Annotated in this window: 59 protein-coding genes (2 of these 59 cut by a window edge); 15 read left to right on the top strand and 44 right to left on the bottom strand. The window is 69.8% G+C overall.

Annotated elements, in window-relative coordinates; all coding sequences use genetic code 11:
* From ligD to HWX07_RS08875, 12 genes are all read right to left on the bottom strand, one after another.
* On the bottom strand, nucleotides 1-567 hold the 5' end (the start) of the coding sequence (ligD, locus tag HWX07_RS08820; protein WP_175876016.1) for a DNA ligase D. 2,241 nt of this gene lie to the left of the window's left edge; the window shows 567 of its 2,808 coding nt (coding positions 1-567); its start codon is at nucleotides 565-567; its stop codon lies off the left edge, out of view.
* A 51-nt stretch (nucleotides 568-618) separates the two neighbouring features.
* A complete protein-coding gene (locus HWX07_RS08825) occupies nucleotides 619-1,638 on the bottom strand; it encodes a Ku protein (protein WP_175876017.1) in 1,020 nt (339 codons plus the stop codon).
* A gap of 102 nt (nucleotides 1,639-1,740) precedes the next feature.
* A complete protein-coding gene (katE, locus tag HWX07_RS08830) occupies nucleotides 1,741-3,855 on the bottom strand; it encodes a catalase HPII (protein ID WP_175876018.1) in 2,115 nt (704 codons plus the stop codon).
* A gap of 132 nt (nucleotides 3,856-3,987) precedes the next feature.
* Nucleotides 3,988-4,374, bottom strand: a complete 387-nt coding sequence (locus tag HWX07_RS08835) for a DUF3022 domain-containing protein (RefSeq protein ID WP_175876019.1) — start codon at nucleotides 4,372-4,374, stop codon at nucleotides 3,988-3,990.
* Complete coding sequence (locus HWX07_RS08840) at nucleotides 4,371-4,532, bottom strand: DUF1328 family protein (RefSeq protein ID WP_006767422.1); 162 nt, start codon at nucleotides 4,530-4,532, stop codon at nucleotides 4,371-4,373. Before HWX07_RS08840 ends, HWX07_RS08835 begins: the two co-directional genes overlap by 4 nt.
* Before the next feature lie 46 nt (nucleotides 4,533-4,578).
* Nucleotides 4,579-4,767: a DUF3008 family protein gene (locus HWX07_RS08845; protein ID WP_011545556.1), complete on the bottom strand. Its 189-nt coding sequence runs from the start codon at nucleotides 4,765-4,767 to the stop codon at nucleotides 4,579-4,581.
* Nucleotides 4,768-4,839: 72 nt separating this feature from the next.
* Entirely contained in the window at nucleotides 4,840-6,273 is a 1,434-nt protein-coding gene (locus tag HWX07_RS08850; protein ID WP_175876020.1) for an RNA polymerase factor sigma-54, read from the bottom strand.
* 232 nt (nucleotides 6,274-6,505) lie between these two features.
* Entirely contained in the window at nucleotides 6,506-7,015 is a 510-nt protein-coding gene (locus HWX07_RS08855; protein ID WP_175876021.1) for a DUF892 family protein, read from the bottom strand.
* 81 nt (nucleotides 7,016-7,096) lie between these two features.
* Entirely contained in the window at nucleotides 7,097-7,411 is a 315-nt protein-coding gene (locus HWX07_RS08860) for a hypothetical protein (RefSeq protein WP_175682208.1), read from the bottom strand.
* A 47-nt stretch (nucleotides 7,412-7,458) separates the two neighbouring features.
* Complete coding sequence (locus tag HWX07_RS08865) at nucleotides 7,459-7,770, bottom strand: hypothetical protein (protein ID WP_012336614.1); 312 nt, start codon at nucleotides 7,768-7,770, stop codon at nucleotides 7,459-7,461.
* Complete coding sequence (locus HWX07_RS08870; RefSeq protein ID WP_175876022.1) at nucleotides 7,767-8,015, bottom strand: hypothetical protein; 249 nt, start codon at nucleotides 8,013-8,015, stop codon at nucleotides 7,767-7,769. Before HWX07_RS08870 ends, HWX07_RS08865 begins: the two co-directional genes overlap by 4 nt.
* A 194-nt stretch (nucleotides 8,016-8,209) precedes the next feature.
* Nucleotides 8,210-8,512 (bottom strand): hypothetical protein, encoded by a 303-nt coding sequence (locus HWX07_RS08875; protein WP_012336612.1) that lies wholly within the window; start codon nucleotides 8,510-8,512, stop codon nucleotides 8,210-8,212.
* Between the two features lie 167 nt (nucleotides 8,513-8,679).
* On the opposite strand from HWX07_RS08875, the gene HWX07_RS08880 reads away from it, so the two are divergent.
* The 3 genes from HWX07_RS08880 to HWX07_RS08890 all read left to right on the top strand — a co-directional run bounded on the left by HWX07_RS08880 (nucleotide 8,680) and on the right by HWX07_RS08890 (nucleotide 10,032).
* Nucleotides 8,680-8,934 (top strand): hypothetical protein, encoded by a 255-nt coding sequence (locus tag HWX07_RS08880; protein WP_175876023.1) that lies wholly within the window; start codon nucleotides 8,680-8,682, stop codon nucleotides 8,932-8,934.
* A gap of 91 nt (nucleotides 8,935-9,025) precedes the next feature.
* Nucleotides 9,026-9,457, top strand: a complete 432-nt coding sequence (locus HWX07_RS08885) for a CBS domain-containing protein (RefSeq protein ID WP_006498341.1) — start codon at nucleotides 9,026-9,028, stop codon at nucleotides 9,455-9,457.
* Nucleotides 9,458-9,549: 92 nt separating this feature from the next.
* Nucleotides 9,550-10,032 carry a PRC-barrel domain-containing protein gene (locus HWX07_RS08890; protein ID WP_006498342.1) on the top strand — a complete coding sequence of 161 codons (483 nt, stop codon included), beginning with the start codon at nucleotides 9,550-9,552 and terminating at the stop codon, nucleotides 10,030-10,032.
* Between the two features lie 144 nt (nucleotides 10,033-10,176).
* Here the strand turns inward: HWX07_RS08890 and HWX07_RS08895 are convergent, their stop codons facing one another.
* Nucleotides 10,177-11,070: a LysR family transcriptional regulator gene (locus HWX07_RS08895; RefSeq protein ID WP_175876024.1), complete on the bottom strand. Its 894-nt coding sequence runs from the start codon at nucleotides 11,068-11,070 to the stop codon at nucleotides 10,177-10,179.
* Nucleotides 11,071-11,265: 195 nt separating this feature from the next.
* On the opposite strand from HWX07_RS08895, the gene HWX07_RS08900 reads away from it, so the two are divergent.
* Together HWX07_RS08900 and HWX07_RS08905 are read left to right on the top strand one after the other, a co-directional pair.
* Entirely contained in the window at nucleotides 11,266-11,535 is a 270-nt protein-coding gene (locus HWX07_RS08900; protein WP_175876025.1) for a DUF4148 domain-containing protein, read from the top strand.
* 35 nt (nucleotides 11,536-11,570) lie between these two features.
* Nucleotides 11,571-12,782 carry an MFS transporter gene (locus tag HWX07_RS08905; protein WP_175876026.1) on the top strand — a complete coding sequence of 404 codons (1,212 nt, stop codon included), beginning with the start codon at nucleotides 11,571-11,573 and terminating at the stop codon, nucleotides 12,780-12,782.
* A gap of 30 nt (nucleotides 12,783-12,812) precedes the next feature.
* On the opposite strand, the gene HWX07_RS08910 is transcribed toward HWX07_RS08905, so the two are convergent.
* Nucleotides 12,813-13,292: a response regulator gene (locus HWX07_RS08910; RefSeq protein ID WP_175876027.1), complete on the bottom strand. Its 480-nt coding sequence runs from the start codon at nucleotides 13,290-13,292 to the stop codon at nucleotides 12,813-12,815.
* Nucleotides 13,293-13,525: 233 nt separating this feature from the next.
* Here HWX07_RS08910 and HWX07_RS08915 point away from each other — a divergent pair, with 233 nt between their 5' ends.
* Nucleotides 13,526-14,197 (top strand): UdgX family uracil-DNA binding protein, encoded by a 672-nt coding sequence (locus HWX07_RS08915; protein WP_175876028.1) that lies wholly within the window; start codon nucleotides 13,526-13,528, stop codon nucleotides 14,195-14,197.
* On the top strand, nucleotides 14,194-15,486 hold the full coding sequence (locus HWX07_RS08920; protein ID WP_175876029.1) for a divalent metal cation transporter: 1,293 nt from the start codon (nucleotides 14,194-14,196) through the stop codon (nucleotides 15,484-15,486). The genes HWX07_RS08915 and HWX07_RS08920 overlap by 4 nt, the downstream gene beginning before the upstream one ends.
* A 94-nt stretch (nucleotides 15,487-15,580) precedes the next feature.
* Here the strand turns inward: HWX07_RS08920 and HWX07_RS08925 are convergent, their stop codons facing one another.
* From HWX07_RS08925 to HWX07_RS08955, 7 genes are all read right to left on the bottom strand, one after another.
* Nucleotides 15,581-16,192 carry a hypothetical protein gene (locus HWX07_RS08925; RefSeq protein ID WP_175876030.1) on the bottom strand — a complete coding sequence of 204 codons (612 nt, stop codon included), beginning with the start codon at nucleotides 16,190-16,192 and terminating at the stop codon, nucleotides 15,581-15,583.
* A gap of 59 nt (nucleotides 16,193-16,251) precedes the next feature.
* Nucleotides 16,252-16,866: a DUF4142 domain-containing protein gene (locus HWX07_RS08930; RefSeq protein ID WP_175876031.1), complete on the bottom strand. Its 615-nt coding sequence runs from the start codon at nucleotides 16,864-16,866 to the stop codon at nucleotides 16,252-16,254.
* Nucleotides 16,867-16,900: 34 nt separating this feature from the next.
* Nucleotides 16,901-17,758, bottom strand: coding sequence for an SDR family oxidoreductase (locus HWX07_RS08935; RefSeq protein WP_027806751.1), 858 nt, complete (start codon nucleotides 17,756-17,758; stop codon nucleotides 16,901-16,903).
* 121 nt (nucleotides 17,759-17,879) lie between these two features.
* Nucleotides 17,880-18,446 carry a hypothetical protein gene (locus HWX07_RS08940; protein ID WP_027806752.1) on the bottom strand — a complete coding sequence of 189 codons (567 nt, stop codon included), beginning with the start codon at nucleotides 18,444-18,446 and terminating at the stop codon, nucleotides 17,880-17,882.
* Nucleotides 18,447-18,507: 61 nt separating this feature from the next.
* Nucleotides 18,508-18,807 carry a DUF2795 domain-containing protein gene (locus HWX07_RS08945; protein WP_175876032.1) on the bottom strand — a complete coding sequence of 100 codons (300 nt, stop codon included), beginning with the start codon at nucleotides 18,805-18,807 and terminating at the stop codon, nucleotides 18,508-18,510.
* A gap of 27 nt (nucleotides 18,808-18,834) precedes the next feature.
* On the bottom strand, nucleotides 18,835-19,863 hold the full coding sequence (locus HWX07_RS08950) for an SDR family oxidoreductase (RefSeq protein ID WP_012336603.1): 1,029 nt from the start codon (nucleotides 19,861-19,863) through the stop codon (nucleotides 18,835-18,837).
* A 30-nt stretch (nucleotides 19,864-19,893) separates the two neighbouring features.
* Nucleotides 19,894-20,298 carry a BON domain-containing protein gene (locus HWX07_RS08955; protein WP_175876033.1) on the bottom strand — a complete coding sequence of 135 codons (405 nt, stop codon included), beginning with the start codon at nucleotides 20,296-20,298 and terminating at the stop codon, nucleotides 19,894-19,896.
* Between the two features lie 244 nt (nucleotides 20,299-20,542).
* On the opposite strand from HWX07_RS08955, the gene HWX07_RS08960 reads away from it, so the two are divergent.
* A complete protein-coding gene (locus HWX07_RS08960) occupies nucleotides 20,543-21,862 on the top strand; it encodes a glycosyltransferase family 1 protein (RefSeq protein ID WP_175876034.1) in 1,320 nt (439 codons plus the stop codon).
* On the top strand, nucleotides 21,862-22,908 hold the full coding sequence (locus HWX07_RS08965) for a UDP-glucuronic acid decarboxylase family protein (protein ID WP_175876035.1): 1,047 nt from the start codon (nucleotides 21,862-21,864) through the stop codon (nucleotides 22,906-22,908). The genes HWX07_RS08960 and HWX07_RS08965 overlap by 1 nt, the downstream gene beginning before the upstream one ends.
* A gap of 31 nt (nucleotides 22,909-22,939) precedes the next feature.
* On the opposite strand, the gene HWX07_RS08970 is transcribed toward HWX07_RS08965, so the two are convergent.
* Nucleotides 22,940-25,249, bottom strand: a complete 2,310-nt coding sequence (locus tag HWX07_RS08970; RefSeq protein ID WP_175876036.1) for a PAS domain-containing protein — start codon at nucleotides 25,247-25,249, stop codon at nucleotides 22,940-22,942.
* A 119-nt stretch (nucleotides 25,250-25,368) separates the two neighbouring features.
* Here HWX07_RS08970 and HWX07_RS08975 point away from each other — a divergent pair, with 119 nt between their 5' ends.
* A complete protein-coding gene (locus HWX07_RS08975) occupies nucleotides 25,369-26,064 on the top strand; it encodes a PIG-L family deacetylase (protein ID WP_175876037.1) in 696 nt (231 codons plus the stop codon).
* Nucleotides 26,043-26,966: a glycosyltransferase family 2 protein gene (locus tag HWX07_RS08980; protein WP_175876038.1), complete on the top strand. Its 924-nt coding sequence runs from the start codon at nucleotides 26,043-26,045 to the stop codon at nucleotides 26,964-26,966. Before HWX07_RS08975 ends, HWX07_RS08980 begins: the two co-directional genes overlap by 22 nt.
* Nucleotides 26,967-26,983: 17 nt before the next feature.
* Here the strand turns inward: HWX07_RS08980 and HWX07_RS08985 are convergent, their stop codons facing one another.
* The gene (locus HWX07_RS08985) at nucleotides 26,984-28,351 is read right to left on the bottom strand and encodes a sigma-54 dependent transcriptional regulator (RefSeq protein WP_175876039.1); all 1,368 of its coding nucleotides are present in this window, start codon (nucleotides 28,349-28,351) and stop codon (nucleotides 26,984-26,986) included.
* Nucleotides 28,352-28,683: 332 nt separating this feature from the next.
* On the opposite strand from HWX07_RS08985, the gene HWX07_RS08990 reads away from it, so the two are divergent.
* A complete protein-coding gene (locus tag HWX07_RS08990; RefSeq protein WP_175876040.1) occupies nucleotides 28,684-29,718 on the top strand; it encodes a sigma-54 dependent transcriptional regulator in 1,035 nt (344 codons plus the stop codon).
* A 29-nt stretch (nucleotides 29,719-29,747) separates the two neighbouring features.
* Here the strand turns inward: HWX07_RS08990 and HWX07_RS08995 are convergent, their stop codons facing one another.
* From HWX07_RS08995 to HWX07_RS09045, 11 genes are all read right to left on the bottom strand, one after another.
* On the bottom strand, nucleotides 29,748-30,698 hold the full coding sequence (locus HWX07_RS08995) for a glycosyltransferase family 4 protein (RefSeq protein WP_175876041.1): 951 nt from the start codon (nucleotides 30,696-30,698) through the stop codon (nucleotides 29,748-29,750).
* Nucleotides 30,688-31,776: a glycosyltransferase family 9 protein gene (locus tag HWX07_RS09000; protein ID WP_175876042.1), complete on the bottom strand. Its 1,089-nt coding sequence runs from the start codon at nucleotides 31,774-31,776 to the stop codon at nucleotides 30,688-30,690. The genes HWX07_RS08995 and HWX07_RS09000 overlap by 11 nt, the downstream gene beginning before the upstream one ends.
* On the bottom strand, nucleotides 31,773-32,774 hold the full coding sequence (locus tag HWX07_RS09005) for a glycosyltransferase (RefSeq protein ID WP_175876043.1): 1,002 nt from the start codon (nucleotides 32,772-32,774) through the stop codon (nucleotides 31,773-31,775). Before HWX07_RS09005 ends, HWX07_RS09000 begins: the two co-directional genes overlap by 4 nt.
* On the bottom strand, nucleotides 32,771-34,516 hold the full coding sequence (locus tag HWX07_RS09010; protein ID WP_175876044.1) for a carbamoyltransferase C-terminal domain-containing protein: 1,746 nt from the start codon (nucleotides 34,514-34,516) through the stop codon (nucleotides 32,771-32,773). The genes HWX07_RS09005 and HWX07_RS09010 overlap by 4 nt, the downstream gene beginning before the upstream one ends.
* Nucleotides 34,517-34,519: 3 nt before the next feature.
* Nucleotides 34,520-35,725, bottom strand: coding sequence for a glycosyltransferase family 9 protein (locus HWX07_RS09015; protein ID WP_175876045.1), 1,206 nt, complete (start codon nucleotides 35,723-35,725; stop codon nucleotides 34,520-34,522).
* Nucleotides 35,722-36,333, bottom strand: coding sequence for an HAD-IIIA family hydrolase (locus HWX07_RS09020; protein WP_011545589.1), 612 nt, complete (start codon nucleotides 36,331-36,333; stop codon nucleotides 35,722-35,724). Before HWX07_RS09020 ends, HWX07_RS09015 begins: the two co-directional genes overlap by 4 nt.
* A complete protein-coding gene (locus HWX07_RS09025) occupies nucleotides 36,324-37,073 on the bottom strand; it encodes an SDR family oxidoreductase (RefSeq protein ID WP_012336587.1) in 750 nt (249 codons plus the stop codon). The genes HWX07_RS09020 and HWX07_RS09025 overlap by 10 nt, the downstream gene beginning before the upstream one ends.
* Before the next feature lie 184 nt (nucleotides 37,074-37,257).
* Nucleotides 37,258-37,785 (bottom strand): hypothetical protein, encoded by a 528-nt coding sequence (locus HWX07_RS09030; RefSeq protein WP_074808638.1) that lies wholly within the window; start codon nucleotides 37,783-37,785, stop codon nucleotides 37,258-37,260.
* Nucleotides 37,727-40,537, bottom strand: a complete 2,811-nt coding sequence (locus HWX07_RS09035) for an ABC transporter transmembrane domain-containing protein (protein ID WP_244129958.1) — start codon at nucleotides 40,535-40,537, stop codon at nucleotides 37,727-37,729. Before HWX07_RS09035 ends, HWX07_RS09030 begins: the two co-directional genes overlap by 59 nt.
* A 47-nt stretch (nucleotides 40,538-40,584) precedes the next feature.
* On the bottom strand, nucleotides 40,585-41,469 hold the full coding sequence (locus tag HWX07_RS09040; protein ID WP_175876046.1) for a BON domain-containing protein: 885 nt from the start codon (nucleotides 41,467-41,469) through the stop codon (nucleotides 40,585-40,587).
* A 184-nt stretch (nucleotides 41,470-41,653) separates the two neighbouring features.
* Nucleotides 41,654-42,043 carry a chemotaxis protein gene (locus tag HWX07_RS09045; protein WP_175788923.1) on the bottom strand — a complete coding sequence of 130 codons (390 nt, stop codon included), beginning with the start codon at nucleotides 42,041-42,043 and terminating at the stop codon, nucleotides 41,654-41,656.
* 276 nt (nucleotides 42,044-42,319) lie between these two features.
* Between HWX07_RS09045 and HWX07_RS09050 the strand changes: the two genes are divergently transcribed.
* Complete coding sequence (locus HWX07_RS09050; protein WP_175876047.1) at nucleotides 42,320-43,909, top strand: ATP-binding protein; 1,590 nt, start codon at nucleotides 42,320-42,322, stop codon at nucleotides 43,907-43,909.
* A 10-nt stretch (nucleotides 43,910-43,919) separates the two neighbouring features.
* Here HWX07_RS09050 and HWX07_RS09055 read toward each other — a convergent pair whose 3' ends face one another.
* From HWX07_RS09055 to HWX07_RS09070, 4 genes are all read right to left on the bottom strand, one after another.
* The gene (locus HWX07_RS09055; RefSeq protein ID WP_011695001.1) at nucleotides 43,920-44,243 is read right to left on the bottom strand and encodes a four-helix bundle copper-binding protein; all 324 of its coding nucleotides are present in this window, start codon (nucleotides 44,241-44,243) and stop codon (nucleotides 43,920-43,922) included.
* A 35-nt stretch (nucleotides 44,244-44,278) separates the two neighbouring features.
* Nucleotides 44,279-45,484 (bottom strand): zinc-dependent alcohol dehydrogenase, encoded by a 1,206-nt coding sequence (locus HWX07_RS09060; RefSeq protein ID WP_175876048.1) that lies wholly within the window; start codon nucleotides 45,482-45,484, stop codon nucleotides 44,279-44,281.
* 295 nt (nucleotides 45,485-45,779) lie between these two features.
* Nucleotides 45,780-46,100: a hypothetical protein gene (locus HWX07_RS09065; RefSeq protein ID WP_244129959.1), complete on the bottom strand. Its 321-nt coding sequence runs from the start codon at nucleotides 46,098-46,100 to the stop codon at nucleotides 45,780-45,782.
* Between the two features lie 31 nt (nucleotides 46,101-46,131).
* Entirely contained in the window at nucleotides 46,132-46,770 is a 639-nt protein-coding gene (locus HWX07_RS09070) for an NAAT family transporter (RefSeq protein WP_175876049.1), read from the bottom strand.
* Between the two features lie 122 nt (nucleotides 46,771-46,892).
* Here HWX07_RS09070 and HWX07_RS09075 point away from each other — a divergent pair, with 122 nt between their 5' ends.
* Nucleotides 46,893-47,111, top strand: coding sequence for a DUF6566 family protein (locus HWX07_RS09075; protein ID WP_175876050.1), 219 nt, complete (start codon nucleotides 46,893-46,895; stop codon nucleotides 47,109-47,111).
* Between the two features lie 49 nt (nucleotides 47,112-47,160).
* Here HWX07_RS09075 and HWX07_RS09080 read toward each other — a convergent pair whose 3' ends face one another.
* Both HWX07_RS09080 and HWX07_RS09085 read right to left on the bottom strand, forming a co-directional pair.
* Nucleotides 47,161-47,538 carry a DUF5594 family protein gene (locus tag HWX07_RS09080; protein ID WP_175876051.1) on the bottom strand — a complete coding sequence of 126 codons (378 nt, stop codon included), beginning with the start codon at nucleotides 47,536-47,538 and terminating at the stop codon, nucleotides 47,161-47,163.
* 42 nt (nucleotides 47,539-47,580) lie between these two features.
* A complete protein-coding gene (locus tag HWX07_RS09085; RefSeq protein WP_175876052.1) occupies nucleotides 47,581-49,110 on the bottom strand; it encodes an FAD-dependent oxidoreductase in 1,530 nt (509 codons plus the stop codon).
* Nucleotides 49,111-49,343: 233 nt separating this feature from the next.
* Between HWX07_RS09085 and HWX07_RS09090 the strand changes: the two genes are divergently transcribed.
* A complete protein-coding gene (locus tag HWX07_RS09090) occupies nucleotides 49,344-50,504 on the top strand; it encodes an NAD-dependent formate dehydrogenase (RefSeq protein WP_175876053.1) in 1,161 nt (386 codons plus the stop codon).
* Nucleotides 50,505-50,529: 25 nt separating this feature from the next.
* Here HWX07_RS09090 and HWX07_RS09095 read toward each other — a convergent pair whose 3' ends face one another.
* From HWX07_RS09095 to HWX07_RS09110, 4 genes are all read right to left on the bottom strand, one after another.
* A complete protein-coding gene (locus tag HWX07_RS09095) occupies nucleotides 50,530-51,954 on the bottom strand; it encodes a PLP-dependent aminotransferase family protein (RefSeq protein ID WP_175876054.1) in 1,425 nt (474 codons plus the stop codon).
* Nucleotides 51,955-52,335: 381 nt separating this feature from the next.
* Nucleotides 52,336-52,584: a hypothetical protein gene (locus HWX07_RS09100; RefSeq protein ID WP_175876055.1), complete on the bottom strand. Its 249-nt coding sequence runs from the start codon at nucleotides 52,582-52,584 to the stop codon at nucleotides 52,336-52,338.
* 35 nt (nucleotides 52,585-52,619) lie between these two features.
* A complete protein-coding gene (locus HWX07_RS09105) occupies nucleotides 52,620-53,075 on the bottom strand; it encodes a DUF1269 domain-containing protein (RefSeq protein WP_175876056.1) in 456 nt (151 codons plus the stop codon).
* 87 nt (nucleotides 53,076-53,162) lie between these two features.
* Nucleotides 53,163-53,183: the 3' portion of a phosphate-starvation-inducible PsiE family protein gene (locus tag HWX07_RS09110; RefSeq protein ID WP_175876057.1), read on the bottom strand. The gene runs 432 nt beyond the window's last position; 21 of the gene's 453 nt are visible here — the last part of the coding sequence; its start codon lies beyond the right edge, outside the window; the stop codon is at nucleotides 53,163-53,165.

The raw sequence follows: 53,183 nt of genomic DNA on the forward strand, positions 1-53,183 counted from the left end.
GCGCGCGTCGTCGTCGCGCTCCTTGATCAGCAGCCACTGCTCCTGACGCCCTTCCTGCCGCCCGCTGCGCACCAGCGCCCAGCCGCCGTGCAGCTTCTCGCCGTCGAGCCGGAACGTCAGCTTGCCGGCCCGGTAGCCTTCGCGCGCCTGCGCGACGCCGCCATCGGGCGTCCACGTGCCTTCGTCCCAGACGACGACCGAGCCCGCACCATAATGCCCGGCCGGAATCTCGCCTTCGAACGCTGCGTATTCCAGCGGATGGTCCTCGACGTGCACCGCGAGCCGCTTCACCTGCGGATCGAAGCTCGGCCCCTTCGGTACGGCCCACGATTTCAGCGTGCCGTCGAGTTCGAGCCGGAAGTCGTAGTGCAGCCGGCGTGCGTGGTGCTCCTGGATCACGAAGCGCAGCGGATGACTTGCGCGCGCGGCGGGCTGCTTCGCCTTCGCCTTCGGCTTCGAGGCCGCTTGCGTATCCGTCTTCGCGCGACGCTTGCCGTGCGCCCCTTCGGGCTCGGGCGTCGCGCCGAAATGGCGTTTGCGGCGATACGGATCGAGCTTGCCGGCCATCGCGTCACCTCGTCGGAACCGGAATCGAAATCGGAGTCGGCGTCATCGGCATCACGCCGCGTGCTTGCGGCGCGCGGCCGTCTTCTTCGCCGCGGGGGCATTCGCCGCGCCGCGTTTCGCGGCGGTCTTCTTTGCCGCGGTTTTCGTCGCCGCGCCCTTCGATGCGGATTTCGCCGCCGGCTTGCGACGCGCGCCACCGCGCGACGACGACGATGACGACGCCTCGTCCTCCCCTTCGCCACGCTCTGCACGCAGATCCGCCGCGCGCGCCCCCGCGCCGCCCTTCAAGCTGCGCTTCAGCAGCTCGGTGAGATCGACCACGTTGCTCGCCGCGCGGCCGGTCTGCGCGGGCCGGTCCTCGATCTCCTCGATCTTGCCCGCGCGCACCTTGCGCTCGACCAGTTCGAGGATGTCGTCGCGGAACGTGTCGTGATATTCGTCGGGCGTCCATTTGCCGGACATGTCGTCGATCAGCTTCTTCGCCATCCCGAGCTCGCGCGCGCTGACGCCCGCGCCCTTCGCGTCGTCGGCCGGCACCGACAGCTCGTCGAGCGGCCGCAATTCCTCCTGCCAGCGCAGCGTATCGAGCGCGAGTATCGGCCCGACCGGGATCAGCGCGCCCAGGTGCTGGCGGTCACGCATCACCACCAGCGCGATGCCGATCTTGCCGCTGTCCTTCAGCGCGTCGCGCAGCAGCGCGTAGACCTTCTCGCCCTTGCGGTCCGGCACCAGGTAGTACGGGGTGTCGAGATAGAGGAACGACACGGCGTCCTCGTCGACGAAGGTCAGGATGTCGACGGTCTGCGTCGATTCCGGGTTCGCCGCGCGGATCTCGTCGTCGGTGAGCACGACGTAGCGCTCCTTCTCGTATTCGTAGCCGCGCACGATGTCCTCGCGCGTGACTTCCTTGCCGGTGCGCTTGTTGATCTGCCGGTAGCCGATCGGGTCCATCGAGCGCTTGTCCAGCATCCGGAACGACGGTTTCACGGTGCGCGTCGCCGGAAACAACTGCACGGGCACGTGCACGAGCCCGAAGCTGATCGCGCCTTTCCAAATCATCCGCGGTGCCATGCGTGTTCCTCCTTGCCGAATGCGCGCCCGCCCGAGGGCGGGCGCACCGTACGGCGCAAGCCGCTGCCGGCCACTTTTGGCCGCTTGCGGCCCTAGCCGGCCCTATGCCGGCAGCTCCGCCGCCTGCTGTTCGCGCGCCCACACGCGATGCTGGCCGAGGTGATCCGACAGCGTGTTCAGCACCGCGTCGAGATCGACGGCCTGGCCGACGCACACGCCTTCGGCCGGGTCGGGCAGGTGCGCGGCGCTGAGCAGTTGCCGCCCCGAGCCGACGGCCGCGATCGGCTTCAGGTGCTTGAACGCCTCCCGCACGAAATGGCGGGCGTCGGCGCTGTGCGCGAGATCGCGGCCATCGCCGTCGCCGCCGCACACGAACACCGCGTCGAACATCACCGACGGCATGCCGACCAGCGTCGCCTCCGGCACGATGCCCCCGATCGGCGCGAGCGTCGGCGCGACGATCGTCGGCACCGCGTGCGCGGCCTGCAACGCGTCGCGCACCTGCTCGACCAGCACCGGATTCACGCCGGGCGTCGCGATCAGCGCGATCTTGCGCGAGCGGATGCCGGGCTTCGCGCGGCCGATCAGGCTCAGCGCCGGCGAGCGCTGCGCGACGGCCGGCGTCGCGGCCGCCTGCGGCGCGGGCAGCCCGAGCCGTTCGGCGACCTGCGCGGCGAGCCCCGCGTCGAAGCGCGCGATGATCTCGTTGACCACCCGCTCGCGAATGTGCGGCTGCGTCACCTTGCCGAGCTCGAAGCAATACGCGTCGCGAATATGCCGCTGCTCGATCTCGGTCATGCTCTGGTAGAACAGCGCGGCCTGCGAGAAATGGTCGGCGAACGATTCGCTGCGCACGCGCACCTTGTGGCCTTCGAGCGGCTCGGGCACGGTCTCGAACCCGCCGCCGGCCGGCGCGGGCGGCGTCTCGCGCGGCCAGCCGCCGCTCGTGGAGTTCGGCTCGTACGACGCCTGGCCGACGTTGATCGTCTGCCGGTGCAGCGCGTCGCGCTGGTTGTTCGCGAACGGGCACACCGGCCGGTTGATCGGGATCTCGTGGAAATTCGGGCCGCCGAGCCGGCTCAGCTGCGTATCGGTGTACGAGAACAAGCGCCCCTGCAGCAGCGGGTCGTTCGTGAAATCGATGCCCGGCACCACGTGGCCCGGGTGAAACGCGACCTGCTCGGTTTCCGCGAAGAAGTTGTCGGGGTTGCGGTTCAGCGTCATCCGGCCGATCGGCCGCACCGGCACGAGTTCTTCCGGCACGAGCTTGGTCGGGTCCAGCAGGTCGAAATCGAATTTGTCCGCATCGGCCGGATCGATCATCTGCACACCGAGTTCGAACTCCGGATAGTCGCCGCGCTCGATCGCCGTCCACAGGTCGCGGCGGTTGAAATCCGGATCGTGGCCGGCGATCCGCTGCGCCTCGTCCCACAGCAGCGAATACGCGCCGCTCACGGGCCGCCAGTGGAATTTCACGAAACGCTCGACGCCGGCCGCGTTCACGAAGCGGAACGTATGCACGCCGAAGCCGTCCATCGCGCGATAACTCGCGGGCAGCGCGCGGTCCGACATCAGCCACAGCACCATGTGCGCGGTTTCGGGCACCAGCGACACGAAATCCCAGAACGTGTCGTGCGCGGACGCGCCGGTCGGCATCTCGTTCGGCGCCTCGGGCTTCACCGCGTGCACGAAGTCGGGAAACTTGATCGCGTCCTGGATGAAGAACACCGGCATGTTGTTGCCGACGAGGTCGTAGTTGCCTTCCTGGGTATAGAACTTCACCGCGAAGCCGCGCACGTCGCGCACGGTGTCGGCCGACCCGCGCGGCCCCTGCACGGTCGAGAAGCGCACGTACACCGGCGTTTCGGCGGCCGGGTCCTGCAGGAACGCGGCCTTCGTGTAGTCGGCCATCGGCTCGTATACGCGAAACACGCCGTGCGCGGCCGAACCGCGCGCATGCACCACCCGCTCCGGAATGCGCTCGTGATCGAAATGCGTGATCTTCTCGCGCATGATGAAGTCTTCGAGCAGCGACGGGCCGCGCGCGCCGCCTCGCAGCGTGTTCTGGTTGTCGGCGATCCGCACGCCCTGGTTGGTGCGCAGCGCCTCGCCGTCGGGCCGCGCACGGTTCGCCTCGAGCTGACGCGATTTCGCGCTGTCAGCTGGTTGCGTCGGTTGCGTCGGGGGCGTCTTGCCGGCGGATGGGGGAGTCGTCATCGTCAGGTGTCCTCGTGGCATTCGGTAGGGAGCCGCTGCCGCACGGCGACGCGCCGCGGCGCGGCGCACGCGTGCGGACGGCAGGGAAAGCCGGCCCGGCGCGCCGCGAACGGCCGCGGGCCGGCTGTGATGTCAGGGCGCGCGCAGTGCCGCGTCGAACACGACGGCCGTCACGTCGAGCGCCACGTTGCACTCGATCGCGGCATCCTCGACGCGCGGCTTGTGCTCGTCCACCGCGCGCCGGGCGCGGTCGCACAGCTGGGTGCGTACGCGCAGCCGGTCGGCCGTGTCGAGCGTCGCGTAGCGTTCGATCACGTCCGCATCGAAGCGCATGTCGACCGAGCAGCGCCATTGGCGCGCGTCCTCGTCGGACGGCACGCGCACCCACGACACGTTGATCGTCAGCCGGCCGGACGCGTCGTCCGCATGCACGACCAGGGTCGACTGCGACGGAAAACTGATCGCGAGCGCGTGCTCGAGTTCCGCGACGCGCTGCGACCGGTCGGGCATCACCGTCATCGGCGCACGACGCCCAGCAACAACGTGACCAGGAAGATCACGACGAAGATGTAGAACAGGATCTTCGCGATTTCGGCCGCACCGGCCGCGATGCCGCCGAAGCCGAACACGGCGGCAATGATCGCGATGATGAAGAAAATGATGGCGTATCGAAGCATGGAACCCTCCTGGATGACAGCAGTCGTCACTAAACGTCGGCGCCGTTCACGCATCGTGCTTGTGTTTCGGTTTGCCGCGCGTGGGCGTGGAAGCCATTTTCTCGAGCTCTTTCTCGCTCATCGACTTGGCCATCGATTTCGACGGCGGCTTGAGGTCCTTCATTTTGGTGTCACCGCGCTTGGCCGACAGCGCGGCCCCTGCGGCGCGCTGCTGGGCCTGGGATTTGGCTGGCATGATTGCGCTCCTCTCGTTGGCGCGCGAGCCGACGCGGGAGACGGCACGCGCGGGGTTGGAACAGTGAGGCCGTCACGCGGCGTCGCGGCGCCGCAGGTCGGCCGGCGGAATCTTCATCGCCTGGCGATACTTGGTCACCGTGCGGCGCGCAAGAAGGATGCCGCGGCCCGCGAGGTTTTCCGCGAGCGCGACGTCGGACAGCGGATCGGTCTGCCGCTCGGCCGCGATCATGTCGCGAATCAGCACCTTCGCGGCCGACGCCGAACACACGCCCTTGCCGGCCGCCTCGAGCTTGCGCGGGAAGAAATGCTTGAACTCGAACGTGCCGTGCGGCGTGGCCATGTACTTGTTGCCGGTCGCGCGCGAGACGGTCGATTCGTGCAGGTCGAGCTCTTCCGCGATGTCGCGCAGCACCAGCGGCTTCATCGCGATCTCGCCGTAGCGGAAGAAATCGCGCTGCCGCGCGACGATGCATTCGCCCACGCGCTGGATCGTGTCGAAGCGCTTCTGCACGTTGCGGATCAGCCAGCGCGCTTCCTGCAGCTGCTGGCCGAGCGGGGAATCGCGCTCGCCGCTCGACTGCGCGAACAGCGTCGCATAGCGCTCGTGCAGGCGGGCGCGCGGCAGCACGGCCGGGTTGATCGTGACGATCCATTCGTCGCGCACCTGGCGCACGATCACGTCGGGCACCACGTAGTCGCCGCGCGTGCTGCCGTAGTGATTGCCGGGGCGCGGGTCGAGCCCGCGCACCAGCGCGCAGGCCGCCTGCAGCGTCTGCTGGTTGCAGCCCAGGCGCCGCTGAATCTCGGCCGTCTCGCGGCGCGCGAGCCGCTCCAGATGCTCGCGCGCGATCGCCTTCGCTTCGGCGAGCGCCGGCGTGCCGGCCGGAATCGCGTCGAGCTGCAAGACCAGGCATTCGGACAACGAACGGGCCGCGATACCCGGCCGGTCGAGCATCTGCACGAGCCGCAGCGCGACCGAGAGATCCTGCTCCGACAGCAGCCACGCGGGATCGGCCGCGACCAGCAGTTCAGGCAACTCCTGACGGAGGTAGCCGTCGTCGTCCAGCGCATCGATCACGAGGCGCGCGGCCTCGCGGTCGCGCTTGTTGAGCGGATAGAGCCGCAGCGCATCGTGCAGTTGCTGATGCAGCGACGGTTCGGCGGCGATCCATTCGCCGGGCGACAGGCCGTCGGTGTCGTCGCCCTGACGGCTCGTGCCGCGCGGCGCGGGCGCCGCGGTAAACGGCACCTCGCCGTCGGGCGGACGAATGTCGTCGTGCTCGGGCGCCGCTTCGGGCGCGGCCGCTTCGGTCGGCTGCTCGGGCGTGCCGGCAGCGGTGTCCTCGTCGCCCTGGCCGTCTTCGAGAAACGGGTTCATGTCGAGCGCCTGACGCAATTCCTGTTGAAACTCCAGCGAGGACAACTGCAGCAGCCGCAGCGACTGCTGAAGCCTCGGCGTAAGTGCGAGATGCTGTCGCATCTGCAGCGCAAGCGAGACGGGCATCGAAAGCCTCCTGACGGTTCGGTTCGCGGGTTCGCGGGTATGTCTTCTACCGGATGTCATGCAGCTTCCGTGCCAGTCGCGCGAAGCGCGCCATGACGCGGCTCTCGGGGGTTCGTACCCCGTCTCGCCGTGTGCGAGAGCCGCTTTTTTACAAGCTGGAGGCAAGTTAGGGGGCACGTATTTCGCTCACGGAAAACGGCCCCGTCCCGGAAGCCGCTCGAGGGCCGCGCCGTCACCGCTTCGCGTCGATGCGGTCCACCGCCGAACGATCGAGAAACGCTGTCGTCAGCTCGGGCAGATGGCGCAGCAGCCACGCGGCCATGCCGCGCTCCTGCTGGAGAATCCGCTCGCAACACGCGCGGATCTCTTCTTCGCCGGCCGCCTGCGCCGCCGCGACAAGCGCGGTGTACGCGGCGATCTCCAGCTGCTCGAATGCATAGGCGGCGAGCGCCGTCTTCACCACTTCGTCGTCCGCCAGCATGCCGCTCGCGATCTGCCCGTATGCGGCGATGCGCGCGGCGAGATCCCTGGTCGCCGACGGCGACGTGCCGAGCCGCATCAGGCACGCCTCGACGAGCGCCTGCTGGCCGAGCGTGTCGTCGAGATGCAGCCGCAGTCGGTCCTGCAACTGCGGGTAGTGGCCAACCCGTTTCATCTGCGCGTCGATCATCGTCTCGGCCTGGCGCTCCATCGCGTAGGCATCGCGCAGCCAGTCCTCCAGGTGCTCGTGCTGATTCGCCATCGGGTTCCTCCAGCCGCATCGCGGGGCGGCATGCGGCATGCGGTGACGCGGCGCGACGATACGTCCCCGCAACGCGTCCTGTCAGTACTGCATCGGCGGCGGCGTGCCCGGCAGCGGCTGGTCGCCCTGCGCGCCGTTGGGGCCCGGCGGCGGCACGTCCACCGGTACGTCGACCCGCGTACCGGGCGGCATCGTGTTGCCCGGCGACGGACGCGGGTCGTAGCGCGTATTCGCGTCCGGCATCGTCGTGGTCGACTGCGCGCCGCGGCCGTCAGGCGGCGCGGGCGGCGCCCCGCGCGTGCCGTATGGCCCGTTGGTCGGTTGCGTGCATGCGCCCAGCGCGCACGCGGCGGCGAACGCACAGGCGCCCACGCGTATCGTCTGGATCGTGTTCATCGAGTCCTCCCTGGATCGGCGGCTGCGGCCGGCCAGTACGGCGCGGCTCAGAGCCGGTTGAAGTGGAAATCGCCCGCGTACGCGGTCGGTGCGCGGCGCGCCATCATCGTGTCGAATTCGGCCGCGACGCGCGTGAGCGTGCCGCGTTGCCGGTCGACGTCGGCCCGTTCGAGCGCGGCGAACGCGTCGGCGTCGAACGTCACGGTCAGCGACGCCGGATGGCCGTCGACGCGAAAACCGATATGCAATGCGCCGGCCGGCTGCTCCTCGACGTGGAACGGCATCGCGCGCGCCTCGAAATGACGGCCGAGCGTCTCGGCGATGTCGCGCAGCATGCCGGGCTTCACGCGGATACTCATCGCACATCCTCCATTCGCATGAGCGGCGTCGCGCCCACCCGCCACGCCCGCACGGGCGGCTCGCGCGACGGTGGGTCGCGTTCGGGCGGCGCATGCCCGGGCGGGTCGCCCTCCGGTTCCCGGTACGGTTCGGGCAGGTCCGGCGGCAGGTCGTCGGGATCGGGCGGCTCGGGGTCCGGCTCGATGTCGGGGAGCGGCGGTTCAGGCCTTTGCAGCCACTCGGCGGGGTCGTGTTTCATCGGCATTCCATCGTTGCGGGGTTCGGGTCGGGATCGGCTCGGCGGCCGTAGTGAGGATTCGCAAGCCGCGTGCCGTCCGTTCATGTCGCCGCAGGCGGGGGTCACGCGCGGGTCCCCCGGGAATCGATCCGCAAGCGCGCAGTGCAGCGCCAGCCGCCATGCCTTCGCTACACCGTTCGCTGCAAATCTTGCAACCGCGGCTACGCGTCGTAGGCGGCCATCACGAGCCACAGCTCGCGGCCGTCGTCCCGCACGCGCGCGGCCAGCGCATACGGGTCCGACGGCTCGCACGCCCGCTGCAGCGCGAAGCGCGCGGGCTCGGTTGCGCCGAACGTCTCGTCGCCGAGCGGCCGCACGTCGGCCTTGCCTTCGAACATCCGGCGCTCGGGCCGGTAGATCAGCGGCTCATGCTTCCACGTATCGAAATGGCTCTTCACCGAATCGAATCCGCCGCCACATACGTTGATCTCGTAGCGCACCCCTGGTCGTCGTTTCGGAATCATCGTCGTGCCTCCCGCTCGGTGTGCGCGCAGCAGGCACCCTGTTGCGCTGTGTCGTCATGGTCGTCGTGGTCATCGCCGTAGCAGCGGCAAGTCGCGTGCCATGCGCGCGGGCCGGGAACGCAGGTTGCGGCACAGGCGGCTCCTCGTCACCGATACGGAGTACCGCCATGAAGGATTCGACCCGGCACGGCCACGACGCACCGGCGCACGAGCGGCAGCCCGACCCGCAGCCGCCGCTGAAGGACCAGGACCGCACCCATACGCGCCATTCGGAACGTCATATCGACAAGCAGCTCGAGGACACGTTTCCGGCCAGCGACCCGCCCGCGACCGGCGGCGTCACGCGCATCGAGCCCGACACGCCGCCCGGCACGCACGACGACGGGCCGTGGGAGGACAAGCGCAAACGCGACGAGCAGTGACGAGACGAGCCGCGCCTGCACGGCATGCGGTTTGCTGGAACACGGCAGCCGCATCGGCACATTGCTTCACCTGACCGCCAAGGAGAAATTCATGCATCGCGTCAACGAAATCATGTCGCAGGACGTCGTGCGGATCGCACCGACCGACTCGATCCGTCACGCCGCTCAACTGATGGAGCGCTACGACATCGGCGCGCTGCCCGTGTGCGACAACAACCGGCTGGTCGGGATGGTGACGGACCGCGATCTCGCGGTGCGCGCGATCTCGGCCGGCAAGCCGCCGGAAACGCGCATCCACGAGGTCGCGTCCGGCCCGATCGAATGGTGCTTCGACGACGATTCGCTGGACGAGATCCAGCACTACATGGCCGACGCGCAACTGCGCCGGCTGCCCGTCGTCGATCACGACAAGCGACTGGTCGGCATGCTGTCGCTTGCCGACATCGCGACGCGCACGGCCAGCCCCGAGCGCGACGACGTGGCGAACACGCTCGAAGGCGTGTCGCAACCGAAGCAGACGTGACGGAGCGGTTTTCCGCTTCGCCCCGCCCACCCGCGCGACCCGCAGGGCCCGGTCCCGGGCACGGTCGCGCCCCACACAGCCTGGAGGAAACCATGCAGACTCCCGATCAAGGTCAGACCCGCATCATCGGCAAGGGCGCCGCGACGGCGGCCGGCCCCGGTCCCGACGTGATGGCCGCCGATACGCTGGAAGGCGACAAGGTCTATACGACCGACGGCGACGACGTCGGCAAGATCAAGGACATCATGCTCGACGTGCGCTCCGGCCGCATCGCGTATGCGGTGCTGTCGAGCGGCGGCATCCTCGGCATCGGCGACAAGCTGCACGCGATTCCGTGGAGCGCGCTGACGCTCGACACCGAACGCAAGTGCTTCCTGCTGTCGGTATCGTCCGAGCGGATTCGCAATGCGCCGGGGTTCGACAAGGACCACTGGCCGGCGATGGCCGATCCGCAATGGGCCGAGCCGCTGCACGAGTTCTACGGCAGCACGCCGTACTGGAGTGCCGGCGACGAGCTCGGGTTGACCGATCCGACCGAAGACCTCGACGATCCGCGCACGCGCGGCCGTCACTGACCGCACCGTGTGACGCGGCGCCGGTTCGCCGGCGCCGCCGTTCCGCATTCGTTTCGTATTGAGTCGAGACGCCCCGCCCGCGCGGGGCGTTTTTTTGTCCTCGCTGCGACGATGGACGCCGCGCGGGCGCCGTGCCCCGTTGCGCTACGACCGATGCCGCAACGCGTCGATCACGACGGAGAACGCGCGCGACGCCTGACGGCGGCTCGGATAGTACGCGTGATAGCCGGGAAACACCGGGCACCAGTCCGGCATCACGATCCGCAGCGCGCCGCTGCGCAGATGCGCGTGCGCCACGTCCTCGGCGACGAACGCGATGCCGAAACCGTCGAGCGCCGCCTGCACCATGTGCGGCTGCGTATTGCAGGTGATCCGGCCGTTCACGCGCGCCTGGATGGCGTTCCTGCCCTTCTTCAATTCCCACGCATAGATACTCTTCGCGGTCGCGAGCCGCAGCGTGACGCAGTCGTGGTCGAGCAGGTCCTGCGGCTTCTTCGGCGGCTTGCGGCCATCGAGATAGGACGGCGCCGCGACCATCGCCATCGGGATGTCGGGGCTGATGCGCACCGCGATCATGTCCTGCGCCACCTGGTCGCCGTACCGCACGCCGATGTCGTAGCGCTCCTCCACGATGTTCGACAGCCCGTAGTCGACCGACAGCTCGACGCGGAGGTCCGGATAGTCGGGCAGCACGTTGCGCAGCTTCGGCCAGATGACCGTGTCGATCGGATGCTCGGTGGCCGTGATGCGCACCACGCCGGCCGGCTTGTCCCTGAAATCGGACAGCGCGTCGAGTTGCGCCGAAATCTCGTCGATGCGCGGCGCGACCGCGCGGAACAGCGCTTCGCCGGCCTCGGTCGTCGACACGCTGCGCGTCGTGCGCGCCAGCAGCCGCACGCCGAGCCGGGTTTCGAAATCGCGCACGGTCTGGCTCAGCGCCGACTGCGACACGCCGAGCCGCGCGGCCGCGCGCGTGAAGCTGCGATCGCGGGCCACCGCAAGAAAGACGAGCAGATCGTTGAAATTTTCGCGCGCCATGTCGAAAGGCTCCGGTCGGGACGAACGCCAATCGTAGCACCGGCGGTGGCGATTCATCGTTCCAGCTAATAAGTCCAAGCGCGCTGCACTACTTAATCGATGCCGGACGGCTCGCTAGACTGCGAAGCCATCGATCCGTCGCATCGCGCTTCAGCCCGACGCGCCGGCCACCCGCTTTCAGGAACCAGACCCACCATGAATACCCGCCTTCTCACCGCCATTACCGCCTTCGTCGCGCTCGTTGCATCGACCCCGCTATTCGCGCAATCCGCACCGGGCCTCACACGCGAGCAGGTTCGCGAGGACATGGCTCGCTACGCGGCCGCCGGTTTCAATCCCGCCCGCCTGAATCCGCGTACGTGGGTCGACGACGCGCAGGCCGCCGCCGTCAGCGTGCAGGCCGCGCGCAACGGCGACGCGCGCACGCATCTGGCCGGCCGCGACACCGCCGCGCATTGCGACTGAGCACGCGACCGACACCTTCCGCCCGAATTTCCATCATGCAATCCGTTTCCACTCACGAGCGCGGCGCCGCGCCGGGCCACCCCGCCGCGTGGGGCGCCGTGCTCGCGATGTCGCTCGGCGCATTCGCGCTGGTCGCGTCCGAATTCATGCCGGTCAGCCTGCTCACGCCGATCGCGGGCGACCTGCACGTCAGCGAAGGCCAGGCCGGCCAGGCGATCTCCGTGTCCGGCGCGTTCGCGCTCGTGACGAGCCTGCTGATCGCGTCGCTCGCCCGCCGCTGCGACCGCAAGCGCTTGCTGCTGTCGCTGACGCTGCTGACGATCGTGTCCGGCACGGTCGTCGCGTTCGCGCCGAACTATGCGGCGTTCATCGCCGGCCGCGCGCTGATCGGCGTGGCGATCGGCGGCTTCTGGTCGATGTCCGCCGCGACCGCGATGCGCCTCGTGCCCGATCGGCAGGTGCCGCGCGCGCTGGCGATCGTGAATGGCGGCAACGCACTCGCGACCGTCGTGGCCGCTCCGCTCGGCAGCTTCCTTGGCGCGATCGTCGGCTGGCGCTGGGCGTTCTTCTGCGTCGTGCCGGTCGCCGCGCTCGCGTTCGGCTGGAAGCTCATCAGCCTGCCGTCGATGCCATCCGCGCCACGGCGCACGCACGTCGGCGCGGCGACGCTGCTGACCCGGCGGCCGGTCGCGTTCGGCCTGGCCGCGGTCGGCGTGTTCTTCATGGGACAGTTCGCGCTGTTCACCTACCTGCGCCCGTTTCTCGAAACCGTCACGCATGTGGGCACGACCACGCTGTCGCTGATGCTGCTCGTGATCGGCATCGCGGGCGTCGCGGGCACCGCGCTGATCGGCGGCGTGCTGAAATACGGGCTGTACCGGACGCTCGTCGCCACGCCGCTGCTGATGGCCGCGATCGCAGTCGCGCTGACGGGCTTCGGCGCGTCGACGGCGACCACCGCGTGCCTGCTCGCGCTGTGGGGCCTGCTCGGCACGGCGGCGCCGGTCGGCTGGTGGACCTGGCTCGCGCGCACGTTGCCGCACGACGCGGAAGCCGGCGGCGGGCTGATGGTGGCGGTCGTGCAACTGGCGATCACGCTCGGCGCGACGACGGGCGGCCTGCTGTTCGACCTGCGCGGCTACCGCGCGACCTTTGCGCTGAGCGCCGCGCTGCTCGTCATCGCCAGCGCGCTGGCCATCGCGGCGGGGCGGTCGACGGCCCGGGCCACGCGGCGCGCCGACGCCTGACCGGCCGCGCCCGGCGCGCCGCCAGCCTTTTTACAAGGGCCGTGTAACGCCCTCGTCCGGCTTCACCGCGCCGCCGCTCGCCGATTCGAGGTAGCCCAGCAGCCGGTGCGGCGTCAGCGGCTTCGCGCAGTGCGCGTCGAAGCCGGCTTCCTTCGCGCGTTCGCAATCGCGCTGCGATACGAGCCCGCTGCATGCGACCAGCAGCATGTCCGACGTTCGCGGGTCGCCACGCAGCCGCGCCGCGAGCTGCAGCCCGTCGAGGCCCGGCATCGCGATGTCGAGCACCACCGCGAACGGCTGCCAGTCGCGCGCGACGTCGCACACGGCGAACGGATCGTCGGCGACCCGGCACTCGAAGCCGCGCGCCTCGAGCAGCAGGCGCAGCGCATCCGCCGCATCGCGATAGTCGTCGACGACCAGCACGCGGCGCGGACGGCGCGGCACGCTGTCGGGCGCGCGCCACAGCAGCACGTCGTCGGCGGCCGGATCGTCGCCGGGATCGGGTTGCATCGTGCTTCTCCTGTCGTTGGACCGGCTTGCGACGCAAGGCGCGCGCCCATACCGACTGCATGCGGCATGCCGGTTGCTGTCTCTTTCGCATCGTCGACCCAGGAGTCTTTCATGCGCACGATGCGGCTTCGATCGTCCGGTGTGCTTCCCTCTGCGCGTGCGACAGCACGAGCGCCGGCATGTTCCGCGCGAGGGCGGCGCGCCGCGCGTTCGGCCTGCGCCGGAGATACCGCATGACGCGCAAAACGCCCGACCGCCCGGCGCCGAAGCAGCAGCCGCCCGACGACGATGCCCCGGCCACGCTCGACGCGTGCCGCCGCTGCGCGCTGTGGGAACACGCGACACAGCCGGTGCCGGGCGCCGGGCCCGTCGACGCGCCGATCATGCTGGTCGGCGAGCAGCCGGGCGACCAGGAGGATCGTGCGGGCCTGCCGTTCGTCGGCGCGGCCGGCCGCATGCTCGACCGCGCGCTCGACGAAGCCGGGATCGAACGCGCGCACGTCTACCTGACGAACGCGGTCAAGCACTTCAAATGGGAACCGCGCGGCAAGCGGCGGCTGCACAAGACGCCCGCGCAGCGCGAAGTGGCGGCGTGCCACTACTGGCTCGAACGCGAACTGCAAGCCGTCCAGCCGCGCGTGGTGGTCGCGCTCGGCGCGACGGCGCTGCGCGCGGTCCTGCAGGACAATGACGCGACGCTGGAGCGCACGCGCGCCCCGGTGCGCACCGAGGACGGCCGGCTCGTCGTCGCGACCTATCACCCTTCGTACGTGCTGCGCACGCGCGGCGCCGATTCCCGCGAGCATGCATACCGCACGCTGGTCGACGCGTTGCGCACCGCGTCGCGCCTCGCCCGCGAGCGGCGCCACGGCGGCGGGCGCCCGGCGCACGGGGATGCCGGATGAGCGGATTCGACGAAGACGCGCCGCCGGCGGCCGAGGCGCCGCCGGACGCCGCGAAACCGTGGTATCGGCGGCTCGGCCCCGGCCTGCTCGCGGGCGCGTCGGACGCCGATCCGAGCAACGTCGCCGTCTACGCGCAGGCCGGCAGCCAGTTCGGTTTCAACATGCTGTGGATGATCGTCGTCACGCTGCCGATGATGGTCGCGGTGCAGCTCGCGGCGGCGTTCATCGGGCGGCGCAATCGCGAAGGGCTCGTGGCGGGCATCCGTCAGCACTATTCCGAGCGCGTCGCGAAGACGCTGATCGTGATGGTCGTGATCGTCAACGTCGTGAACGTGGGCGCCGATCTGGCGGCGATGGGCGACGCGACGGCGCTCGTCGTCGGCGGCCGCAGCTACTGGTATGCGCCGCTCTACGGAATCGCGTCGCTCGCGTTGCAGGTGATGCTGTCGTACGAACGCTACGCGCGCTGGCTCAAATGGATGACGCTCGGCCTGATCGCGTACGTGCTCGAACTCGGCTTCGTGCACGTCGACTGGGGCGACCTGTTGCACGCGATCGTGCTGCCGCACATCGCCTTCACGCACGACTATGCGACCACCGCGGTCGCCGTGCTCGGCACGACGCTGAGCCCGTACCTGTTCGTGTGGCAGGCCGCGCTCGAAGTCGAGGAAACCACGGCCGAGCAACAGAACGGCGAGCGCAACTCGCGCCGCGAGACCGAACAGCGCATCACGTTCGACACGTGGACGGGCATGATCGTCACCAACGCCGTGTCGTTCTGCATCATGGTGATCGGCGCGGCCGTGTTCTTCTCGCACGGCCGGCACGACATCGGCAGCACCGCGCAGGCCGCCGAGGCGTTGCGGCCGATCGCCGGCGAAGCCGCGTTCCTGGTGTTCGCGTTCGGCATCGTCGGCTGCGGGCTGCTCGCCATTCCCGCGTTCGCGGGCAGCGCCGCCTACGGTTGCGCGGAAGCGTGGCGGTTTCGCGAAGGGCTGAACGAGCCGGTGCGGCGCGCGCCCGCGTTCTATACGGTGCTGGCGCTGTGCGTGATCGTCGGTATCGCGATCTGCTTCAGCCCGATCGACCCGATCCGCGCGTTGTACTGGAGCGCCGTGCTCAACGGTGTCGCGGCGGTGCCGATGCTCGTGCTCGTGATGCTGCTGTCGCAGCAGCGCGATGCGGCAGGCCAGCCCGGCAGCGGGCCGGTATCGAAAGTGTTCGGCTGGCTGGCGGTCGCACTGATGGCGGCGTCGGTCGCGACGATGATCGTCGATGTGCTGACGTGAGGGATTGAAGCGGGCTGCATAGATGGTTGCGTACGCAACCCGATGAACCGGAAAACGGGCGGTGCCGCCGCGCGCGACGCCGCCCGCCCGGGTGTTACATCATCTTGCCGCGCGAGCGCTCGGCACGTGCCGCGTCGGCGGCGGACTCCACCTTCTTCACTTCCTCCGGCGGCGGCAGCACCGCCTTGAAGCCCATCGACTCGATCCACATCTCGCGCGCCCAGCCACGCGTGTGATACAGGTGATGATCCTCGTCGGCCTCGACCTCGTCGTGCGCGGCCTTCAGCGCCTTCGCGGCGTCGCTGTCGGGCAGTTGATCAGCCGCGTAGCCGATCAGCTCCCAGTTCAGGTGATCCTTGGTTTCGGCCAGCACCACGCACTCGGCCGCGACCACCTGCGCGACCGCCGGGTCGGCCTGCTTCTTCGCCTGCTCGATCACCTGCACCAGCGACTTGCCGGTCGCCGCCACCGCGGCGCGCCCCGGCGACTGCGCATCGGGATCGAGGCCGAGCGTGTCGAATACCTTGCGCAGCACCTCCTGGTGATGCAGCGTCTCGCGATGGTACTTCTCCCATTCCTTATGCAGGTCCTCGTCGGTCGCGCACTGGAGCGCGGCCTCGTAGATCTGCGCGCCGCCAAGCTCGGTCTCGTATGCCTGGCAGAGCAGTTCGAGGATACCTTCGTGCTTCGATTGCCGTTGGGCCATGACTGCTTCTCCGAAAAAGCGGGCCGCATGGGCGGCCCAGGGGTGGAACCGGGCGCGCGCTATTGCGCGCCCACCTTGCGTGCGACCGTCTGCGCCATGCTCAGGTGATGCTTGAGCGTCGGCAGCGTGGATTTGGCGAACGCGCGCAGTTGCGCGTCCTTGCCGTCGCGCGCTTCGTCCTCGAACAACGCGACCGCCTTCTGGTGCGCGTCGGGGCCGGCCGCCGCGAGATACGCGGTGTCGAAGTCGTGCCCGCTCTTGCCGCGCAGCGCCTCCACGTCAGGATCGGAAATCTGTTCGACCTGCGGCTTGATGCCCTTGCGCGCGGCGATTTCGTTGAGCTTCGCGTTCGCCTTGCCGTGATCCGCGACCATCCGTTTCGCGAACGCCCGCACGTCCGGCGACTGCGCCTGCTTCAGTGCGAGCTGGCTCGCCTGCACTTCCGCCTTGCCGGCCATCGCGGCCTTGTCGACGAACTCCGCGTCGGTGCCCTTCGGCGCTTTCGCGATGCCGGGATCGCCGGCGGCGCCCGCGCCCGACGACGGGTTGATCACGCCGCCCGGCACGTGCGCATTCGACGCGGGCGGCTCGCTCGGCATCTGCGCGCGGGCGAGCCCCGACACGGCGAGCACGCCGGCGGCGAGCGCAGCGATCGTCCAGTTGGGTTGTCTCATCAGCTTTCTCCTGGTGCTTGCGTGGAAACGGCCATCAGCCGCCGACGATCGAGCCGCCGTTCGGGTGCAGCGTCTGCCCGGTCATGTAGCTCGCGCCGTCCGACGCGAGCAGCACGTAGCAGTCGATCAGTTCGTCCGGCTGGCCCGGCCGCTTGAGCGGCACGTTCGAGCCGAATTTCGCGACCTGCTCGGGCGTGAACGTCGACGGAATCAGCGGCGTCCAGATCGGCCCCGGCGCGACCGCGTTCACGCGGATGTCGCGTTCGGCCAGCTCGATCGACAGCGAGCGCGTGAACGCGACGATCGCGCCCTTGGTCGCCGAGTAGTCGGGCAGTTTCGGGCTGCCGTGATACGCGGTAACCGACGCCGTGTTGACGATGCGCCCGCCCTCCTTCATGTGCGGCAGCGCGGCCTGCGTGCAGAAGAACATCCCGTATACGTTGGTGCGGAACGTGCGTTCGAGCTGTTCCTCGGACACGTCCTCGATGCCCGGCTGCGGATGCTGCTCGCCCGCGTTGTTCACGAGCACGTCGAGCCGGCCGAGCCGCTCGACCGTGCGGGCGACCGCGTCGCGCGCCTGCCGGCGATCGCCGACATCGCACGCGATCGCCTCGCAGCGCCGGCCGGCCTGCTCGATCAGCTGCTTCGTGTGCGCGGCGTCGTCGGATTCCTTCAGGTAGACGATCGCGACGTCCGCGCCCTCCTTCGCGAAACCGACCGCCACGGCGCGGCCGATCCCGCTGTCGCCGCCCGTCACCAGCGCGACCTTGCCGGCGAGCTTGCCGCTGCCGACGTAGTCGGCCGCCTCGTCGCGCGGCTTCGGGTGCATGTCGCGCTCCGTGCCCGGCTGCTGCGTCTGTTTCTGCGGCGGGGGAGTCTGTGCGGTGGTCATGGGTTCCTCCTTGAACGGGTGCCGCCGATGCTGCGCAAGCGGCGTGCCGCGCGCGGCGCGCGCCGGCCCGCACGCGGCGGCCGTGCTTTCAGGGTTGGCGTTGCAAGCGTTTGGAAAAAGGTCAGCGCGGGCCGCCGGACGGGGCTTCGTCGGGCCGGCGCACCGGATCGAAATCGCGCCATTCGCCGTCCTGCCAGTCGCCTTCGACGCGCTCGATCGACTTCGCGCCGGTCGCGCGCAGCACGTCTTCGGCGGCGGTCGCGGTGTCGGGCGTCACGCGCGCGGCGAGGATCACGCCGGTCTCGCTCTGCGCGAGCGTGCCCTTGCCTTCGGCCTGCTCGCCGCGCATGCGGCCGAGCGCGCCGCCGAATGCGCCGAGATAGGCGCCGGCCAGCGCGGCGGCGGCCGGCACGAACCAGTAGCGCAGGCCGAGCGCATAGACGATCAACCCGAGGACGACGCCGATCACCAGCCCCCGGATCGCGCCGACCATCGCGCCGCGCCCGCCGGGCTTGGCCGCCGTGTCGGCATACACGTCGCCGCCGATCGGGAAGCGCGCGTGCTGGCCGCCGGGGTTCAGGAAGAAGATCGACACGTCGTCCGGCCCGAACGCGCGCTCGTAGAGGTGACGCGCCCCACCTTCCGCTTCATCGAACGTCGTGAAACGGCCTGCGACGATCATCGCCATGGTCGTGCTCCTCGTGATGAATGCGCCGCGCGCGCAAGCACGCGGCGCGACGGGGCGACGCTCACATCAGCCGCCCGAGTTCCTTCGATACCGATGCCGGCGTGTCGTACTCGCGCTCGGGAATCCTGCGCAGCATGTCGAGCACCGCCGGGTCCGCATGCGAGCGTTCCGCGCACTGCACGACGTCCGACTTGCTGGCCGGGTAGTCCATTCCCTTCAGCGCCTTCTGCACGTCGACCGGACTCGGCGGCTTGCCGTGGCCCGTCTGATGGCCGCCCTTGTCGTGGTCCTGCTGCGTGCGCTCGCCTTCGTGCGCGCGCGAGTGGCTGTATTCGTGGCCCGTATGTTGTCGGGATGTCATGAAAGCCTCCTTGGAAAATGAACGAAATCACGCGGACTGCCGGCGCGCGCGCGCGAACGCGGCAAACACCAGCGCCGCCGCGCCCAGCGCGACCGCGCCGGCGACCTTCGGCCGCTGCACCACCGAGTTGTACGCACAGCTGCGCAGCACCGGCCCTTCCATGCCTTCGCGCTCGTGCAGCGCGTGGCGCGAGTCGTACAGCGCGTTGTCGTCGCGCGGCCGCGCGGGCCGCACCGTGCGCTGGCCGCGCGAGAACAGCGTGGCCGCGAGGCGATCGAACAGGCGCGGCGCGTGGTACGCGCTCGCCGACGTCAACTTGGCGGCCCCGCCGACGAACAGCGTGCGGCGCGGATGCGCGGCCGCGAACAGGATCGCGTCGGCCACCAGATCGGGGTCGTAGATCGGCGGCGGCAGCTTCGCCTCGACGTTCATGTAGTTCTTCGCGTGCATCACGAACATCGTGTCGATCGCGGCCGGCTTGATCAGCGTGACGGACACCGGCAGGTGATCCGCTTCCATCTCGAGCCGCAGCGAATCGGTGAAGCCCTTCACCGCGTGCTTCGACGCGACGTACGCGCTTTGCAGCGGCACCGGCGCGTCGGACGCCTCGCTGCCCATGTTGATGATCGCGCCGCCGTGGAAATCGCTCTTGCGCCGGAAATGGTCGGCCGCGACGAGCGAGCCGTGCACGACGCCCCAGTAGTTGGTGTCGAACAGCCGGCGCTGATCCTCGAGCGGCACCTGGGCCGCCGTGCCGAAAATCGACACGCCCGCGTTGTTGATCCAGGTGTCGAAGCCGCCGTACGTGTCGGCCGCCGCCGCGGCCGCGCGCTGCAGGTCCTCGACGTTGCCGACGTCGCCGGCGACCGGCACCGCGAGGCCGCCGTGCTGGCGGATTTCCTCGCACAGCGTGTTCAACGCTTCCTCGTTGCGCGCGAACAGCACGAGCTTCGCGCCGCGCCGTGCCGCCTTGCGCGCGGTGACGAGCCCGATGCCGCTCGTCGCGCCGGTAATCACGATCGTCTGTTCGCCGACCGGTTTGAGCATGCAGTTCATCGCTGGACTCCTGTTACGGTCGCGTCGCGGTTATTTGGGCCGAATGGTCAACTGGTCGCGCACGCCCTGCACGCCGTCGACCTGCTTCACTACGCTGACGGCCTGCGTGCGCTGCTGCTCGTCCGGCACGCTGCCGGTGAGCGTCACGGTGCCGTGCCGGGTCTTCACGTGGATGTCGCCGGCCGACAGACCGCTCGTGCCGACGAGTTCGGCCTTCGCCTTGGTCGTGATCGTCGCGTCGCGGATCTTCGTGCCGGTGCTCGAATGCGATGACGACGTCGATGACGAAGCGGTGGCGTCGTCGCCGGCGGCGACCGCGTTCGGCGCGACGACCATGCACGCGGCGGCCGCGGCGATCGCGACCGCCATGCCGGTGCGCAGCGCGCGTTGACGGCGGATGCGCGGGGAGCGGGCTTGCAGCGGGGATACCTTCATCGTGACCTCCTTTTCGTCAAGCCGGACGAGCCGGCAGGTGAACGGGAGTCGCGCAAGTCGCGTGCCGCGCCGCGTGCGCCGCATGCCTGCGCGCCACCGCGATCAGACGCCCTTTCATCCAACGCGTTGTAATTTTTTCGGCACACGGGGAAGCGGTTTTCCCCGCAATCCGGCGGGCATGCCGATTGCCGAGCGACTGACAAGGGTGGCCCGTGTGCGCGGCCCCGATACCGGGAGCAATACCATGCAAAGAATCGCGTTGATCAGTGAACATGCGTCGCCGCTGGGGGTGATCGGCGGCGTCGATGCCGGTGGTCAGAACATCTATGTCGCGAACGTCGCGAAGCAGCTCGCGGAGCGCGGCCTGGACGTCGACGTCTACACCCGCTGCGACAATCCGCATTTGCCGGAAGTCGTGTCGATCGGCCCGCGCATGCGCGTGATCCACGTGCCGGCCGGCCCGCCGACCGACGTGCCCAAGGAGCAGCTGCTGCCGTACATGGGCCCCTTCGCGCAGTACATGATCGCGCGCATGCGGCGCGAGCCCGATCCGGTCGACGTGATGCACGCGAACTTCTTCATGTCCGGCGACGCGGCGCTGCGCGTGAAGAAAGCGCTCGGCATCCCGCTCGTCACGACGTTCCATGCGCTCGGGCGCGTGCGGCGGCTGCATCAGGGCACGGCCGACGGCTTTCCCGATGCGCGCTTCACGATCGAGGACACGCTGGCGCGCCGCTCGGACCGCCTGATCGCCGAATGTCCGCAGGATGCGCTCGACCTGACGACGCACTATCGCGCCGACACCGCGCGCATCGAGATCGTGCCGTGCGGCTTCGACGCACGGGAATTCCGGCCGGTGCCGCGCGTCGATGCGCGCGCGCGGCTCGGCTGGCCGCAGGACGCATTCGTCGTACTTCAACTGGGGCGCCTCGTGCCGCGCAAGGGCATCGACACCGTGATCGACGCGCTCGCGCGCATGCCGCGCGACCCGCAACGGCCGACGCACCTGTACGTGGTCGGCGGCAGCCAGCCGACGCCCGACCCCGCGCGCGACCCGGAACTCGCGCGGCTCGCGGCATTCGCGCACGAGCTCGGCATCGCGAACCGCGTGACCTTCGTCGGCCGGCGCGATCGCGACGCGCTGCACCTGTACTACAGCGCGGCCGACGTGTTCGTGACGACGCCGTGGTACGAGCCGTTCGGCATCACGCCGGTCGAGGCGATGGCGTGCGCGGCGCCGGTGATCGGCAGCGACGTCGGCGGCATCCGCACGACCGTCGACGACGGCACGACCGGCTATCTCGTGCCGCCGCGCGACCCGGCCGCGCTGGCCGCGCGCCTCGTGCAACTGCGCGCGCAACCGGACCTGTGCGCGGCGCTCGGCCGCGCCGGCTACCTGCGCGCGCATCGCTTCTACACCTGGCAAGGCGTCGCCGACCGGCTCGTCGACATCTACCGCGACGTCGCCCACCCGCAGCGCGCCGGCACGTCGGCCGGCACCGGCCGGCGCACGCCGGTCGCCACCACGCGAGGCGTGCTCGCACACCGCAAGGAGAATACGTAATGAAGGGCTACGACCGAAAACGCGTCCTCGTCACCGGCGGCGCCGGCTTTCTCGGTTCGCATCTGTGCGAACGCCTCGTGACGGCCGGCCACGACGTGCTGTGCGTCGACAATTTCTACACGGGCACGAAGGACAACATCGCGCACCTGCTCGATGCGCCGAACTTCGAGCTGATGCGGCACGACGTCACGTTTCCGCTCTACGTCGAAGTCGACGAGATCTACAACCTCGCATGCCCGGCATCACCCGTTCACTACCAGCGCGACCCGGTACAGACGACCAAGACCAGCGTGCACGGCGCGATCAACCTGCTCGGCCTCGCGAAACGCGTGAAGGCGCGCATCCTGCAGGCGTCGACGAGCGAGGTGTACGGCGACCCCGACGTGCATCCGCAGGACGAGCACTATTGCGGCCGCGTCAATCCGACCGGCATCCGCGCGTGCTACGACGAAGGCAAGCGCTGCGCGGAAACCCTGTTCGCCGACTATCACCGCCAGTACGGCATCGACGTGCGGATCGCGCGGATCTTCAACACGTACGGCCCGCGCATGCACCCGGGCGACGGGCGCGTGGTATCGAACTTCGTCACGCAGGCGCTCGCGGAACAGCCGCTGACCGTCTATGGCGACGGCAAGCAGACGCGCTCGTTCTGCTACGTCGACGACATGGTCGATGCGTTGATCCGGCTGATGGATGAACCGGGGGATGCAAGCGAGCCGGTCAATCTCGGCAGCGACGTGGAGATCGCGATGATCGACGTCGCGCGGGAAGTCGTGCGGATCGTCGGCGCCAACGTGCCGATCGAATTCCGGCCGCTGCCGTCCGACGATCCGCGCCAGCGGCGGCCGAATCTCGCGGCCGCGCAGAAGCGGCTCGGCTGGCGCGCGACGACGACGTTCGCGAACGGGCTCGCGCACACCGCGCGCTACTTCATTCAGCGCCAGGTCACGCACCACACGCCCGGCGATCTCGTGCGCAGCACGCGCATCGCGTCGCATCTGCTCGCCCAGGTCCACACGCAGAACCGGCCGACGCCGACGACGTGACGCGGCCGATGCGGCCGATAGCCGAAGCGCGTCAGCCGTCGCGCTTCGTCACGTGCGCGATCTTGTGCGCCAGTTCGCGCACGTCGACCGGCTTGCACAGGTAGCCGTCGAAGCCCGCCTCCAGTGCACGGCGTTCGTCGGCGAGGCCCGCGTGCGCGGTGACGGCCAGCACGCGCACGCCGAGGGGGCCGCCGTCGCCGTTCGTCGCGCCGCGCCGCCGCAATGCGTCCAGCAGCCAGTAGCCGTCGCCGTCGGGCATCGCGAGATCGGACAGCACGACCGTCGGCCGCATGTCGGCCACCATCGCGAGTGCCTCGCGGCCCGACGACGCGATCGCGACCGCCGCGCCGAACGTGGTCAGCGCGGCGGTAAGACTGGCCCGCGTGGTCGCGTCGTCGTCGACGATCAGGATGCGCTGCGTATCGAGCACGAGCGCCTCGCGCTGCCCGCCCGCCTGCACGATGCTCCACGCCATCGCACCGCCCGGCTGCCAGCCGGCCGGCAGCGTCACCGTGAACGTCGTGCCGCGATTGCGGCCCGCACTCGCGACGGTCACGCTGCCGCCGTGCAGTTGCGCGATATGTCGCACGATCGACAGGCCGAGACCGAGCCCCCGCCGCGGCGACGCGGGCGAATCGTCCGCGCGGCGGAACATGTCGAACACGTACGGCGCGAACTCCGTCGCGATGCCCTGCCCCGTATCGGCGACGGTCAACACCGCGTGCACGCCGTCGCGCGCGAGGCCGACCGTCACGCTGCCGCCGCCCGGCGTGAATTTCAGCGCATTCGAGATGAGGTTCGACAGCATCTGCCGCAACCGCTCGGCGTCGCCCGACACGATGCACGCGGACGCGGCGCAGTCGAATTCGAGCATGATGCCGGCCGACGATGCGGCGGTCTGGAACGTGCCGACCTGATCGGAGAACAACCGCACGACGTCGACCGGTGTCGCGTCGAACCGCAGCTTGCCGGTCGCGAGCGACGACGCATCGAGGATGTCGCCGACCATCCGCGTGAGCGAACGGGCGCTGCGGTCGATCGCGTCGATCGCCTGATGCTGCAACGCGTGGTCGCCCGTATTGCGCAGCACCTCGATCCATCCGTAGATCACGTTCAGCGGCGTGCGCAATTCATGCGACACCGTGGCGAGCAACTCGTCCTTCAGCCGGTTCGACGTGTCGGCCTGATCGCGTGCATCGCGCGCGCCCTGCAGCGAGCGCTGCGCCCGCAGGTCGCGGCGACGCTGCGCACCGGTTTCGCGCAGCGTCAGGGACAGCGCGACGCACGCCCGCGCCTCGCCCTGCACCGGACACGCCGATACCGTCGCCCGAAAGCGCCGGCCGTCGCGCCGCACGCACAACAGTTCGAGCGGCCCGACCGGCTCGTGCATCGCGTCGAACGCGTCGGCGAGCGGATTGAGCCGCAGCCAGCGCCGCGCGATCAGCGTGTCGAACCTGCGGCCGCGCGCGTCGGCCTCGTCGTAGCCGAAGATCCGCTGCGCAGCCGCGTTCCAGCTGGCGATGCGGCCGTCGGCGTCGATCCCGACGATCGCGTCCGGCGACGCCTCGACGACCGCATGCTGGAGCCGCGACGCATCGACACGCGCGCGGTCCGCGCCGGCATCGCGCAGCAGCAGCACCGCGCCGTCCAGGTTGCCGTCCGCATCGCCGATCGGCGACGCGACCGCGACGATCGGCACCGGCTCGCCGCTGCCGACCTGCAGCCAGTGCCGGTCGGACGTCGCCTCGGCGCCGCCGAGCGCATGGTCGAGCGGCGTGGTCGGCACGCGGCGGCCTTCGTGATCGACGATCCGCAACACGTCGCGCACCGGCCGCCCCATCGCCTCGTCCGGCCGGCAGCCGACGAGTTCGGCCGCGGCCGCGTTGAGATAGGTGAGCCGCCCGTTCGGGTCGGTCGCGATCACGCCGTGCGGCAGGGCGCGCAGCACGGCCTCGAACTGCCGGCGCGCGGCCGCCTCGCGCCGGCGCGCGCGATCGTTCGTGAGCCGCGTGTGATGCAGCAGCGACGCGACCGCGCACACCAGCGCGCCGATCAGCATGAACGTGCCGAGCTGCACGAGCCGATCGGGCAGCGGCGCCGTGTAGGCGGCCGGATCGGACAGGAACAGCGTCCAGACGAGCAGCCCGCTGACCACCGTCGACACGATGCCGAACACGAACGACGTCGCCCACGCGGCGCCGGCGAGCAGCGGGTAATACAGCACGAACGGCAGATTCACGCCGCCGAACCGGATCGCGAGCGTCTGCAACACGGTCGCGATCGCGACCAGCATCACGGCCGTTGCGTAATTTCCGGCCTGCGGCCGTGCAATTTCGGTCATTGGACACGCTCCTGCGGGGACACTCGACAGCGGCCGGCGCGGGCGCCGCCCGCGGGCACGACGCATGCTGGCCGATCGGAACCGGCGGCCCGGCCGCTCACGATGGAGAACTTCACGCCATGCCCGACCCGACACGCTGGCTCGTCGTCTCGCCGCATCTCGACGATGCCGTCTTCAGTTGCGGGCAACTGCTCGCGCAGGCGCCCGGCTCGATCGTCGTCACCGTGTTCGCGGGCATCCCGCCGCACGGCACGCCCGCGCCACCGTGGGATCAGCGCGCGGGCTTCCGCCACGCCGACGAAGCGATGCGCGCGCGCCACGACGAAGACCGCCGCGCGCTCGCGCTGCTCGACGCCCGCCCCGTGTGGCTCGATTTCCTCGACGATCAGTACGGCGTACCGACTACGTCGACCGCGATCGCGACACGCGTGGCCGCGGCGATCGACGCGCACCCGGGCTTCGGCGTGCTCGCGCCGGCCGGCCTGTTCCACCGCGATCATCTGCAAGTGCAGGCGGCCATGCTGTCGCTGCTGCGTGCCGACGATCCGTCGCACGTCTGGCGCTTCTACGAGGACGTACCGTATCGCCGCATCGACGGGCTGATGACCCGGCGCGTGATCGAATGGCGCGAGCGCGGCTGGAGCGCGCAGCCGGTCGCGGCGCCGGCGGCCGGCGACACGCAAAGCGTCGCCGCGAAAGCCGCCGCCGTCGATGCGTACGCGAGCCAGGTAACGCTGCTGGAACCTCATATGCGTGCCGCTCTCCGCGAACCCGAAACGATCTGGCGGCTCGAATGCGACGTCACGTCCGCGTAACGCCCGCGCGCGTCGCGCTGCCGCCGGGCGAGCCGCGCGTGACCGCGATCGTGCTGACCTGCCGGCGCGCCGCCGAACTCGCGCGTACGCTCGAACACCTGTCCGTGCTGCCCGACCGGCCGGCGATCGTCGTCGTCGACAATGCGGCGGACGCCGACACGGCCACGCTGATCCACGACCGCTTTCCGCATGTCGCGCTCGTGCATGCGCCGGGCAACCTCGGCGCGGCCGGCCGCAATCTCGGCGTCGCCGTCGCCCGCACGCGCCACGTCGCGTTCTGCGACGACGATACGTGGTGGGCGCCCGGCTCGATCGCCGAAGCCGCGAACCTGCTCGACGCGTATCCGCACGTCGCGGCCGTCACCGCGCGCGTGCTGGTCGGCCCCGACGAACGCGAGGACCCGACCTGCCGGCTGATGGCCGACAGCCCGCTCGACGCGCCCGTCGCGCTGCCGGGCCGGCCGATCCTCGGGCTGCTGGCCGGCGCGACCGCCTTCCGGCGCGACGCGTTCGTGCGCGCGGGCGGCTACCATCCGCACTACTTTCTCGGCGGCGAGGAAGCGCTGCTCGCGCTCGACCTGTATCGCGCGGGGCACTGGCTCGTGTATGCACCCCGCCTGACCGTCCATCACTACCCGTCGACGCAGCGCGACCGGCCGACGCGCGCGCGCACCGCCGCCCGCAACGCGGTGTGGACCGCGTGGCTCAGATGGCCGGCAACGGCCGCGTGGCGGCATACCCTGCGCATGCTGCCGCTGCTGCGCCGCGAACGCGCGATCGTGCGCACGTTCGCCGGCCTGCCGTGGACCCTGCGCGAACGACGCACGATCCCGCCGCACGTCGAACGCATGCGCCGCCGCCTCGAGCGCGATACGCGCCGCGAGGCCGGAACGGAAACATGAAAGCGGTCGTAGCGGCATCAGGAATCCGGCTTCTCCGCTTCGTCTTCCAGTTGCGCGAGCCGGTTGTAGATCGTCTTCAGGCTGACGTCGAGCACCTCGGCCGCTTGCGCCTTCACGCCGCCGCATTGCGCGATCGTGCCGAGGATCAGCTTGCGGTCGACTTCCTCGAGCGGCGTGCCGAACGGCACCGTTACGCGATCTTCATGCGAATCGACCATGCTGGACAGCTCGTCCATGATCGGCGGCGGCAGCGTGTCGATCACGTCGGCATCGGTGAAGATGCTCGCGCGCTGCACGAAGTTGCGCAGCTCGCGCACGTTGCCCGGCCATTCGTAGGTCTTCAGCGCTTCGCGCGCGGCCGGCGAGAAGCGCAGGTTGCGGCCGCTCTCTTCGTTGTAGCGCTGCAGGAACGCATCGGCGAGCATCGGGATGTCGTCGCCGCGTTCGCGCAGCGACGGCAGCGGGATCGGGAACACGTTGATCCGGTGATAGAGGTCGGGCCGGAGCTTGCCGTCGGCCATCGCGGCTTCCGGGTCGCGGTTGGTCGCGGCGACGATGCGCACGTCGACGTCGATCTCGCGCGTCGAGCCGAGCCGCGTGACGCGCCCGGTCTCCAGCACGCGCAGCAGCTTGACCTGCGATTCGAGCGGCATCTCGGTGATTTCGTCGAGAAACAGCGTGCCGCCGTCCGCGCGTTCGAAGAAGCCCTTGTGCTGGCGTTCCGCGCCGGTGAAGCTGCCGCGGTCGTGACCGAACATCTCGCTCTCGACGAGATTCGCGGCAATCGCGCCGCAGTTCACCGCGAGGAACGGGCCGCGGCGGCGCAGGCTCAAGTCGTGCACCGTTTGCGCGGCGAGTTCCTTGCCGGTACCCGACTCGCCGGTGAGCAGCACCGACGCTTCGGTGCGCGCGACGCGGCCGATCGCGTCGTACACGGCCTGCATCGCGGGCGAGCTGCCGAGCATGCGGCCGAAGCGGCCGAGCCGCTGCAACTCCGAGCGCAACTCCGCGATTTCCTCGTGCAGCGCGGTCGTGCGCGGCACGCGCGCGAAGATGCTGTTCAGCCGCTGCATGTTGAGCGGCTTCACCAGGTAGTCGGTCGCGCCGCGGCGCAATGCGTCGATCGCGGTTTCGAGGCTCGCGTGGCCGGTGGTCAATACCATTTCGCAATGCGCGCGCTTCGGCAATGCGTCGAACAGATCCATCCCGTTGCCGTCGGGCAGCACGAGGTCGCACAGCACGAGATCGGGGGTGTGCGTCGAGACGAGCGTGCGCGCTTCTTCAAGCGTCGCGGCCGTATCGCACGTCAGTTGCTGCGTGCGTGCGAGCGTGGCGAGCATCGTTCGCGTATCGGCATCGTCTTCGACGATCAGGACGTAAGGCATCAAGGCTCCTTGTAATGCGGCCCGGCGCGTGCATCGGCCGGCACCGCGGCACGTGCAGCGTCATGCGCGTCATCATTTTCAACGCTGCACACGAACGGGCAGACAGGCTGTCCTGCACTGAAAACGAGTGCTTAGCAGTATAGAAGAACGACGTCGTGCATTCGCCGCTCATCGAATAAATCTATCTGTCGCCATAAATCGCATTGCCAGATTCAATGTCGGCGAATCGGTATAAAAGGTATTCTGAGTATGTGAAAAGCGGCGTGTGCCACGTCCTTTTTTACCTGGTCCCGACACATTCGGTCAAAACTTCCCAACCCGGTTATTACTCCATGTCGAAATCCGACGATGACGGCACGCGACTGTTCGGCCGTTCGCGAACAATTCAGGATCTGCTGCTGAAAGTGTCGCGCGTCGCCGCCACCCGCGTGAGTGTGCTGGTGGTCGGCGAAAGCGGTGCGGGAAAAGATATCGTCGCCCGGCTCATTCACGACATGAGCCCGCGCCGGCGCGGCCCGTTCGTGCCCGTCAACTGCGGCGCGATTCCGAAGGACATCGCGGAGTCGCAGTTGTTCGGTCACGAAAAAGGCAGCTTCACGGGTGCCGTTGCACAACATGTGGGCATGTTCGAGGCCGCGCGCGGCGGCACGCTGTTTCTCGACGAGATCGCCGAGATGCCGCTCGAATTGCAGGTCAAGCTGCTGCGCACGCTCGAAACCAACACGATCGTCCGCGTGGGCGGCCACGAGGCGATTCCGCTCGACGTGCGGATCGTCGCGGCGACCCATCACGATCCGGTCGAGGCACTGCGCAGCGGCACGCTGCGCGAAGACCTGTTCTACCGGATCGCACCGATCGCGCTGCACGTGCCCGCGCTCCGGCAACGCGAGGACGACGTCGGCGATATCGCGCTGCAGATCGTCGAACGGCTGAACGCGCGGCACCGCACGCGCAAACGGCTGTCGACGCAGGCGATGAAGGCGCTGCGCGCGTACACGTGGCCCGGCAACGTTCGCGAACTGCGCAATACGCTGGAGCGCGCGTTCATCCTCGCCGACGAGCAGATCGAGCTGCAGCTGCCGCGCCGCCCGCCGCCGCGCGAGGAAGTGCGTCACAACGCGATGACGCTGCATATCGGCACGACGCTCGCGCATACGCAGCAGCGCTTCATCGTCGCGTCGCTGCGGCATTTCAACGGCGACAAGCCGCGCACCGCGAAGGCGCTCGGCATCAGCCTGAAAACGCTGTACAACCGCCTCGCGCTGCTGCCCGAAAACGAGCGCAATGCAGTCAGTGGCAGCGCGCCGCCGAATACCGCGAACGGCGGCGGCAACGCACCCGCATCGCCGCCCGCGACGACGCCGTGAGTGCGGCGGGTCACGCCGCCATCACGCCATCACGCCGTCATGTCGCGCAGTGCGGCGTCCCAGTCGCGCGCGAACCGTTCGATGCCGAATCGTTCGCACGCGTCGCGTTTGGCCGCCGCGCCCCACTCGCGCGCCAGTTCCTGATCGCGAATCAGCATCCGCATCGCGTCGACCAGCACGGCCGGCCGCGTATCGGCCACGCCGTTGCTGCCGGTCTTCACGAGTTGCGCCATCTCGGTCGTCGCGAGCGCGACGATCGGCAGCCCGACCATCATCGCCTCGATCACCGCGAGCCCGAGGCTCGTATAGCGGATCGGATTGAAGAAGAACCGGTAGTGCGACAGGAACTGCGGCAGCGCCGGGTTCGGCACCTCGCCGATCCCGCCGAGCTCGCTCGAGCCCATCCCGACCAGATCGATCGGCACGCTGTGCCGCACGGCCTCGAACAGGTCCGCGCCGAGGCGCCGGCCGCGGCGCGCGAGGTTGTTCACGACGGCCACGCCCTTCGGCAGCGTGCCGTGATACTCGACACCTTCGGGCATCAGCACGCCATGCTCGATCACGCGCGTCGGCGTCACGCCGTTGTCCCACATCAGCGCGTTGAACGGCGTCACGTGCACCAGCAACACGTTCGGGTCCTGCACCGGATGCAGCGTGTCGGTCGGATGCTCGCGCGGCGGATCGTGCTCGACGAACAGCGTCGGCAGCGCGCGCTGCGCTTCGCTCAGCAGCCGCAGGCGGTCGTGCTGGTAGTGCTTCGCGTGCTGATACAGCACGCAGTCGAATTCGGTGTCGCGCACGCACTCGGCCGGCACCTCGTGCACGTTGTCGCCCCACGGCAGGTGCCCGACGCGCCCCGCATAGCCGGGCGGATACTGCGGCTTCGTCACGATGTAGAAATCGTGCGGCGCCTGCGACAGGTAATACAGGTAGTTGCCATGCACGTGCCAGGTGAGCACGCGCAACCGCTTACGTGACATGGCGTCTCTCCTCCGCGAGCAGTTCGCCCGCCCGGTCCATCACGTCGCCGACGCCGATCGCCGTCGCGCACTCGTGCCCGTACGGGCACGTATCGAACATGCACGGCCGGCACGGCGGGTAGTTCGCGAGCACATGATGACGCCCGGTGTCGAGCGGCGCCCAGCGGGCCGTATCGCTGCCGCACGCGACGACGATGCTCGGCGTGCCGAGCGCCGCTGCGACGTGCGATACGCCCGTGTCGTTGCACAACAGCAGCCGCGCGCGGGCGATCAGCGCGGCCAGCGCGCCGAGCGGCGTGCGGCCGCACAGGTTCACGCACGGCCGCCCGAGATGCTCGGCGAACGCGCTCGCCAGCGCCAGTTCCGCGCGCGTGCCGGTCAGCACGATCTGCCAGCCGTCGTCGGCGAGCTGCCGCGCGGCGTGCGCGAAGCGTTCGACCGGCCAGCGCCGCGACGCCATTCGCGCGCCGGGATGGACGATCACGTAGCGGCCGGGGTCGAGCGCGTGTTCGTCGCAGAGCACGTGCCACAGCGCGTAGTCGAGGCCGCCGAGCGGGAATTCGAGGTAGTCGCCCCAGTCCGCGTAGCCGAGCTTGCGCGTGAGCGCCAGATAGCGCGTCACTTCGGGTTCGTCGTCGCGCCACACGAGCGCGCAGTCGAGCGCGGCCGTGCCGCCGTCGGCCGACACGAAGCCGGCCGTGCGCGTCGCGCCGAGCGACGCGACGATCGCGTTCGTGTGCGCACCGCTGCCGTGCAGCTGGATCGCGAGGTCGAAGTCGCGCGAGCGGCATTCGGCGATGAACGCCTCGCGCGTGGCCGCATCGGGTTCGGGCTGTTCGCCGAGACCCGGCGCGCCGGGGAATGCGATGAAGCTGTCGATGTAGTCCGAGAAGCGCGACGCGAATTCGCGCGCCCACGGCAGACCGATCAGCGTGATGCGCGCATCCGGTTCGCCACGTCGCAGCGCGCGCAGCGCGGGCACCGCGCATAGCATGTCGCCGAGCTGCAAAGCGCGGAACACCGCGATCCGCTTCGGGCCGCGCGAGCCGTCGGAATCGACGCCGGGATCGAGCTTCATAGGAATAACACTCTGAAGTGAAGCGCGCCGCGCATGCGCCAGTACAGCGACACGGGCGGAATCGCGATGGACGTGACGATCATCTCGGCCACATGCGACGGCGTAAGCTGCGTGCCGCGCAGCCGTTTCGCGCAGAACCCCGCGGTAATCGCGGCCCACACCGCCGCGCACACGATGGCCGGCGCCGGCCAGCCGGCCGCGAAAAAACCGATCGCGCCGAGCGCGGCGAGCACCGCCGCGTAGTAATGCCACGGCGGCACCGGCCGGATATGACGCCGGTAGGTCATGCGATGCTTCTTGTACAGCAGCGCATCGAAATACACCTTCGACTGCGCGCCGATGCTCGATCCCCAGCGCGCGGGACGCACCGGATGCACGATGCGCGCGGCGTCGGCCTCGACGATCGGCCCCGCATGCTCGCGCAGCGCGAACATCAGGTCGGCGTCCTCGCGCCATGCACGCGTGAAGCGTTCGTCGAAGCCGCCGATGCGTTCGAGCGCCGCGCGCCGCACGAAGCAGTTCGCGGTCGCGAATTCCGCGTGCGCGAGCCCCGCCGCGTCGCGTTCGTAGTCGGTCGGGCGCGGCCGCAACGGCACGTCGATCCGGCCGGCCGCGGCCGACGCCGACGGCTCGGCCAGCAGCGCGGCTGCGCCATGGCGCAGCCAGGTCGGATCGGGAATCGTGTCGTCGTCGGTGAACGCGATCAACGCGCCGCCCGCGCTGCGCCAGCCGACGTTGCGCGCGCCGGCCGGCCCCTGCGTGTCGGGCGCGGTCATGTAGCGGATCACCGGCACGTCGGTCACGCGCGCGCGGCACGCATCGACGACGGCGCGCGCACTGCCGGCCGGATCATCGTCCACGACGACGATCTCGTAGGTGGTCGGATCGAACACCTGCACGCACAGCGCGTCCAGGCAGCGTTCGAGCAGATCGGGCCGCCGGTAGGTCGGCACGACCACCGACACCATGGGCGGCAGGTGCGTGTCGCGCATGTTCATCTAGGCTTCTCCAGCAGGAACGGGCCGATCACGAGCGCATCGAGCGGCGAGGTCCAGAAGCATTCGATCGCGTCGCGCGGCGAGCACACGATCGGCTCGCCGCGCGTGTTGAACGACGTGTTGACGAGCACCGGCACGCCGGTGAGCGCGTCGAACTCGGTCAGCAACGCATGCAGCAGCGGATGCTGGGTGTCGTCGACGGTCTGCACGCGCGCGGTGCCGTCGATGTGACGCACCGCCGGAATCTTCTCGGCGCGCTCGGGCACGACGTCGTACACGAACAGCATGAACGGCGCGCGCAGCGGCGTGCGCCGGCCGCCGCTGAACCAGTGATGCGCACGGTCTTCGAGCACGACCGGCGCGACCGGCCGGAAATCCTCGCGATCCTTGATCCGGTTCAGCTTCTGCTGCATGTCCGGATCGATCGGCGACGCGAGGATCGACCGTGCGCCGAGCGCGCGCGGGCCGAACTCCATGCGCCCCTGGAACCAGCCGATCACGCGGTTCGCCGCGAGCAGCTCGGCCGTCTGCGCGGCGACGTCGGCAAGGCGCCGGTACGGCAGCTGCGCTTCCTTCAGGAACGCCTCGATCGCATCGTCGCCGTACGCCGGCCCGAGATACGCGTGATCCATCCGCCAGTCGCCGCGCGCGCCGCGCATCCGGAAGTCGGTCCACAGCGCGGCGCCGAGCGCGGTGCCCGCGTCGCCCGCGGCCGGCTGCACCCATACGTCGTCGAACGGGCCGCGATCGCGAATCCGCGCGTTCATCACGCAGTTCAGCGCGACGCCGCCCGCCATCGCGAGCTGCCGCTCGCCGGTCTCGGCGGCGAGCCAGTCGACCGCCTGCAACGTCGTCTCCTCGAGCACCAGCTGCAGCGCATGCGCGATGTCGTAGTGATGCGGCTCGATCGGGCCGCCGCGTTCGCGCGCCGGGCCGAACATTGCCGCGAGATCCGCGTCGAGCACGTCGTAGCGCCCTTCGCCGCGATACCGCACCAGCTTGCGCATCTCGTCGGCGAACACCGGCTTGCCGTACGACGCGAGCGCCATCACCTTGTATTCGTCGGACGAGTGCAGGAAGCCGAGATAGCGGGTCAAGCGCTCGTACAGCAGGCCGAGCGAATGCGGCAGGTTGACCTGCCCGAGCCGCCGGTACGCGCGGCCGTCGAACACGCCGTAGCTCGTCGTCGCGCGCTCGCCGCGCCCGTCCATCGTCATCACCGCGCAGCGCTCGAACGGCGCCGCGAGAAACGCGCTCGCCTCGTGCGCGAGATGGTGCTCGACGAAATGCCAGCGGAACGGTCCGTCGTGCGTGACGCCGCGAAAGCGCCGCTGCAGATGATGCGGCGCGCCGCCCGCGAGCTGGCGCGGCGCGTTGACGATCGACGACAGGAACAGCGGATGCCACGGCGACGCGCCATCCTCGCGCGGCGCATGCGCGGACGGCGACAGCGGCAAGGTCAGCGCCGGCGCCGTGCCTTCGCGGTCGAGTTCGAACCACGGGTCGTACGAATACGCGACGTGGTCGACCTCCGCGAGCGTGATGCCGGCCTCCGCGAGGCAATAGTCGATCGCGTGGAAAGGCAGCTCCCAGGTCGAGAACGGCACCGGGCGCTTCGCGTGCTTCACGTGCGTGAAGCGTTCGTCCTCGGCCGCCGCGATCACGACGCCGTCGCGCACGATGCACGCGGCGCTGTCGTGGAAGGCGGCGTTGATGCCGAGCGTATAGGTCGATTCAGGCATGCGTCAGTTCCTCGTGATGACGTGCGCGAACGGAATCACGTTCGATGCGTGCGCCGCGACTGGCTCGCCTTCGTCGTGGGCGGCAGCCCGCCCGGCCGCGCGTTGCGCATGGCGCGCGCGGCCGCGCAGCAATGCGTGCACGGCGGCGGCGACGTCGTCGACGCTCACGCCGCGCAGGCACGGATGGCCGGGCTGATTGCACACGCTGCGATAGCAGTTGCGGCACGGCACGTCGACGTTCAGCACACGGTGCGGCACCCGCCACGGCGTGTGTTGCGGATTGGTCAGCGCGTACAGGTCGACCACCGGCGTGCCGAGCGCGGCCGCGAGATGCACGGGGCCGCTGTTGTTCGACAGCAGCAGGTCGGCCGTCTCGATCAGCGCGCCGAGCTCGCCGAGCGGCAACACGCCGGCCAGCGGCACCGCGCGCGGCCCCGCCCGTTCGCACACCGCGTCGACCAGCGCGCGTTCGTCCGCGCTGCCCGTCACCGCGATGCCGTCGAACAGCGGCGCGACCGCGGCGGCCGCTTCGCCGAAGCGCTCGGCCGGCCAGCGCCGCGACGCGGCGGTCGCGCCCGGATGGACGACCAGCCAGCGCGCGCGCGTCGCCTCCAGCCCACGTGCGCCGCCGACGCGCTGCAACGCGGCCTGCAGGCGCGCGTGCACCGCCCGCCGCGCCGCGTCGCCCGGCTCGAACGCCATCCGCCAGTCCGACGTCTTCGCGCCGACCGCGCGCACCAACGCGAGCTGGCGCGCGACCTCGTGGCGCACGTGCGATTCCGGCTCGGTTTCCGGCACGCGGTCGGTCAGCAGTTCGTACGGGTTCTCGCGGCAATGCGCGAGCCGCAGCGGAATGCCGGCGAGCCAGCATATCATCGCGGCGGGCAACGGATTCTGGCTGTAGACGGTGAAGATCACGGCCGCGTCGAAGCGGCCCGCCAGCAGCCGGTCGATCATGTCGAGATCGGCCACCGGGTCGCCGCGCACGTCGGGGTGCTTGACCCATGGCGCATCGTAGCTCCACACGTCGTCGACCATCGGCAGATGCTTCGCGAGCGCGGCGCCCGTGCGCGACGTCAGCAGCGTCAGCTGGCGATCGGCGCCGCTCTCCTTCAGCGCGCGCAGCGCGGGCGTGGTCATCAGCACGTCGCCGATGCTGTCGAGCCGCACGCACAGGATGCGGCGGGCGCGGCTCCAGGCCGTGCTCATCGCCGCACCCACGAGCCGTGCCGGCGCACGGCCTCGCGCACGACGATGTCGGCGGCCAGGTCGATGCGATCGACGACGTGGTGCGGCGTGCGCGCGGCGTTGAGCTGCCATTCGGTCTCGTTGCCGCAGTCGACCAGGATCGTGCCGCAGCGCGCGGTGCGGCCGGCCTCGACGTCGTCGAGAATGTCGCCGATCATCCAGCTCCATTCGGGCACGGCGCCGAGCGCGCTCAGCGCGCGGCGCAGCATGCCCGGGCGCGGCTTGCGGCAGATGCAGTCACAGGTGTAGCGCGGCACGCTGCCCCGCGGGTGATGCGGGCAGTAAAAAAAATCCGCCAGCGTCGCGCCATTTGCTTCGAACAATTCGGCGAGACGCTGGCGGACCGCGCCAAGCTCGTTTTCGGTAAAGCGGCCGAGCGCGACGCCCGGCTGGTTCGACACGACCGCCAGCGGCATGCCGGTCGCGCCGAGCGTGCGCAGCGCGCGCGCGGCGCCCGGCGCGAGGCGCATGCGCGCGGGGTCGACGTTGTACGGCACGTCGTCGAGCAGCGTGCCGTCCTTGTCGAGCAGCACCGCGCCGGGCAGCCGCCGTTCGCGCTTCAGGGCCATGACGTCTCCTTCATCGGCAGCACCATCAGCTCCGGCACCACGGTGCCCGGCGGCTGGGTCAGCACGAAGCGCACGGCGGCCGCGACGTGCTCCGGCGGCTGCAGCGTGTCCTCGTCGATGTCCGGGAAACGGTCGAGCAGGAACGGCGTGCGCATCCCGCCCGCGACGATCGCCGACACGCGCACGCCGCTCGGCCGCAGTTCGGCGTGCAGCGCGTGCGACAGCCCGAGCAGCCCCCACTTCGTCGCGTGATACGCGGACGCGTTCGGCCACGCGCGCTTGGACGCGGTCGACGCGATGTTGACGATATGCCCGTTGCCGCGCGCCTTCATCATCGGCACGGCCGCGTGACACATCAGGTACGGGCCGAACAGGTTCGTCATCAGCACCTGCTGCCACGCGTCGACACTCACGTCGTCGATCGGCGCGGTGACGTCGATCGCCGCGTTGTTGACGATCACGTCGAGCTCGCCGAGCGACTCGCGCGCATCGTGCACGACCTGCAGCACCGATGCCTCGTCGCGCACGTCGAGCGGGCGGCCCACCGCCTGCCCGCCGTGCCGCTCGAGCCGCTGCGCGACGGCCGCCGCGCGGTCGCCGTCGAGATCGGCGACGACGACGTGCGCGCCGTGCTGCGCAAGCTCTTCGCAAATGGCTTCGCCGAGACCGCGGCCGCCCCCGGTCACGAGTGCGGTCCGGCCGGCGAGCGGCGGTTTGGCTGGATCGTGAGTCGCGTTCACCTGCACCTCCTGTCGATGTCGGAAAACCATCCGGCTGACGGCGACACTTGTCGCGACAACCGTCCGTGCATGAGGTACAGCGAAAACCGTGCCGGCCTGCGTGTGCCCGTGCCGCATCGGGCGCCGATGTCGGGTCGCTGGCTTTTTTATAACCGGCTGTAAAAAGCGGGACGAACCGGCCCGCTCAGATCGCGAGCGCGTCGGGCGTGGCTTGCGCGCGGTGCTTCGCGAGCGCGCGCAGGCAGTGCGCGATGCAGCCCGCGAACGCCTCGTCGAACCACGGCTGCGCCCCCGACACGCCGACCACGATGCCGCCGAGCGCGACCCCGCCCCACAGGTTCGTATCGCCCGCGCGCAGCCGGTACGGCTCGAGCGCCTGCACGACGTGGCCGTCGCGGCCCGTTTCCCACGACAGCCGCGCCTTGGCGCGGGCGTAGGCGCGATAGTCGGCGTCCCAGTCCTTCGGGTCGGGCAGCGAAAACTCATACAGGATCGCGTCCTCGAACGCCGCGTCGTGCGGCCCGAGCGCGGGGTCCATGATCACGATGTGCAGGCAGCCGCTGTCGCCGACGAAGTCGCTCTGCAGCGCGGCGGACAAGGTCGGCAACAGCAGCTCGACGGCCGCCACCGCGGCCTGGCGGTCGGCGAACGCACTACCGCCGCGACGCGCGTTCAGGGCTTCGGGTGTCGTCGGGTTCAGAAGGTTCGGCATGGATTTCTCCAGAGGAAAACGCGAGCGCACGCAACGCCGCGATCAGGTCGGCCGCTACCGCGGGCTTGGTCAGGTACGCATGGAAACCGGCTTCGACCGCGCGCGTGCGGTCGCGATCGCGCGCATGGCCGGACAAGGCCAGCGCCTCGAGCGGCGCGCGGCCGTCGCGATCGCGCGCGGCGTCGAGCTGACGCACGCGCGACATCACCGCGTAACCATCGTCCTCGTCGTCGCCGAGGTCGATGTCGCAGACGAGCAGCGCCGGCCAGTCGGCCCGGCGCGCGCGCCACAGGTCGTCCAGCAACGCCTGGCCCGACGCGTAGGCATGCACGTCGGCGCCGGCCACCTTCAGCAGCGCGCCGAGCGCCTCGCGCGCCTCGTCGTGGTCGTCCACGCATGCGATGCGCAGGCCGTCGAGCGGCTTGGCCGTGGCCGCCGCGCCGGCGGCCGGGTTCGGCACGGCGCCGGCGGGTTGCATCGACGCCGGCGCCACCGCGTACATCGGCAGCGACACGTGCAGCGTCACGCCGGTATCGTCGCGTTCGCGCACGACGTAGCCGCCGGCCTCCTCGATCGCGTCCTGCAACCGTTCGAGATCGATCAGCGACAGCTCCGTTGCGTCGACGCCCGTGCACGCGATCGTGATGCGCGCTTCCGGGTCGTGGCGCGCCGTGTGCACCTCGAGCTGCCCGCCGCTGCTCGCTTCGATGGCGCCGCGGCACAGCTCCCACACGAAGCGCCGCAGCGCGGCCGGATCGGCGTTGACGACGAGATCCTCGTCGGACACATGGCGAAACACCGGCACGCCGCGCCGCGCGGCCGCCTCCGCCAGCGAATCGAGCACCTGCGACACGAGCGGGTTGATCCGCACCGGCTGCCGCGCGAACTTCGCCTCCGTGCGCTCCAGCTCGCGCTGCTTCGCCTGCAGCGACCACATCTGCGCATACACGCCGCCGCTTTCGAGCAGTTCGTCGTGGGTGCCGTGCTCGACGAGCCGGCCGTGCTCCATCACGAGGATGCGATCGGCGTCGACGATGGTCGACAGCCGGTGCGCGATGATGAGGCTCGTGCGATGCTGCGCGACGCGCATCAGCTCCTGCTGGATCGCGCGCTCCGAGCGCGTGTCGAGCGCCGACGTCGCCTCGTCGAACACGACGATCGGCGGCGCCTTCAGCAGCGCGCGCGCGATCGCGACCCGCTGCCGCTCACCGCCCGACAGCCGCACTCCGCGCTCGCCGACGCGCGTGTCGTACGCATCGGGCAGCCGCTCGATGAACGCGTCGAGCTGCGCGCCGCGCGCGGCCGCGATCACCTCGCCGCGGGTCGCGTCGCGCTTGCCGTACGCGATGTTGTACGCGAGCGTGTCGTTGAACAGGATGGTGTCCTGCGGGACGATGCCGAGCGCATCGCGCAGGCTGCGCTCGGTGACGAGCCGCAAGTCCTGGCCGTCGATCCGGATCGTGCCCGCATCGGGCTGGTACAGCCGGAACAGCAGCCGCGCGAGCGTCGACTTGCCCGACCCGCTGCCGCCGACCACCGCGATCGTCTGCCCGGGCTCGATGCGGAACGACACGTCGAACAGGATCTGCCGGCTCGGCTCGTAGCCGAAGTCGACATGCTCGAATTCGATCGCGCCGCCGCGCACGACGAGCGGCTGCGCGCCGGGCGCATCGCCGTCCTCGCCCGGCTTGCCGCGCGCATCGAGCAGCCCGAACAGCCGCTCGATGTTCGTCATCGCGTCGTTCGCCTCGCGGAACACGAAGCCGAGCGCATTCAGCGGCAGGCTGATCTGGATGATGTACGCGTTGATCAGCACGAGATCGCCGATCGTCATCGCGCCGCGCGCGACCTGCTGCCCGGCGAGCAGCATCACGGCGGCGATACCCGCGCCGATGCATGCGCTCTGCCCGATATGCAGCGCCGACAGCGCGTACTGGTTGTCCACGCCGGCCTCGCGCCATTCGTCGAGCACGCGGTCGAGCCGGTCGCGCTCGACGTCCTCGCGCGCGAAATACTTGACCGTATCGACGTTCAGCAGGCTGTCGACCACGCGCGAATTCGACTCGGCCTCGAGCGCGTTCACGCGCCGCTGGTAACGCATGCGCCGACGCGTAAACACCACCGTATACGCGGCGTAGACGGAGAACGTGATGAAGATGATCGCCGTGAAGCCGCCGCCGTACTTGCTGATCACGATCACCAGCACCGAGCCGATCTCGAGGGCCGTCGGCACGACCGTGAACACCGCGACGCCGAGCAGATAGCCGATGCCGGCCGTGCCTTTCTCGAGGTCGCGCACCACGGCGCCCGTCTCGCGCTGCGCATGAAAGCGCGCGCCGAGCCGATGCAGGTGGCCGAACGTGCGCACGGTAAACGACGCGACCGTATGCTGCGTGACCTGCACGAAGGTCATGTCGCGCACTTCGTTCAGTGCGTTGGATGCGAAGCGCACGACCGCGTACGCGAACAGCAGCAGCACCGGCCACGCCATCGGCTGGCCGGCCGCGCGGCCGAAGCCGTCGACGATGTCCTTGAGCAGCAGCGGCACCGAGACGGCCGCCGCTTTCGCGAGCACCAGCAGCACGATCGCCGCGAGCACGCGGGTGCGGTAATGCCAGATCGCGCGCCAGAGCTCGACCGCGATCCGCAGTCGCAGGCCGCGCTCGTCGTGGCGAGGGCGGCGGCCCCGGGGGTCGCGGCCGGCTGCCGCCTCACGATCCTTGATGGGCGTTTCGTCGATTCCGGTCGTCATGCACGCATTGCTCGCGGTCGGGGGCGGGCCGTTTCACGCACGCGCGGTCAGTGGCGCGGTTCGCGCTCGCGGCCGCCCACGACGGTGCCGGGCTCTGGGTCGCGCGCGGCCGGCTGGGTGGGGGTGACGGTCCGCTGGTCCGGGTGCAGCACCGTGCCCGTATCGTGTTCGCCGTCGTGTTCGCCGTCGCGGCGCACACGCACGCGATTCTCGACGTCCTGCACGCCCAGGCAGCCGTCGGCCAGATCCTCGATGTCGTGCTTCATCCAGCGCGCCGGCACCGTGCCGTCCAGCTCGACGCGCCCCGCCTTCACCTGCACGGTGACGTCGCTCACGTCGATCTCGAGCGCATGCGCGAGCCGCTCGCAGACGTCCTCGCGAATCCGCTCGTCCGAGCGCGTATAGCCTTTCGGCCCGCGGCGATGGCGCAGCGCGTCGCGTTCGGTGTCCCTGCCGAAGCGCGACAGGTCGGGGGCGCCGCCATAGCGCGGGTCGCCTCGGGGGTTGCCTCGAGGGTCGCTTATATCGCGCTCGCTGCCGTACCAGCCCATCCGGTGATGGCCGCGGTATTCCGGGCGCTCGCCGCCGTACCGCCCTTCGCGGCCCTGCGCGCGGCGGCCCGGGTCGCCGTAGCCGCGCTCGGCCTCCCGCGCCGGCTGCCGCGCGCCGCCCGGCCAGTCCGCGTCGGCGGCACCCCGCCGCTGGTCGGCTGGCCGCGCCGCGCGCTCCGTCCATTCGCTGCCCCAGTCTTCGGGGCCCGTGTCCTCGCTCGCGAAGCGGCGGTAAGCCGATTCGTAGCCTTCTTCCGGCCACCGTGCCGGATCGTCCGGGATGCCGCGCTCGCCCGCGCCCCGGTACGCGCGTTCGTCGCGCTCGTGCCAGTCGGGCGGGCCGCCCCGCTCGCCATGCCGTCCGGGATATCGTCGTTGCATCGTGTCTCTCCTTGATCGCCTGCGCCGCGCACGGTCCCATGCCGCGTCGCGGCGCGCGTCGGTCGGGTGAATGCAAATCGCGTGCCGGCGCCGTTGCCGGGCCGCGACGGGTGCGCGTCGCAGTACCGCGACGCCGTCACGCGCCCCAATCTGCAACGCGATTGCAGTTTTTGCGTGGCGGGCCTCACGGCGCGGTGCCGGGGTCGTCCGGATCATCCAGGTCGTCAGGATCGACCGGGTCGCCCGTCTCGTCCGTGAGGCCGGGGTCGCTCAGCCGCTCGGTGCGGTCCGGCTCGATATCGGCGCCTTCCTCCAGCGTCGAGTCGCCGTCCGCCGACGCGCGCTCGCCGGTGCCCGCGCGGTCCGTGTCGCTGTCGAGCGACGCGTCGCCGCGTTCGAGCGCGTGGTCGTCCAGCGGCGAATCGACGTCGAACGGATGGCGCCGCGCGCCCGCCGTGTCGCTGCCGCTGTCGGACGAGTCGCTCGGGCCGAGCGCACGGCCGTCGCGGCCGCGGCTCGCGTTGTCGTCGTCCGGGCCGGCCGGTTCGTTGTCGGGATTCAGGGTGCTGTTCATGTCGGCCTCCTTGCCTGGCTTGCCGCCGGGCGGCCGGCCGGATGGCCGCCGCACGGCGGGCGGACTGTCCCGTCGTGCAATCGGCATGCCGCGCCGGCCGCCGGCGGTCGCGCCGGCGCCGATGTCGGCGGACGGCACGGCCGATGCGCACCCATTGATCAGCCGAATCGAGTTCCTTTATTCTTTCGGGCGTGCCAATTCGATCCGCGCGGCTGCCGCCTGTCCGGCGGCGGTCCGGCGAGCTGCGGCCTCCCGTATTTCCGATCTGCCGCTCCGATGAAGAACGACGACGCCGATTTCCCTCCGCATCCGCCGCCCGGCCCGCCCGACGCGCGGGACCTGCTGCACCGCTTCGCCGAGTTCCGGTTCCAGACCGTGGTCGAGGCGATCACCGACTACGCGGTGTTCATGCTCGACCCGCACGGCAACGTCGCGACCTGGAACGCCGGCGCTCAGCGCATCAAGGGCTACCGCGCCACCGAGATCGTCGGCCGCCATTTCTCGCGCTTCTACCCGCCCGACGCGATCGCGGCCGGCCGGCCGTCGCACGGGCTCGAAGTGGCCGCCGCGCACGGCCACTTCCAGGACGAGGGCTGGCGCGTGCGCCAGGACGGCACGCAGTTCTGGGCAAGCGTGACGATCACGCCGGTATACGACGCGACGCAGCAACTGTGCGGCTTCATCAAGATCACGCGCGACATGACCGAGCGCAAGCGGCTGGAGGAGCTCGAAGCGTCGACGCACCGGCTGAGCGTGTTCATCGCGACGCTCGCGCACGAGCTGCGCAACCATCTCGCGCCGCTGCGCAACTCGGTCGGCGTGCTGCAGAACCTGCCCGATCCGCCGCCCGCGCTCGTGCAGTGTCGCGACGCGGTGAACCGCCAGGTCGCGCAACTGACGCGGCTCGTCGACGATCTGCTCGACGTCGGGCGCATCACGGCCGGCAAGGTCGAACTCGAGGATCGGCCCGTCACCGTGCGCGACATCGTGTGCCGCGGCGTCGAGAGCATCCAGCCGAAACTGGCCGCGCGCGGGCAGTGGATCCGCGTCGACCTGCCGGACGATTCCGTGGTGCTGCACGGCGACGACGCACGGCTCGTCCAGGTGCTGCACAACCTGCTCGACAACGCATCGAAATTTTCGCCGCACGGCGGCCGGATCGATGTCGGCGCGCGGATCGACGGCCCGTCGGTGGCGATCCAGGTCGTCGATCACGGCGTGGGCATCGCCCCCGGCGCGCTCGAAAAGATCTTCGACCTGTTCGAACAGGAAGGCGCGTCGGGCCGCTCGCCGGCCGGCGGGTTCGGGCTCGGCCTCGCGATCTGCCGGTCGTTCGTCGAACTGCACGGCGGGCGGATCGTCGCCGAAAGCGACGGGCCGGGCCGCGGCGCGACGTTTACGGTCTGGCTGCCGATCGTGCGAACGACCCGCAACGACTACGCCCCGCCGCCTGCGCTCGCCGCGCCCGCGCAGCCAGCCGGCGTACCGCTGCGCATCGTCGTCGTCGACGACAACCGCGACTCGGCCGATACGCTCGCGATGCTGCTGCAACTGAAAGGGCACGCGCCGCGCGTCGCGTACAACGCGAACGAAGCGCTCGCGCTCGCCCGCGATTACGCACCGCAGTTGATGATCCTCGACCTGACGATGCCGGACGTCGACGGCTTCACGCTGTTGCAGGAACTGCGCGCGATCGACGCGCTGCGCGACACCACCTGCGTCGCGCTGTCCGGCCATGCGCGCGCGTCCGACCTCGAGCGCACCGAACGCGCGGGCTTCGACGACCATCTCGTGAAGCCCGTCGAGATGGCCGTCCTCGATGCGCTGCTGCAACGCCTCGCGCGGCAGGTTCAGGACGCGCCGTAAGCGCGCGCGTTCAGGCCATCGCGCGGCACATCGCCGCGCACGCCTCGCACGCGAGCGCGCAGCGGCGGCAATGCTCGTGCGCATGCCGCGAACACTCGGCCGCACACAGGTCGCACGCGTGCGCGCACAGCGCGCAAATGCGCGGCGCGAGCCCGCTGCGGCGCGCCATCGCGCCGGACGCGAAGCGGCATAGCTGCGCGCATTCGATGTCGAGCGCGATGCAGGTGGCCAGCGCATGCACGTCGCGCTCCGCGAGGCAGGCGGCCGCACAGGTATCACATGCGTGCGCGCAGGCGTCGCACGCAGCCATGCAGTTGTCGTATTGATCGGTCATCGTAGTGCTCCCGTTTTCGGTTCGTGTAGTCGTCGTCATGGCGCGAGCTTCACTTTCATCCAGCCCGGCTCGCGCACGTCGAACGCGCGATACGCATCGATCGCGTTGGTCAGCGGCTCGGTGCGCGTGAGCACCGACAGCGGGTCGAATGCGCCGCTGCGCACCAGTTCGACGAGCGGCGGCGTCACCGTCCGGTGATTGCAGTTGCCCATCTTGATCGTCAGGTTGCGGTTCATCGCCTCGCCGATCGGAAACACGCGCGCGGCCGGCGGATACACGCCGATCACCGAAATCGTGCCGGCCTTCGCGACCGCGCGCACCGCCCATTGCAGCACCTGCGACGGCCCGTCGCCCGGCACCCAGTTGCGGCCGTCCGGCTTGCGGTGCGGCACGATCGCGTCGACTTCCGCATCGAATGCGCGCGCGGCGTCGCGATCGGCCGCGGCCGGACCGTGCGTCGCGCGCATCGCGTCGACGCCCACTGCGTCCATCACGCGATCGACGCCGATCCCGCCGGTGAGCCGCAGTACCGTATCGACCGGATCGTCCTCGGAAAAATCGACGATCTCGGCGCCCTGCGCGCACGCCATCTCGAGCCGCGACGCGATACGGTCGATCGCGATCACGCGCCCGGCGCCCATCAGTTTCGCGCTCGCGATCGCGAACTGGCCGACCGGCCCCGCGCCGAACACGGCGACCGTATCGCCCGGCTTCACTTCCGCGAGCTGCGCGCCGAAATAGCCGGTCGGAAAAATGTCCGACATCAGGATCGCGCGATCGTCGTCGATCTCGTCGGGCAGGCGAATCAGGCTCGCATGCGCAAGCGGCGTGCGCGCGTATTCGGCCTGCAGCCCGTCGAACGGGCCCGTTTCGGCCGGCCCGCCGAAGAACGACGTGCCCGCGCGCGGCCCGCCCGGGTTCGCGACGTCGCATTGCGCGGTGTAGCCCGCGCGGCAGTAGGCGCAACTGCCGCACGCGATCGTCGACGGAATCAGCACGCGATCGCCGCGCCGCAGGTTGCGCACGTCGCGCCCGACCGCCTCGACGATGCCGACGCCTTCGTGGCCGAGAATCGTGCCCGGTTTCATGCCGCCGAGCGTGCCGCGCACCATGTGCAGATCGGTGCCGCAGATCGCGCTGGCCGTGAGACGCACGACCGCGTCGGTCGTCGCGGAGACTTCCGGATCGGGCACCGTGTCGATGCGAATGTCGCCGATGCCGTGAAATACGACTGCTTTCATGTCAGGCCCTCCTTGTCGAAAGCGGAAACGGTGAAGGTCACCGTCGAGCCAATCGAGCAAGGCATGCGCCTGTGCGGCGCGCCGTGACGCACGGACAGAAAGCGCTTCGTCTTCGGGGAAGGGCCGTGCCGGCGCGTCAGTCCGTGGGCGGACCGCTATCGCCGCGCTCGCCGCTGCCGGCGCGCGCGTTCGAGATCGCTTCGACGAGCTTCAGTTCGTCGTCGATCGACAGCGTCGTGTCGGCCACTTCGCCGCCCAGCGGCGCGAGCGCCGCGCTCAGCGCATAGATGTCGAGCTACGTCGCGGCCAGCCCGAGCGACACGGTGCCGGGGCGCGCCTTGCGCGCGACGCGGTCGGTCAGCGCATCGTCCACCGGCCGCTCGCGCCACGCGTCGAGCGACGATTCGACGTGCGCGACCACGCTGTCGAGCAGCGAGCCGGACGACACGCGGCCCGGATCGACTGCATGCGTGCGCAACTGTCCGTCGGTCGAGCACTCGACGATCACGACACCCGCGAGCGCGACGACGTGCCGGTCGCGCAGCGTGCCGAGTTCGGCCAGCGCGCGACGCGCCGCGTCGAGATCGGGATAGGACAAGACGATCAGCGTGTTCATTCAACGACTCCAGGCAGTCCAACGGGCGCGCTCAATGCGGCAACCCGAACGCGGCTTTCAGGCTCGCGACGATCATCTGCATCGCAATCGCCGCGAGAATCATCCCCATCAGGCGTTGCGTGACAGCCGTCACGCGCGGGGACAGGTAGTGGCCGATCAACGGCGCCGACAGCAGCGACACGGCCAGCAGCACGAGAAACGCGGCCAGCCCGAGCGCGAACGCGAGTTCCTGCCCGGTCGCGACGGCACCGTGCCCGAGCACGATCATCGTCGCGATCGTGCCGGGGCCGACCAGCAACGGGATCGTCAGCGGATAGATCGCGACGCTGTCGGCCGCCGCAGGATCGGCGCCTTCGTCGGTGCCCGGCGCATGCTGGCGGCTCGGTGCACCATGCAGCATCGACAACGCGATCAACAGCACCAGCAACCCGCCCGCGAGGCGGAAATCGTCGATCGTCAAGCCGAACACGTGCAGGATCGCGCCGCCCGCGACCGCCGACACGATGCAGCCGACCGTCACGCCGATCGCGGCCGTCAGCGCGACCTTGCGACGCACGCCGTCCGCCGCGCCTTCGGTCAGCGACAGGAACACCGGAATGTTCGCGATCGGGTTCATGATCGCGAACAGCGCCGCGAACACCTTGATGGAAAAAGTCAGGTCGAAGGCCACAGGGTCGCTCCCGTCTCGCGCGGCAAGTGAAATACAGACGCCGGTTCGTTTTCGATGCGCGGCGCACGCCATGCTGATACGATCCACGCACCACGTTCATTCACGACGGAGGGCCCCGTTCGATGCAAGCCACCGACACTTTCATGGGTCACGAGATTCGCGTCGACGCGACGCGCAACGCGAACGGCGCGTGGGTCGCGCAGGTGCGGATCTTCCGCGACGGCGCGCCCGTCGGCCTGCCCGCGCCCGAACTCGTCACGCCCGAATGGTTGACGTGCGACGAAGCGCTGCGCGGCGGCATCGACCAGGGGCGCGTGATCATCCGTACGCGCGACCGGTAACCGCGCGCGGTTCGGCCGCGCGCCATCGGCCGGCATCGCGCGACGCACGTCACGCATCGAAATCGAGGTCGCCGATCAGGATCTCGCGATCGCGCTGCGTCCGGCTGCTGAAATCGACCGGCAATTCCATCTGCCAGCGCTCGATCGTGACGGGCAGCGCCGCGAGATAGCGATCGAAGCGGCTGTGGTCGGGCTCGGCCAGCAGACCGGCGATCGCATCGTCGCGCCACGCGAGCCGCGCGTTCAACCGATTCGGCAAGCCGACCGTCGACGTGAGGCCGATCACGTCGACGCAGGTCGGGCTGCCCTGCCCGTCGTGCGGCACGACATCGACCTTCACTTCGCCAGGCTGGTACAGGCCGCGCAAGCGCGTCGCGATGCGCGGCGCGAACTCGGTTTCGAAACGGGCACGGACGTCAGGGTTCATTTCGCCTCCATTCAGGGTTGGGTGGGTGTCGTCATGCGGCTTTCATGCGGAAGCCCTCTGCCGCTCGAGCGCCGCTTCGGCCTTCAGGTTGTCGAGATCGCGGGCTATCGTCACGACCGCGAGCCGCGTGCCGCCGCGCCAGTACGCGATCGAGCAGTCGTGCGCGCCGAGGTCGCCGTCGATCTCGACGCGATCCCATTGCTCCGCATGCCCGACATAGCGGAGCGTCAGGTCGTAATGCTGACTCCAGAAAAACGGTACCGCGTCGAACGGCCGCTGCTGGCCGAGCAGGTTGCGCGCCGCGACGATGCCCTGCCGCTCGGCGACGACCCAGTGCTCGACGCGAATCCGCTCGCCCGTCAGCGGATCGGGCCAGCGCGCGATATCGCCGGCCGCGTAGATGCCGGGCGCACTCGTCTGCAGGAAGCGGTCGACCGTCACGCCGCGTTCGACCGCGAGGCCGGCGTCCTGGGCGAGTTCGACGTTCGGATGCACGCCGATACCCACCAGCACGACGTCGGCCGCCAGCACGTCACCGTTCGACAGCGTCACGCTGTCCGGCCCGATCCGCGCGGGCGTCGCGCCGAGATGGAACACCACGCCGTGCGCTTCGTGCAGCGCCTTGATCGTGTCGCCGAGCGCGTCGCCGAGCACGCGGCCCATCGGATGCGTATCGGGCGCGACGACGTGCACGTCGAGCCCGCGCGTGCGCAACGCGGCGGCCGCTTCGAGGCCGATGAAGCTCGCGCCGACCACCACGCAGCGGCGCGCGGTTTTCAGCCGGGCGATCAGCGCATCGCAATCGGCGCGCGAGCGCAGCGTACGGACGTGCGGCAGATCGGCGCCGGGCACGTTCAGGCGGTTCGGCTCGGCGCCGGTCGCGAGCAGCAGCGCGCCGTATTCGACCCGGCTGCCGTCGGCCAACTCGACCGACCGCCGCGCGGGATCGATGCGCGTGACCCGCGTATTGCAGCGCACGTCGATCCGCTGCCCTGCATAGAACGACGGCGCGCGCAGCGGCAGCCAGTCGGCTTCCGCCGTGCCCGCGAGGTAATCCTTCGACAGATTCGGCCGGTCGTACGGCGGATCGGCATCGGCGCTCAGCAACGTGATCGCGTGCGGATAGCCTTCCTGCCGCAGCGTCACCGCGGCTGCGATCGCAGCCGCGCCGCCGCCGACGATCACGACCGACGCGGGCAGCCCGGTGTCCTTCAGCGCAGGCGGCACGGCGGCCGGCCGCGCATCGACCACGACCGCGCGGCCGTCGCGCCGCTCGACGCGCCAGCAGGGCAGCCCGTCGAGCGCCGGCGCGCGCTCCATCTCGCCGGTGCGCAGGCAGAACGCCGCGTGATGCCACGGACAGCGAATCGTGTCGCCGACCAGCAGGCCCTGGGCCAGCGGCCCGCCGTAGTGCGGACATTGCGCGCCCACCGCGAACAGTTCGTCGGCACGGCGCAAGAGCAGCACCGCCGCGTCGCCGACATGGCCTTCGATCATCGCGCCGTCGGCGAGATCGTCGAGCGCGATCCCTTGCGTGAGATCGGGGCGTGAAGACGCATCGCTTCCAGTCATGACGTGGCTCCCGAAAAGTCAGGTAACGGTCCCATTATCGACATCCCTCCTGAAAAGAACAGGTACAGACGCCCCGCAGCGCACGAGAAACGCGGACTGTAGCTTGTACGCGATCCGCGACCGGCGTAGAACGTGATCGACGTTGCGGCGCAACACGGCGGCCGCCTGCGAAGGGCACGGCGCGACCTGCGCAAGCCGCGTGCCGCCTTCACCTGTCAAAGGAGCACTACCCGATGGCCACCGTCCTGTGCGTGCTCTACCCCGATCCCGTCGACGGCTATCCGCCGCGCTACGTGCGCGACACGATTCCGGTCGTCACGCACTACGCGGACGGTCAAACCGCGCCGACGCCGGCCGGCCCGCCCGGCTTCCGGCCCGGCGAACTCGTCGGCTCGGTGTCCGGCGCGCTCGGCTTGCGCGGCTATATGGAAGCGCACGGCCATACGCTGATCGTCACGAGCGACAAGGATGGCCCCGACTCCGAATTCGAGCGCCGGCTGCCCGAAGCGGACGTGGTGATTTCGCAGCCGTTCTGGCCCGCGTACCTGAGCGCCGAACGGATCGCCCGCGCGCCGAAGCTGAAGCTCGCGCTCACCGCCGGCATCGGCTCCGATCACGTCGATCTGGACGCCGCCGCGCGCGCGCACATCACGGTTGCCGAAGTCACCGGCTCGAACAGCATCAGCGTCGCCGAGCACGTGGTGATGACGACGCTCGCGCTGGTGCGCAACTATCTGCCGTCGCATGCGGTCGCACAGCAGGGCGGCTGGAACATCGCCGACTGCGTGTCGCGCAGCTACGACGTCGAAGGAATGCATTTCGGCACGGTCGGCGCGGGGCGCATCGGCCTCGCGGTGCTCCGCCGGCTGCAACCGTTCGGCCTGCATCTGCACTACACGCAGCGCCACCGGCTCGATGCGTCGATCGAGCAGGCGCTCGCGCTCACGTATCACGCCGACGTGGCGTCGCTCGCGAGCGCCGTCGATATCGTCAACCTGCAGATTCCGCTGTACCCGTCGACCGAGCACCTGTTCGACGCGGCGATGATCGCGCGGATGAAGCGCGGCGCGTACCTGATCAACACCGCGCGCGCGAAGCTGGTCGACCGCGACGCGGTCGTGAATGCGCTCACGTCCGGCCATCTCGCCGGCTATGGCGGCGACGTGTGGTTTCCGCAGCCGGCGCCGGCCGATCACCCGTGGCGCACGATGCCGTTCAACGGGATGACGCCGCACATCTCCGGCACGTCGTTGTCCGCGCAGGCGCGCTATGCGGCCGGCACACTGGAGATCCTGCAATGCTGGTTCGACGGCAGGCCGATCCGCAACGAATACCTGATCGTCGACGGCGGCACGCTCGCGGGCACGGGCGCGCAGTCGTACCGGCTGACATGACGTCGCGCCGCGCGTCGCGGCGCGGTCAGTCGATGCAGGATGCGGCGAGCTTGCCGACCGCGACCACCGCCTGCTCGATCTCCGGCGACCATGGGCTGCTGTAGTTCAACCGGATGAAGTTCCGGTAAGTGTCCGCGATCGAAAACATGTAGCCGGGGCCGATCGTGATCCCCTGCTCCAGCGCGAGCTGGTACAACCGCATCGCGTCGACCTGCGCGGGCAGCTCGACCCACAGCACGTAACCGCCCGCCGGACTCGAAATGCGGGTGCCTTCCGGAAAGAACCGCGACACCATCGCGCGCATCAGGTTCGCCTGCTGCGCATACGCCTTGCGAACCCGCCGCAGGTGATGTTCGTAGCCGTCGCGTTCGAGAAACTCCGCGATCGCGAGTTGCGGCAACGACGGCGTCGCCAGCGTATTCAGGAACTTCAGCTTCTCGACCTGCTCGCGGTAGCGGCCCGGCAGCGCCCAGCCGATCCGGTAAGCGGCCGTCAGGCTCTTCGAGAACGACGAGCAATGCAGCACGATGTCATGGCGATCGAACGACTTCAGCGTGCTCGGATGCATGTTGCCGAAATACAGTTCGTTGTACACCCCGTTCTCGATGATCGGCAGGTCGGCCTTCGTTGCGAACTCAACCAGTTCGCGCTTGCGCTCGTCCGGCATCTGGAACCCCAGCGGATTCTGGAAGTTCGGCATCACCATGCACGCGGCGATCGGCTGCGATTTCGCGATCGCGGCCAGCGCCGCGATGTCGATCCCGTATTCCGGATGCGTCGCCACCTCGATCGCCTTCATCCCCATCCGCTCGATCGCGTGCAGCATCGCGTAGAACGTCGGCGACTCCACCGCGATCGTGTCGCCCGGCTTCGCGACTGCCTGCAGGCACAGGTTGATCGCCTCCGTCGCACCGACCGTCACGATGATCTCGTTCGGGTCCACCGACATCCCGTTTTCCAGGTAGCGGCGCGCGATCTGCCGGATCAACCGCGGGTGTCCGGGTGGCAGCCCGTCGGTCACGCCCCACAGCGACTTGTCGCGACCGGCCGCGTACGCGTAGCGGTTCAGCTTCTCGAACGGAAACAGGCTCGGGTCCGGATACGGCGAGCCGAGCGGCACCGCGTCGTCCGTGCCGATCGAGCGCAGCGTCGACAGCACGAGCCGGCTCACGTCGACCGACGACGAAATCGCGATCGGCTTCGACGGCCGCAGTTCGCGCACCGGCGCATGGCCGTCGTCGCGCCGCAGGTTCACGAAATAGCCCGACTGCGGCCGGCTTTCTAGCAGCCCGCGGCTTTCCAGCAGCAGATATGCATGCAGCACGGTCGTGATGCTGATCCGGTGCTGCTGGCTCGCCTGCCGCACCGACGGCACACGATCGCCGTGTCGATATACGCCTTGCCGAATGAGTCGCTCTACGTCGTTCGCAAATTTCTCGTAGAGCTTCATCCGCCTCGCCCCGCCAGCGATGAACCGGCGTGCGTCGCATGGGCGGCACCGCCGCACCGACGCACGAAGCCGGATAGCCGTCGCCGGGGGCGGGTGTCCCGGCTGGAACCTCGTCCGTTATCGAAATTGAAGGCGGATAGCAATGCGAATCTCATCAAGACAAGGTTCGGCATCCTACTGCGTCATTTCGGCGAATGTAAGTGACAGTTTGGCGAGGAAACGTCAAATCCGGCCGGCGTGGTGAACAGATGATGCGAACGCGCCGGCGCGGCCGCGCGCGCTCGCACGGCAGCCGTTCGTCCGGCGCACGTCATGATGTATTGCGGTAGCAGAGGAAGCGGCGGCGAAGCGAAGCCCGGCCATGCGCGGGCCCGCTCGCACTCAAGCGTCGTCGACGTTGTCCGCGTAGTGGTCGATCGCGACCTTGCACTCGTCGAACACCACCGTCAGCAGTGCGACGTCGCTCGACTCGAGCCACTTGCGGATCTGCAGGAACTGGCCGGTGCCGAGATCGGCGAGGCGGCCCGGATCGTCGGTCGTCACGTCGACGATCGCGATCGCGCGGTTGCCGGGCAGCGGCGACAGCGTCGCCGCGATGTCGAAGCGCCGGTACGATTGATCGATGCGCATGCGGTTCTCCCGAATCGGTTCGAAAGGGGGCGCGCTTAGTCGAGCGCCTGGCGAAAGACCTTGCCGCCGAATCCCGTCACGACGTTGTCGACCGAGAACGGCGTGTCCTCCTTCGCCTCGAGAATGACCGCGACGCTGCCGGGCACGAGCCGCGCCGCGACCGTCTCGACGAACGTGCCGTCGAGCAGCGCGTTGCCGGCCGCTTGCGCGAGAATGCCGGCGCCCGCGCCGGCCGCCATGCCGGTCACCATGCCGATCGGCCCGGCGAGCAGGCCGAGCAAGCCGCCCGCGATCGCCCCGATCACGCCGCCCTTGAACGGCCGCGATTCGGCGTCGAGCACCGCGAGCTTGCCGTTCGCGTCCTTCTCGACGACGACGCCGTTCTCGATGTGGAATCCTTCGTTCTTCTCCGACAACGCCTCGAAATCGTTCGCGGCCTGGCGGGCCGTCTCGACGCTGCCGAACACGGCGACGATCAATTGCCTCGTCATGCGACACCTCGCTTGATGGAATGATGGGGGGGCCGCCGCACCGCGCACGGCGCGCCGGGGTTCGCTTCGAATGCCGCCCGGGCCACGTTACCTGCGGGCATGCACGTC

Source organism: Burkholderia sp. BCC0097 (assembly GCF_902832985.1).
Classification (GTDB): Bacteria; Pseudomonadota; Gammaproteobacteria; order Burkholderiales; family Burkholderiaceae; genus Burkholderia; species Burkholderia orbicola.

What these genes read in the sequence shown, in the direction of transcription:
- HWX07_RS08930 (WP_175876031.1), bottom strand. Translation starts at nt 16,866, where the DNA reads ATGAGACAACCCAACTGGACGATCGCTGCGCTCGCCGCCGGCGTGCTC.
- HWX07_RS08970 (WP_175876036.1), bottom strand. Translation starts at nt 25,249, where the DNA reads ATGACCGAAATTGCACGGCCGCAGGCCGGAAATTACGCAACGGCCGTG.
- HWX07_RS09035 (WP_244129958.1), bottom strand. Translation starts at nt 40,537, where the DNA reads ATGACGACCGGAATCGACGAAACGCCCATCAAGGATCGTGAGGCGGCA.
- HWX07_RS08860 (WP_175682208.1), bottom strand. Translation starts at nt 7,411, where the DNA reads ATGAACACGATCCAGACGATACGCGTGGGCGCCTGTGCGTTCGCCGCC.
- HWX07_RS08950 (WP_012336603.1), bottom strand. Translation starts at nt 19,863, where the DNA reads ATGAACTGCATGCTCAAACCGGTCGGCGAACAGACGATCGTGATTACC.
- HWX07_RS08960 (WP_175876034.1), top strand. Translation starts at nt 20,543, where the DNA reads ATGCAAAGAATCGCGTTGATCAGTGAACATGCGTCGCCGCTGGGGGTG.
- HWX07_RS08850 (WP_175876020.1), bottom strand. Translation starts at nt 6,273, where the DNA reads ATGCCCGTCTCGCTTGCGCTGCAGATGCGACAGCATCTCGCACTTACG.
- HWX07_RS09055 (WP_011695001.1), bottom strand. Translation starts at nt 44,243, where the DNA reads ATGACCGATCAATACGACAACTGCATGGCTGCGTGCGACGCCTGCGCG.
- HWX07_RS09095 (WP_175876054.1), bottom strand. Translation starts at nt 51,954, where the DNA reads ATGAAGCTCTACGAGAAATTTGCGAACGACGTAGAGCGACTCATTCGG.
- HWX07_RS08825 (WP_175876017.1), bottom strand. Translation starts at nt 1,638, where the DNA reads ATGGCACCGCGGATGATTTGGAAAGGCGCGATCAGCTTCGGGCTCGTG.
- HWX07_RS08980 (WP_175876038.1), top strand. Translation starts at nt 26,043, where the DNA reads ATGCGACGTCACGTCCGCGTAACGCCCGCGCGCGTCGCGCTGCCGCCG.
- HWX07_RS09105 (WP_175876056.1), bottom strand. Translation starts at nt 53,075, where the DNA reads ATGACGAGGCAATTGATCGTCGCCGTGTTCGGCAGCGTCGAGACGGCC.
- HWX07_RS08890 (WP_006498342.1), top strand. Translation starts at nt 9,550, where the DNA reads ATGCAGACTCCCGATCAAGGTCAGACCCGCATCATCGGCAAGGGCGCC.
- HWX07_RS08875 (WP_012336612.1), bottom strand. Translation starts at nt 8,512, where the DNA reads ATGATTCCGAAACGACGACCAGGGGTGCGCTACGAGATCAACGTATGT.
- HWX07_RS08880 (WP_175876023.1), top strand. Translation starts at nt 8,680, where the DNA reads ATGAAGGATTCGACCCGGCACGGCCACGACGCACCGGCGCACGAGCGG.
- HWX07_RS09050 (WP_175876047.1), top strand. Translation starts at nt 42,320, where the DNA reads ATGAAGAACGACGACGCCGATTTCCCTCCGCATCCGCCGCCCGGCCCG.
- HWX07_RS09010 (WP_175876044.1), bottom strand. Translation starts at nt 34,516, where the DNA reads ATGCCTGAATCGACCTATACGCTCGGCATCAACGCCGCCTTCCACGAC.
- HWX07_RS08975 (WP_175876037.1), top strand. Translation starts at nt 25,369, where the DNA reads ATGCCCGACCCGACACGCTGGCTCGTCGTCTCGCCGCATCTCGACGAT.
- HWX07_RS09015 (WP_175876045.1), bottom strand. Translation starts at nt 35,725, where the DNA reads ATGAGCACGGCCTGGAGCCGCGCCCGCCGCATCCTGTGCGTGCGGCTC.
- HWX07_RS08885 (WP_006498341.1), top strand. Translation starts at nt 9,026, where the DNA reads ATGCATCGCGTCAACGAAATCATGTCGCAGGACGTCGTGCGGATCGCA.
- HWX07_RS08985 (WP_175876039.1), bottom strand. Translation starts at nt 28,351, where the DNA reads ATGCCTTACGTCCTGATCGTCGAAGACGATGCCGATACGCGAACGATG.
- HWX07_RS08955 (WP_175876033.1), bottom strand. Translation starts at nt 20,298, where the DNA reads ATGAAGGTATCCCCGCTGCAAGCCCGCTCCCCGCGCATCCGCCGTCAA.
- HWX07_RS08870 (WP_175876022.1), bottom strand. Translation starts at nt 8,015, where the DNA reads ATGCCGATGAAACACGACCCCGCCGAGTGGCTGCAAAGGCCTGAACCG.
- HWX07_RS08900 (WP_175876025.1), top strand. Translation starts at nt 11,266, where the DNA reads ATGAATACCCGCCTTCTCACCGCCATTACCGCCTTCGTCGCGCTCGTT.
- HWX07_RS08855 (WP_175876021.1), bottom strand. Translation starts at nt 7,015, where the DNA reads ATGGCGAATCAGCACGAGCACCTGGAGGACTGGCTGCGCGATGCCTAC.
- HWX07_RS09090 (WP_175876053.1), top strand. Translation starts at nt 49,344, where the DNA reads ATGGCCACCGTCCTGTGCGTGCTCTACCCCGATCCCGTCGACGGCTAT.
- HWX07_RS08845 (WP_011545556.1), bottom strand. Translation starts at nt 4,767, where the DNA reads ATGCCAGCCAAATCCCAGGCCCAGCAGCGCGCCGCAGGGGCCGCGCTG.
- HWX07_RS08965 (WP_175876035.1), top strand. Translation starts at nt 21,862, where the DNA reads ATGAAGGGCTACGACCGAAAACGCGTCCTCGTCACCGGCGGCGCCGGC.
- HWX07_RS08915 (WP_175876028.1), top strand. Translation starts at nt 13,526, where the DNA reads ATGACGCGCAAAACGCCCGACCGCCCGGCGCCGAAGCAGCAGCCGCCC.
- HWX07_RS09060 (WP_175876048.1), bottom strand. Translation starts at nt 45,484, where the DNA reads ATGAAAGCAGTCGTATTTCACGGCATCGGCGACATTCGCATCGACACG.
- HWX07_RS08865 (WP_012336614.1), bottom strand. Translation starts at nt 7,770, where the DNA reads ATGAGTATCCGCGTGAAGCCCGGCATGCTGCGCGACATCGCCGAGACG.
- HWX07_RS08905 (WP_175876026.1), top strand. Translation starts at nt 11,571, where the DNA reads ATGCAATCCGTTTCCACTCACGAGCGCGGCGCCGCGCCGGGCCACCCC.
- HWX07_RS09040 (WP_175876046.1), bottom strand. Translation starts at nt 41,469, where the DNA reads ATGCAACGACGATATCCCGGACGGCATGGCGAGCGGGGCGGCCCGCCC.
- HWX07_RS09045 (WP_175788923.1), bottom strand. Translation starts at nt 42,043, where the DNA reads ATGAACAGCACCCTGAATCCCGACAACGAACCGGCCGGCCCGGACGAC.
- HWX07_RS08990 (WP_175876040.1), top strand. Translation starts at nt 28,684, where the DNA reads ATGTCGAAATCCGACGATGACGGCACGCGACTGTTCGGCCGTTCGCGA.
- HWX07_RS09020 (WP_011545589.1), bottom strand. Translation starts at nt 36,333, where the DNA reads ATGGCCCTGAAGCGCGAACGGCGGCTGCCCGGCGCGGTGCTGCTCGAC.
- HWX07_RS08840 (WP_006767422.1), bottom strand. Translation starts at nt 4,532, where the DNA reads ATGCTTCGATACGCCATCATTTTCTTCATCATCGCGATCATTGCCGCC.
- HWX07_RS08925 (WP_175876030.1), bottom strand. Translation starts at nt 16,192, where the DNA reads ATGGCCCAACGGCAATCGAAGCACGAAGGTATCCTCGAACTGCTCTGC.
- HWX07_RS08910 (WP_175876027.1), bottom strand. Translation starts at nt 13,292, where the DNA reads ATGCAACCCGATCCCGGCGACGATCCGGCCGCCGACGACGTGCTGCTG.
- HWX07_RS08920 (WP_175876029.1), top strand. Translation starts at nt 14,194, where the DNA reads ATGAGCGGATTCGACGAAGACGCGCCGCCGGCGGCCGAGGCGCCGCCG.
- katE (WP_175876018.1), bottom strand. Translation starts at nt 3,855, where the DNA reads ATGACGACTCCCCCATCCGCCGGCAAGACGCCCCCGACGCAACCGACG.
- HWX07_RS09085 (WP_175876052.1), bottom strand. Translation starts at nt 49,110, where the DNA reads ATGACTGGAAGCGATGCGTCTTCACGCCCCGATCTCACGCAAGGGATC.
- HWX07_RS08995 (WP_175876041.1), bottom strand. Translation starts at nt 30,698, where the DNA reads ATGTCACGTAAGCGGTTGCGCGTGCTCACCTGGCACGTGCATGGCAAC.
- HWX07_RS08895 (WP_175876024.1), bottom strand. Translation starts at nt 11,070, where the DNA reads ATGGCGCGCGAAAATTTCAACGATCTGCTCGTCTTTCTTGCGGTGGCC.
- HWX07_RS09075 (WP_175876050.1), top strand. Translation starts at nt 46,893, where the DNA reads ATGCAAGCCACCGACACTTTCATGGGTCACGAGATTCGCGTCGACGCG.
- HWX07_RS09005 (WP_175876043.1), bottom strand. Translation starts at nt 32,774, where the DNA reads ATGAACATGCGCGACACGCACCTGCCGCCCATGGTGTCGGTGGTCGTG.
- HWX07_RS09000 (WP_175876042.1), bottom strand. Translation starts at nt 31,776, where the DNA reads ATGAAGCTCGATCCCGGCGTCGATTCCGACGGCTCGCGCGGCCCGAAG.
- HWX07_RS09100 (WP_175876055.1), bottom strand. Translation starts at nt 52,584, where the DNA reads ATGCGCATCGATCAATCGTACCGGCGCTTCGACATCGCGGCGACGCTG.
- HWX07_RS09065 (WP_244129959.1), bottom strand. Translation starts at nt 46,100, where the DNA reads ATGAACACGCTGATCGTCTTGTCCTATCCCGATCTCGACGCGGCGCGT.
- HWX07_RS08935 (WP_027806751.1), bottom strand. Translation starts at nt 17,758, where the DNA reads ATGACCACCGCACAGACTCCCCCGCCGCAGAAACAGACGCAGCAGCCG.
- HWX07_RS08940 (WP_027806752.1), bottom strand. Translation starts at nt 18,446, where the DNA reads ATGGCGATGATCGTCGCAGGCCGTTTCACGACGTTCGATGAAGCGGAA.
- HWX07_RS09030 (WP_074808638.1), bottom strand. Translation starts at nt 37,785, where the DNA reads ATGCCGAACCTTCTGAACCCGACGACACCCGAAGCCCTGAACGCGCGT.
- HWX07_RS08945 (WP_175876032.1), bottom strand. Translation starts at nt 18,807, where the DNA reads ATGACATCCCGACAACATACGGGCCACGAATACAGCCACTCGCGCGCG.
- HWX07_RS09080 (WP_175876051.1), bottom strand. Translation starts at nt 47,538, where the DNA reads ATGAACCCTGACGTCCGTGCCCGTTTCGAAACCGAGTTCGCGCCGCGC.
- HWX07_RS08835 (WP_175876019.1), bottom strand. Translation starts at nt 4,374, where the DNA reads ATGACGGTGATGCCCGACCGGTCGCAGCGCGTCGCGGAACTCGAGCAC.